The organism is Sphingobacterium humi (assembly GCF_009768885.1).
Lineage (GTDB): Bacteria > Bacteroidota > Bacteroidia > Sphingobacteriales > Sphingobacteriaceae > Sphingobacterium > Sphingobacterium humi.
In genome coordinates this window covers 1-57,671 of record NZ_WSQA01000001.1, presented here as the reverse complement: position 1 = coordinate 57,671, position 57,671 = coordinate 1, and the positions used below count along the sequence as shown (strand labels likewise).

The 57,671-nt window shown below is 43.5% G+C and carries 50 protein-coding genes (1 of these 50 running past the window's edge); 22 read left to right on the top strand and 28 right to left on the bottom strand.

Features of this window, described 5'->3' with window-relative positions; all coding sequences use genetic code 11:
• The 4 genes from GQF63_RS00250 to GQF63_RS00235 form a co-directional block, all read right to left on the bottom strand.
• Window positions 1-2,455 carry the 5' portion of an AAA family ATPase gene (locus tag GQF63_RS00250; protein ID WP_160367098.1) on the bottom strand. The gene continues 581 nt to the left of window position 1, outside the view, so the window shows 2,455 of its 3,036 coding nt (coding positions 1-2,455); the start codon lies at window positions 2,453-2,455; its stop codon lies beyond the left edge, outside the window.
• 2 nt (window positions 2,456-2,457) lie between these two features.
• Entirely contained in the window at window positions 2,458-3,684 is a 1,227-nt protein-coding gene (locus tag GQF63_RS00245) for a metallophosphoesterase family protein (protein ID WP_160367097.1), read from the bottom strand.
• Between the two features lie 102 nt (window positions 3,685-3,786).
• Window positions 3,787-4,065 (bottom strand): Rdx family protein, encoded by a 279-nt coding sequence (locus GQF63_RS00240; RefSeq protein ID WP_160367096.1) that lies wholly within the window; start codon window positions 4,063-4,065, stop codon window positions 3,787-3,789.
• A 14-nt stretch (window positions 4,066-4,079) separates the two neighbouring features.
• Window positions 4,080-4,475 carry a c-type cytochrome gene (locus tag GQF63_RS00235; protein WP_160367095.1) on the bottom strand — a complete coding sequence of 132 codons (396 nt, stop codon included), beginning with the start codon at window positions 4,473-4,475 and terminating at the stop codon, window positions 4,080-4,082.
• A 186-nt stretch (window positions 4,476-4,661) separates the two neighbouring features.
• On the opposite strand from GQF63_RS00235, the gene GQF63_RS00230 reads away from it, so the two are divergent.
• On the top strand, window positions 4,662-5,366 hold the full coding sequence (locus tag GQF63_RS00230; RefSeq protein WP_160367094.1) for a carboxylesterase family protein: 705 nt from the start codon (window positions 4,662-4,664) through the stop codon (window positions 5,364-5,366).
• Between the two features lie 9 nt (window positions 5,367-5,375).
• On the opposite strand, the gene GQF63_RS00225 is transcribed toward GQF63_RS00230, so the two are convergent.
• A complete protein-coding gene (locus GQF63_RS00225; RefSeq protein WP_160367093.1) occupies window positions 5,376-5,879 on the bottom strand; it encodes a hypothetical protein in 504 nt (167 codons plus the stop codon).
• Between the two features lie 193 nt (window positions 5,880-6,072).
• Between GQF63_RS00225 and GQF63_RS00220 the strand changes: the two genes are divergently transcribed.
• From GQF63_RS00220 to GQF63_RS00200, 5 genes are all read left to right on the top strand, one after another.
• Window positions 6,073-6,573, top strand: coding sequence for a hypothetical protein (locus tag GQF63_RS00220; protein ID WP_160367092.1), 501 nt, complete (start codon window positions 6,073-6,075; stop codon window positions 6,571-6,573).
• Window positions 6,574-6,586: 13 nt separating this feature from the next.
• Entirely contained in the window at window positions 6,587-7,282 is a 696-nt protein-coding gene (locus GQF63_RS00215) for a head GIN domain-containing protein (protein WP_160367091.1), read from the top strand.
• Window positions 7,283-7,404: 122 nt separating this feature from the next.
• Complete coding sequence (guaA, locus tag GQF63_RS00210) at window positions 7,405-8,955, top strand: glutamine-hydrolyzing GMP synthase (protein ID WP_160367090.1); 1,551 nt, start codon at window positions 7,405-7,407, stop codon at window positions 8,953-8,955.
• Window positions 8,912-10,198 (top strand): ABC transporter substrate-binding protein, encoded by a 1,287-nt coding sequence (locus tag GQF63_RS00205; protein ID WP_160367089.1) that lies wholly within the window; start codon window positions 8,912-8,914, stop codon window positions 10,196-10,198. Before guaA ends, GQF63_RS00205 begins: the two co-directional genes overlap by 44 nt.
• Window positions 10,199-10,205: 7 nt before the next feature.
• Window positions 10,206-11,381, top strand: coding sequence for an RsmB/NOP family class I SAM-dependent RNA methyltransferase (locus GQF63_RS00200; RefSeq protein WP_160367088.1), 1,176 nt, complete (start codon window positions 10,206-10,208; stop codon window positions 11,379-11,381).
• Here GQF63_RS00200 and GQF63_RS00195 read toward each other — a convergent pair.
• Both GQF63_RS00195 and ychF read right to left on the bottom strand, forming a co-directional pair.
• Window positions 11,378-11,845 (bottom strand): universal stress protein, encoded by a 468-nt coding sequence (locus GQF63_RS00195; RefSeq protein WP_160367087.1) that lies wholly within the window; start codon window positions 11,843-11,845, stop codon window positions 11,378-11,380. The two genes, GQF63_RS00200 and GQF63_RS00195, sit on opposite strands and share 4 nt — an antisense overlap.
• Before the next feature lie 128 nt (window positions 11,846-11,973).
• Window positions 11,974-13,074: a redox-regulated ATPase YchF gene (gene ychF, locus GQF63_RS00190; protein ID WP_160367086.1), complete on the bottom strand. Its 1,101-nt coding sequence runs from the start codon at window positions 13,072-13,074 to the stop codon at window positions 11,974-11,976.
• A gap of 279 nt (window positions 13,075-13,353) precedes the next feature.
• On the opposite strand from ychF, the gene GQF63_RS00185 reads away from it, so the two are divergent.
• From GQF63_RS00185 to GQF63_RS00170, 4 genes are all read left to right on the top strand, one after another.
• Complete coding sequence (locus GQF63_RS00185; RefSeq protein WP_160367085.1) at window positions 13,354-13,845, top strand: hypothetical protein; 492 nt, start codon at window positions 13,354-13,356, stop codon at window positions 13,843-13,845.
• A 111-nt stretch (window positions 13,846-13,956) separates the two neighbouring features.
• Complete coding sequence (locus GQF63_RS00180; protein WP_246163170.1) at window positions 13,957-14,919, top strand: polysaccharide deacetylase family protein; 963 nt, start codon at window positions 13,957-13,959, stop codon at window positions 14,917-14,919.
• A gap of 85 nt (window positions 14,920-15,004) precedes the next feature.
• Complete coding sequence (locus tag GQF63_RS00175) at window positions 15,005-16,792, top strand: ABC transporter ATP-binding protein (RefSeq protein ID WP_160367084.1); 1,788 nt, start codon at window positions 15,005-15,007, stop codon at window positions 16,790-16,792.
• 62 nt (window positions 16,793-16,854) lie between these two features.
• Complete coding sequence (locus GQF63_RS00170) at window positions 16,855-17,826, top strand: 1-acyl-sn-glycerol-3-phosphate acyltransferase (protein WP_160367083.1); 972 nt, start codon at window positions 16,855-16,857, stop codon at window positions 17,824-17,826.
• Here the strand turns inward: GQF63_RS00170 and GQF63_RS00165 are convergent.
• Window positions 17,823-18,416, bottom strand: coding sequence for a DUF4126 domain-containing protein (locus GQF63_RS00165; protein WP_160367082.1), 594 nt, complete (start codon window positions 18,414-18,416; stop codon window positions 17,823-17,825). The genes GQF63_RS00170 and GQF63_RS00165 overlap by 4 nt on opposite strands.
• 68 nt (window positions 18,417-18,484) lie before the next feature.
• On the bottom strand, window positions 18,485-20,404 hold the full coding sequence (locus GQF63_RS00160) for an ABC-F family ATP-binding cassette domain-containing protein (RefSeq protein ID WP_160367081.1): 1,920 nt from the start codon (window positions 20,402-20,404) through the stop codon (window positions 18,485-18,487).
• 52 nt (window positions 20,405-20,456) lie between these two features.
• Between GQF63_RS00160 and GQF63_RS00155 the strand changes: the two genes are divergently transcribed.
• Entirely contained in the window at window positions 20,457-21,491 is a 1,035-nt protein-coding gene (locus GQF63_RS00155) for a quinone-dependent dihydroorotate dehydrogenase (protein WP_160367080.1), read from the top strand.
• 57 nt (window positions 21,492-21,548) lie between these two features.
• On the opposite strand, the gene GQF63_RS00150 is transcribed toward GQF63_RS00155, so the two are convergent.
• The 3 genes from GQF63_RS00150 to thiD form a co-directional block, all read right to left on the bottom strand.
• Window positions 21,549-22,022 carry a copper resistance protein NlpE gene (locus tag GQF63_RS00150; protein WP_160367079.1) on the bottom strand — a complete coding sequence of 158 codons (474 nt, stop codon included), beginning with the start codon at window positions 22,020-22,022 and terminating at the stop codon, window positions 21,549-21,551.
• A gap of 180 nt (window positions 22,023-22,202) precedes the next feature.
• Window positions 22,203-22,586, bottom strand: coding sequence for a CBS domain-containing protein (locus GQF63_RS00145; RefSeq protein ID WP_212592410.1), 384 nt, complete (start codon window positions 22,584-22,586; stop codon window positions 22,203-22,205).
• A gap of 178 nt (window positions 22,587-22,764) precedes the next feature.
• The gene (thiD, locus tag GQF63_RS00140; protein ID WP_160367077.1) at window positions 22,765-23,835 is read right to left on the bottom strand and encodes a bifunctional hydroxymethylpyrimidine kinase/phosphomethylpyrimidine kinase; all 1,071 of its coding nucleotides are present in this window, start codon (window positions 23,833-23,835) and stop codon (window positions 22,765-22,767) included.
• Window positions 23,836-24,401: 566 nt separating this feature from the next.
• On the opposite strand from thiD, the gene GQF63_RS00135 reads away from it, so the two are divergent.
• Window positions 24,402-24,728 (top strand): GIY-YIG nuclease family protein, encoded by a 327-nt coding sequence (locus tag GQF63_RS00135; protein WP_160367076.1) that lies wholly within the window; start codon window positions 24,402-24,404, stop codon window positions 24,726-24,728.
• Window positions 24,729-24,956: 228 nt separating this feature from the next.
• Here GQF63_RS00135 and GQF63_RS00130 read toward each other — a convergent pair whose 3' ends face one another.
• The gene (locus GQF63_RS00130) at window positions 24,957-26,639 is read right to left on the bottom strand and encodes an NAD-binding protein (protein WP_160367075.1); all 1,683 of its coding nucleotides are present in this window, start codon (window positions 26,637-26,639) and stop codon (window positions 24,957-24,959) included.
• 5 nt (window positions 26,640-26,644) lie between these two features.
• The gene (locus GQF63_RS00125; protein WP_160367074.1) at window positions 26,645-29,977 is read right to left on the bottom strand and encodes a toll/interleukin-1 receptor domain-containing protein; all 3,333 of its coding nucleotides are present in this window, start codon (window positions 29,975-29,977) and stop codon (window positions 26,645-26,647) included.
• 181 nt (window positions 29,978-30,158) lie between these two features.
• On the opposite strand from GQF63_RS00125, the gene GQF63_RS00120 reads away from it, so the two are divergent.
• Window positions 30,159-34,016, top strand: coding sequence for a TIM-barrel domain-containing protein (locus GQF63_RS00120; RefSeq protein WP_160367073.1), 3,858 nt, complete (start codon window positions 30,159-30,161; stop codon window positions 34,014-34,016).
• Window positions 34,017-34,084: 68 nt separating this feature from the next.
• The gene (msrA, locus tag GQF63_RS00115; RefSeq protein ID WP_160367072.1) at window positions 34,085-34,711 is read left to right on the top strand and encodes a peptide-methionine (S)-S-oxide reductase MsrA; all 627 of its coding nucleotides are present in this window, start codon (window positions 34,085-34,087) and stop codon (window positions 34,709-34,711) included.
• Between the two features lie 115 nt (window positions 34,712-34,826).
• Here msrA and GQF63_RS00110 read toward each other — a convergent pair whose 3' ends face one another.
• From GQF63_RS00110 to GQF63_RS00075, 8 genes are all read right to left on the bottom strand, one after another.
• Window positions 34,827-35,402 carry a hypothetical protein gene (locus GQF63_RS00110; protein WP_160367071.1) on the bottom strand — a complete coding sequence of 192 codons (576 nt, stop codon included), beginning with the start codon at window positions 35,400-35,402 and terminating at the stop codon, window positions 34,827-34,829.
• A 218-nt stretch (window positions 35,403-35,620) separates the two neighbouring features.
• Complete coding sequence (locus GQF63_RS00105; protein ID WP_160367070.1) at window positions 35,621-38,707, bottom strand: efflux RND transporter permease subunit; 3,087 nt, start codon at window positions 38,705-38,707, stop codon at window positions 35,621-35,623.
• Between the two features lie 3 nt (window positions 38,708-38,710).
• The gene (locus tag GQF63_RS00100) at window positions 38,711-39,820 is read right to left on the bottom strand and encodes an efflux RND transporter periplasmic adaptor subunit (protein ID WP_160367069.1); all 1,110 of its coding nucleotides are present in this window, start codon (window positions 39,818-39,820) and stop codon (window positions 38,711-38,713) included.
• Entirely contained in the window at window positions 39,813-41,060 is a 1,248-nt protein-coding gene (locus GQF63_RS00095) for a TolC family protein (protein ID WP_160367068.1), read from the bottom strand. The genes GQF63_RS00100 and GQF63_RS00095 overlap by 8 nt, the downstream gene beginning before the upstream one ends.
• A 66-nt stretch (window positions 41,061-41,126) precedes the next feature.
• Window positions 41,127-42,473, bottom strand: a complete 1,347-nt coding sequence (locus tag GQF63_RS19840; RefSeq protein WP_212592409.1) for a sensor histidine kinase — start codon at window positions 42,471-42,473, stop codon at window positions 41,127-41,129.
• Window positions 42,474-42,476: 3 nt separating this feature from the next.
• On the bottom strand, window positions 42,477-43,154 hold the full coding sequence (locus GQF63_RS00085) for a response regulator transcription factor (protein ID WP_160367067.1): 678 nt from the start codon (window positions 43,152-43,154) through the stop codon (window positions 42,477-42,479).
• A gap of 108 nt (window positions 43,155-43,262) precedes the next feature.
• Window positions 43,263-44,468, bottom strand: coding sequence for an NAD(P)/FAD-dependent oxidoreductase (locus GQF63_RS00080; RefSeq protein WP_160367066.1), 1,206 nt, complete (start codon window positions 44,466-44,468; stop codon window positions 43,263-43,265).
• Between the two features lie 153 nt (window positions 44,469-44,621).
• Complete coding sequence (locus GQF63_RS00075; protein ID WP_160367065.1) at window positions 44,622-45,146, bottom strand: YceI family protein; 525 nt, start codon at window positions 45,144-45,146, stop codon at window positions 44,622-44,624.
• A gap of 194 nt (window positions 45,147-45,340) precedes the next feature.
• On the opposite strand from GQF63_RS00075, the gene GQF63_RS00070 reads away from it, so the two are divergent.
• Window positions 45,341-46,360: a LacI family DNA-binding transcriptional regulator gene (locus tag GQF63_RS00070; protein WP_160367064.1), complete on the top strand. Its 1,020-nt coding sequence runs from the start codon at window positions 45,341-45,343 to the stop codon at window positions 46,358-46,360.
• Window positions 46,361-46,384: 24 nt separating this feature from the next.
• Here GQF63_RS00070 and GQF63_RS00065 read toward each other — a convergent pair whose 3' ends face one another.
• The 4 genes from GQF63_RS00065 to GQF63_RS00050 form a co-directional block, all read right to left on the bottom strand.
• On the bottom strand, window positions 46,385-46,732 hold the full coding sequence (locus GQF63_RS00065; protein WP_160367063.1) for a hypothetical protein: 348 nt from the start codon (window positions 46,730-46,732) through the stop codon (window positions 46,385-46,387).
• Window positions 46,722-47,273 (bottom strand): RNA polymerase sigma factor, encoded by a 552-nt coding sequence (locus GQF63_RS00060; RefSeq protein ID WP_160367062.1) that lies wholly within the window; start codon window positions 47,271-47,273, stop codon window positions 46,722-46,724. Before GQF63_RS00060 ends, GQF63_RS00065 begins: the two co-directional genes overlap by 11 nt.
• Window positions 47,266-47,604 (bottom strand): hypothetical protein, encoded by a 339-nt coding sequence (locus tag GQF63_RS00055; protein WP_160367061.1) that lies wholly within the window; start codon window positions 47,602-47,604, stop codon window positions 47,266-47,268. Before GQF63_RS00055 ends, GQF63_RS00060 begins: the two co-directional genes overlap by 8 nt.
• 61 nt (window positions 47,605-47,665) lie before the next feature.
• The gene (locus tag GQF63_RS00050) at window positions 47,666-48,043 is read right to left on the bottom strand and encodes a DUF2200 domain-containing protein (protein ID WP_160367060.1); all 378 of its coding nucleotides are present in this window, start codon (window positions 48,041-48,043) and stop codon (window positions 47,666-47,668) included.
• A 265-nt stretch (window positions 48,044-48,308) separates the two neighbouring features.
• On the opposite strand from GQF63_RS00050, the gene GQF63_RS00045 reads away from it, so the two are divergent.
• The 5 genes from GQF63_RS00045 (at window position 48,309) to GQF63_RS00025 (ending at window position 55,270) form a co-directional block, all read left to right on the top strand.
• A complete protein-coding gene (locus GQF63_RS00045) occupies window positions 48,309-49,253 on the top strand; it encodes a hypothetical protein (protein WP_160367059.1) in 945 nt (314 codons plus the stop codon).
• A 396-nt stretch (window positions 49,254-49,649) separates the two neighbouring features.
• Window positions 49,650-50,840: an MFS transporter gene (locus GQF63_RS00040; RefSeq protein ID WP_160367058.1), complete on the top strand. Its 1,191-nt coding sequence runs from the start codon at window positions 49,650-49,652 to the stop codon at window positions 50,838-50,840.
• A 33-nt stretch (window positions 50,841-50,873) separates the two neighbouring features.
• Entirely contained in the window at window positions 50,874-52,163 is a 1,290-nt protein-coding gene (kynU, locus tag GQF63_RS00035; RefSeq protein ID WP_160367057.1) for a kynureninase, read from the top strand.
• Window positions 52,164-52,315: 152 nt separating this feature from the next.
• Window positions 52,316-53,581 (top strand): hypothetical protein, encoded by a 1,266-nt coding sequence (locus GQF63_RS00030; protein ID WP_160367056.1) that lies wholly within the window; start codon window positions 52,316-52,318, stop codon window positions 53,579-53,581.
• A 609-nt stretch (window positions 53,582-54,190) separates the two neighbouring features.
• On the top strand, window positions 54,191-55,270 hold the full coding sequence (locus tag GQF63_RS00025) for a hypothetical protein (protein WP_212592408.1): 1,080 nt from the start codon (window positions 54,191-54,193) through the stop codon (window positions 55,268-55,270).
• A 26-nt stretch (window positions 55,271-55,296) separates the two neighbouring features.
• On the opposite strand, the gene GQF63_RS00020 is transcribed toward GQF63_RS00025, so the two are convergent.
• Window positions 55,297-55,548: a hypothetical protein gene (locus tag GQF63_RS00020; protein WP_160367054.1), complete on the bottom strand. Its 252-nt coding sequence runs from the start codon at window positions 55,546-55,548 to the stop codon at window positions 55,297-55,299.
• 315 nt (window positions 55,549-55,863) lie between these two features.
• Complete coding sequence (locus tag GQF63_RS00015; RefSeq protein ID WP_212592407.1) at window positions 55,864-56,598, bottom strand: DUF3800 domain-containing protein; 735 nt, start codon at window positions 56,596-56,598, stop codon at window positions 55,864-55,866.
• Window positions 56,599-56,724: 126 nt separating this feature from the next.
• On the opposite strand from GQF63_RS00015, the gene GQF63_RS00010 reads away from it, so the two are divergent.
• Window positions 56,725-57,090, top strand: coding sequence for an ISAon1 family transposase N-terminal region protein (locus GQF63_RS00010; RefSeq protein WP_212592406.1), 366 nt, complete (start codon window positions 56,725-56,727; stop codon window positions 57,088-57,090).
• Between the two features lies 1 nt (window position 57,091).
• On the top strand, window positions 57,092-57,671 hold a 580-nt coding region (locus GQF63_RS00005; RefSeq protein ID WP_160367479.1), incomplete at its 3' end, for an ISAon1 family transposase.

Here is a 57,671-nt window from a genome sequence, read left to right as displayed (position 1 = left end):
AGGCACCGGTAAGTGCCAATTGCAATTCCAATTCTTCCTTTTTCAAAGCAAATAAATCGCTACTGGTCTGTAGGTCCTCCTCGGAGAAGGATTTATTGGCTAAATATTCACTTAGGGATTGGATCTGAGTTTCCAAGACTTCCATGCGCACATAGAATTGCTGGATCTCCTGCCGTATGCGCTCCACCGGCATGGGGCGCTGAATAATCTGTTGCACTTCAATAATATCATTGAAGTTGAATTCCTTTAATAGCTTGGCCAATTGCTCCTGCCGACTCTTAATCTGTTGATTATAGATGCTTAGCTGGTCTTTGGCATGGGTATATTGCCCCACCACTTCGGCAAGGCGTGTCTTGTAGCTGTTTATTTTTTGGGTAAGCTGTAAATAGGTGCTTTCTAAATAAACGATGCGGTTTTCAAGATTTAGCTTTTCTTTGCGCACTTCCTCCAGGCTATTGTCTTTAAACTCTTCCAGATTCACTTGCTGCAAATTGTTTTTGCTTTGTAGGCTTAAGCCTTGAACAACGGCTATTTCATTCCGAATGCTATCCAACTCCTTTTCAAAGCGTGCAATATTTTCCTGCGCGCGCTGTAATTCAGCCCGCTGCTGCTTCAGTTGTGTTTCCAGATCCAGCGTTTGCTGTTCGTTTAGCTTGAGCTTTTGCTTCTGTGCTTCAAAGGCATCGCTGTCGTCCATGGAAAAGTCAGTCCACTGGAAGGATCCCTGATGTTGCTTCAAGCTGGCTTGACAAGCTTCTAAATCTTGTTGTGCTTGTTGCTGAACAGCTTTTTTAGTCTGTATACTGTAGCTAGCTTTGCTGAGTTTTTCTTTTTGTTCCAGAAACTTACGTTTGTTTGCCTCCAGTTCTAGTTTAAGCTTTTCATTGGCTTGAATTTCTTCTTGGATATGGGCAATAACCATCGGTTCGGGATGGTCTAAAGCACCACATAGGGGGCAAGCTTCGCCAGCTTGTAGGGCATTGGCAAAGGCACCAAGCTTAACCTGCACCTGTAGGTGCGTCTCTTGCTCGCGCTGTTTTAAGGCTTGCTGCTCGATTAAGGAGAGCTCGTGGCCTATCATCTGCTCCCAATTGGTTTCAAGGTATCCTAGGCTGCTAAACAACCCTTGTTCAGCAAGGAGTTGTTCTTCGAGGAGCTTGCCTTGCTTTTGGAGCTGTTGTTCTTGCTGCTGTATATGTTCTTTACGCTGATACCATTTCTCCATCTCGATAAGTTGGCTGGTATCTATTTTCTCGGCTTTCAGCTGTTCGAGTTCCTTCTCCAGGTCTTGAACCTTCCCTTGGATGGCTGTTTCCGTCGACTTGGTTTTAAGGACAATAGGGGCGCCTTTGGTTAGGCGATGTTGTAATTCTATTTCCTTCTGCTCGTTTTCCTTGATCTGTAATAGCAGTTTAAAGTCTTCCGCTTTTGCACGGAGGCTATTTATGGCGAGGTAATCCTTCTGAATGGCTAGGATCTCCTTTTCTAAGAGGTCTATTTCCTGTGATTGCTTTTCTTTGACTGCTTGGTAGTTTTCAATTTTATGGATCAGGGTTTCCCGATCTGCATTTAGGGATTGTATTTGATTCAAAGGCTCCCGAAACGCTTGCGATGTGCGTTCATAGCGATTTAGCTCGGTTTCCTGTTGTTGGATCTTTTGTTTGCTTTGCGACAGCTCTCCATGTTGCAATTTCTTCTGTTGCAGCTCTAGCTGTTTATCCTTTAACTCTTGCAAGGATTGCACCTTCTCCAATAAGGTCTGATAGGTTTCCTTTGTTTGGGAAAGGTTTAGTTTGGCTTCTTCAACTTCCTCTTTTTTAAGCTGTAATGCTTCTGTGGATATGCTTTCAAATCCTGATAAGGCTCCTTTTAGATGTTCTAGTTTCCGATTGTTCTGGAATTGCAAGGTGCTTACTTTGGGGCCTAGATCGAACTTGTTTAAATAGAAGATTTCCTTCATCATTTCCGAACGTTCCTTGCCTCGGAGTTCCAAGAACTCTTTAAACTGTCCTTGGGGGATGATGATGGTGCGCCTAAAGTTGGCGTAGGAAAGGTTCGTGCATAGGGAGCCATCGGCTGATTCCAGCGGCACCCAGTTATCGTCTTTCCACTCATAGGCGCTGCGTTCAATACCGGTGGTGTCTTCGAAGTTCTTGCGACGGCGCCATTGGGCTACAAATCGGAACTTGCGCTGCTCAAAGGATAGAAACTCAAAAACAATCAGGGTTTGATTGGATTTGAGGTTCATCATGTTGTAGGCACGCTTGTCGGTCTTGTTGAGGCGTTCTGTATCGCCGTACAAGGCTAGGCTTATGGCCTCCAAAATGGAGGACTTCCCGGAGCCTACCGCGCCAAAGATGCCAAATAAACCAGACTCGGTAAGTCGGCTAAAATCTATTTCTTGTTTTTCTTGATAGGAGTAAAGCCCCTCGATACTTAAATATAATGGCAGCATGCTTAATCTTCTTTTTCTAAGGAACTTGTGTTTATTTCGTTAAAGAGTTGCATCAGCTCTTCATTGGGCTCTTGACCATATTTAGACTTGAAGAAGTCTTTAAACAAATCGTCCATGTCCTGCTCTAGATTGATGGACTTTGCAGATCCTCCCTCTTGCAGTTGCTTGCTGACAACAGGGATGATATGGATGATGCCTTCATGGCTCTCGTGTATGCGCTTAAGGTCGATAGCCGACAGGTAAGCTTCGCTTTCTAGGGTAAGCTCCACTAGGGTATCTGGGTTTTCGCGTAGCCATAAGATAGCTTGATCGATGTCGTTGAAACGCTTACGATGAAGTTCTTTGCCCTTTTTTAGGGGGACATTCCGATACTGGGCGACTTTATTGGGTTCTAAATCTACAATGACCACCTGTTTTTGCTGGCCGGCTTCCGAAAAGGAATAACATAGAGGACTGCTTGGGTAGATGACAGGCGCATGGCTATGGCCGATTTCATAATGCTTATGCAAATGGCCTAAGGCCGTGTATTGAATCTGGGAAGGTATGCTGTCAGAATACACCAGGTCGGCATAGCCTAATCGCAAGGGTTTCTCACCCTCAGGCTCCTCTAATACTTCTGCACCTCGCTTAAGCATGTATAAATGGCTGGTCAATACATTCACCCCGTAGCCATCACAGTATTGCATGGCCAATTCTGACCAGCTCTGCTTTAAACTATCGTGCAATTGGGCGCCCTTATCTTCGAAGCCTAAGAACTGCTTTAAGCGTATCTCGTTGGCGAATGGAGTCGCAAGGATACGTATTGGGTAATAATATTTTGGGAGCTTTATTTCAATAAAGCCTTTAGCTGATTTTAGGATCTCAAAGCCTTGTTCTACCTTCAGTAAAGCGGTTTCCTGATTGGGGTAGCCAAAGAAGAGGATGCCACATTCCCGAGCCAAAGGGTCTGGGGAGTCAATACGATCCGGGGAGTCGTGATTTCCTGCAATAGCAATAACCGGACGGGTACCGTTTTTGGATAAGCGCTTCAAGGTTTTGTACAGTAGTTCTGTAGCCTCAACCGGCGGATTAAACGTGTCGAAAAGATCGCCGGCAACAATAACCACATCCACTTCTTCCTGGTCGGCAATACTGCAAATCTCTGCTAAGACGTCTTTTTGTTCTTCTAATCTGGGGTAGAAATCCAGTCTTTTCCCTAAATGCCAATCTGCTGTGTGTAATATGCGCATCTAAAAAGTAATTTGTAAAGGTGATGGCTAAAAATAATGAATTTTTAGGAGGCTACTCGTTAATAAATGTGAAAGAATTGCCGGGAGAGGCAAGGAGAGGTGTTATTTGCTATCGGAATGCCCTAAGGGCTTTTCAGGGTTTACCTGATTGCGAACCAGTTGTTTGAGTTCTTTAATCTCGGGGAATCTGCCATCCCGCTTGCGGTCAAATAGGGGCAGGTCGTCAATGTAGATTGTGTAACGGCCTGAGACTTCGCTAGGCTGCAGCGTAACGGCATATAAGTCCTCAGAAAAGGTGGTCAGTAGCTCCTGCGCCATATAGGCAGCTCGAAGCAACCAACCACATTTTGGACAATATTCTATACGAACCGTTGGTTTCATTGGTTCTTTCTAACTTATTGTTTTACAATTGTAAACGGTTCTTCTTTGCCATTGTGACAGGTGTTGCAGGAGATGTTCTTTACAACGCCTTCGTATTCATGTTTAAAATGTTTTTTATTGATCTTATTGGTCATTTTAATCATTTCACGCGCTATGTTTTTGTTAGGATTAGCATCTGAAGCAAAGTCTAATCCTTTCTCGCCATTTGGCTTAGGCGCATGACAATGGTTGCACTTAACACCTAGGGCCATGTTAAAGGATTTCATGGTTTTGTCCAGGTCTTCGTGTGAAATATTCTTAGGTAGAACTTTTAGGTTTGTGGGGCTATCTTCCTGATATGCTTTGTTAAAAGCACTCATTCCAATGACTAAGGTTATAAGGGTACACAGGGTGATCAGCTTGTTGTTCATAGTTTTATATTTTGGTCTATCTAAGATACAAAAAAATGCTGTATTGTAATATTAGTGTCATGGAAAATTATAAGATATTGATTTACAGTGCTGTGATTTTAGCTTATTTGTCAACTTTCTCTAAAAGTCTTATTTTCGAAACTGGTTTTTAAAGGCTGCTAACTGGCTTTATTTAAAAATATACCTATGAAAAGAAAGATTTCCTTATCCCTATATTCGTTAGTTACCTTGATGTTCCTATTGTTTAGTTTCTCGGCGTCTGCACAGTTGAAGGCCTACCATGAAAAGGCCGGATATTCTTATTGGGTTCGCATGCCGGATGGTGTAAAGAAAAAGGAAAAAGTTCCGGTTATTATTTTTCTTCATGGTAGAAGCTTATCGGGTCACGATTTGAACCGGGTAAAACGCTATGGGGTGTTGCGTGCCATAGAACGTGGGAAAGACCTCGATGCTATCATTATTGCGCCACAAACTTCCAATGGTTGGGATCCGGATAAGGTAATGGAAGTATTGGATAAGGTAGAGCAGGATTATCCTGTTGATACAGAGCGTGTGTATGTGTGTGGGATGAGTATGGGTGGCTATGGTACCATGGATGTCGCAGGCAAGTATCCTAGCCGTATAGCAGCTGCAGTCGCCATCTGTGGAGGCGGAACCTTGGACTATGCTTGCAACCTAACCCAAGTGCCGCTTTGGATACAACATGGCAGTGCCGATAGAGCCGTTCCGGCCTCCGAGTCTAAAAAGATCTTTAACGCGATAAAACGTTGCGATAAGGATGCGGATGCAACCTTAACCATTATTCCAGGGGGTACCCATGGAAGTGTGGAACGCTTATTTCATGAAGAAAAGATATATGACTTCATGTTTAAGCATGTAAAAGAATCGTAGGCTTTCTGTTTACAGGTTAGCCATTGTCCCGCTGAAGAATGCAATGAGAAAGCCCACTACCATTAAGATATAGATGCCTATAAGCACAAATATCAGGATACCGATAAAGCGGTAGTGCTTTTTTAAGTAATTAAAGGCATTCTCTAAATATAGGGAGTCCTTAATATCGATGGCAACTTTTAAATTATTCCCAAATTTATATAGGCACCAGATCGGATAGATGTAAATTAAGGTGATCAAAAATGAGGGGATGGTCATGAAGATGGCAGTAAACTGCGGCATGCCTTTTCCATATTTAGCATCGGATAGGGATCCCATCGAAATACCTGCAAGAACCAGGAATATTAATCCTAGACCAATACACACCAATCCAAGGATACCCAAGAGTCTGGCCCATTTTGCTATTTCTCGTAAGTATTCTATCGTTAAAGGTTGAAGTATTAAAAAGTTGTTTTCTGATTGTGGAGATTGACCAGGGGATTGGTTTTCGGAGTCTTGATAAGGGTTGTCCATAATGTAGTTTTTAGTGATTAATACGTATTGAACTTAAAGATAAGTTATTTATCTTTTGTTGCAAAACCTCCTTTTTTCTGCATTAGTTTCTTGAATGAAACCTAATAAACCGCTATAAAATGTTAAAATTTTAAGGCTTCCCATGGGCTTGGCTTATTTTTTGTAATTTAATCCTAAATAAACCGGGAGAATTATGATTAAAGGATGGATGATTGCCTTAATCTTGATTGGGACTTCAAAGCTATATGCGCAGAAGCTTAATCTGGATGTGGTACGAAGTGATTTTAATAAAGGTGTGAAAGATGAGGTGCTCTGTAAAAAGCATTTAGATGCTTTGGAAGCTGAGGCGAATACCCCCGTTGAAAGAGGATATGAAGCCGCCTTTCATATGTTTATGGCCAAACATACCAGTAATCCTTTTAAGAAGATGAGCTATTTCAAAACGGGGAGAAATATGCTGGAAAAGGAGATCAAGGGGAGTCCGAATAATGTGGAACTAAGGTTTATTCGGCTTTGTATTCAGTATTATATTCCGAAGTATCTAGGCTATCACCATGAAGTGGAGCAAGACAAGGAATATGTGATGAATAACCTTTATAAAATGCAGGATAAAACAACAAAGGATAAAATTTATAAATATTTAAAGGGAGCTAATATGTATAATGCTTCCGAACTTGCGTTATTAGCTAGATAGATTAATTGTATATATGAAGAGGACAGGCGTTTTATTTTTATTGTGGATTGGATTAGCGGTGCAGGCCGTGCAAGGGCAGATTAAGCAGCAGCTTAACCCTATCAAAGTGTTGGAAGTGACCGATCGGTTATGGGTAACTGTGGTGCCAAGCGATCAGAATGAGTTACAGATTGAGGGCGAGTTAGCCGATAAGGTAGAGGCGGTATTCAGTGATGAAACCTTACGCCTTAAAATGAAAGGCGGTTATATTATGCAGGGAAATCAAGCTTCCGTTATTGTATATACGCCTACGCTTGCTAAAATTATTGCTCGTAAAGGAGCGGAAGTTAATGTTGAGCAAGAAACATTAGTCAATGGCCATATGTACTTCTCGGCAAATGAAGGCGCCAAGATTAGAGCAAAGGTCGAAGCAGATCAAGTGGAAGTAGCTTCGACAACAGGCGGCGTCATCGACTTATTAGGCAGCTGTAAAGAACTCACGGTGAATAATACTGCCGGAGGTTCTTTCTTTGGAAAAGATTTGCAAGCTGGCCGTGCCGTTGTGAGAACCAATGCCGGTGGGAAATGCGAGATCTATGCAACCGACTTGGCTGATGTGCAAACAAGGGCAGGAGGTACCATCGATGTTTATGGTGATCCGAAGCATCGTCGGGATAAACGCATTGCCGGGGGAAGGATTACTTTTCATCAGGGCAATCAAACCTTATAATAGTGAAGACCTTACAAGCATTTGGGCGATCGATTTTTGGTCGCCCTTTCTTTTTACCTTAAGATCATGAAATTGTTAAATTTCCTCCTGCAAAATCAATATTGAAATTGTAACTTTGCGGCATGTCAGAAAAAATAATCATTCTCGATTTTGGATCTCAATATACCCAATTGATCGCACGTCGCGTTAGGGAGTTAAATGTTTATTGTGAAATCCACCCATACAACAATTTGCCTGCCTTTGATGAGAGCGTAAAAGGCGTCATCTTTTCCGGAAGCCCGTATTCAGTACGTCAGGAAGATGCTCCGCAAATCGACTTCAAGGCTATTCAAGCGAAATTCCCATTGTTGGGCGTTTGTTATGGTGCGCAGTATATTGCCCAGCAATCCGGTGGTGAGGTTCTTCCTTCAACCATCCGCGAGTATGGCCGTGCCAACCTGCAATTTGTAGATCACGAGAATGACTTATTAAAAGGTATCCCGGTACAATCCCAAGTATGGATGTCGCACGGCGATACTATTAAAGAAATTCCATCGAACTTTAAACTGATCTCCAGCACCGATAAAGTAAAGGTAGCAGCTTATCAAATCGAAGGAACAAAAACTTACGGTATTCAATTCCACCCGGAAGTAACGCACAGTACCGATGGCCAAGTATTATTGAAAAACTTTGTAATCGATATCTGTGGTTGTCATCAAGACTGGACACCGGATGCTTTCGTAGAAACGACAGTAAACGAATTGAAAGCGCAATTAGGATCCGACCATGTGATTATGGCTTTATCAGGAGGGGTAGATTCTACAGTAGCTGCGGTGTTATTACACCATGCCATTGGTAAGAATTTGCACTGCTTCTTTGTAGACCACGGGTTACTTCGTAAAGATGAATACGACCAAGTATTGGAGTCTTACAAAAACATGGGCTTAAATATTAAAGGTGTCAATGCGAAAGAATTATTCTACTCGCGTTTAGCCGGTGTATCGGAGCCAGAACAAAAACGTAAAATCATTGGTGCTTCCTTTATCGATGTTTTCGATGAGGCAGCAAAACAAATACAGAGCGAACTTCCTGAGGGTGCGGAAGCGAAGTGGTTAGGACAAGGAACCATCTACCCAGATATTATCGAATCCATTTCGGTAAAAGGTCCTTCGGCGACCATCAAGTCTCACCACAACGTAGGGGGATTGCCAGATTACATGAAACTCAAAGTAATCGAGCCTTTAAAAACTTTATTTAAAGACGAAGTACGTCGTGTAGGAAAAACCTTAGAAGTGGATCCTGCGATCCTTGGAAGACATCCTTTCCCGGGTCCTGGATTAGCAATTCGTATTTTAGGCGACATTACGGAAGAAAAGGTACGGATTTTGCAAGAAGCTGATGACATATACATCCGCAACTTGAAAGAGGCAGGATGGTATGATAAGGTTTGGCAAGCAGGAACCATCTTTTTGCCGGTTCAATCTGTAGGCGTAATGGGCGATGAGCGTACTTATGAACACGTAGTTGCTTTACGTGCGGTAGGTTCTTTAGACGGAATGACGGCAGATTGGATTCATTTACCTTATGACTTGCTAGCTAAAATTTCAAATGAAATTATCAATCATGTTAAAGGAATCAATAGAGTCGTGTATGATATCAGTTCAAAACCACCAGCAACCATTGAGTGGGAATAAACAAAAGCAAAATTATTCAAGAAATACTATCCTTGCGGCAGCAGTAACCATTCTGCTGTCCGTAAGTTCCTGTACCCCGAAAGTAGGTGTGCTACGCTCGCCAGACGTTTATGGCGGTGCTGTAGGTAGCGACAAGGGGAAAGAGGAAAAGAAGGACGATAAGAAAGCCGAGGATGCCAAGAAAGCCGATAAGGCTGGGAACAGCATTGCCTTGTTGCTTCCTTTTCAGCTGAATCAAGTGGCTGTCAATTCCTTGAACGAGGAAGACGTAAAGCGCTCTGCCTTGGCCCTTGATTTTTACCAGGGTTTTCAATTAGGGATGAATGAAGCCAGCAAGAAAGCTGGTGAGTTTTCATTAAAGGTGATGGACTCTCAGGATAACGAGATGCGCAATGTGACCTTGGCCGCTTCCAAAGATGTAGAAGAAGCCAGCCTGATTGTCGGACCTATCTATCCGAAAGAAATACGTTCCTTCGGGAAAAGCCATACCAACAAGAATGTGCTTCAGGTCAATCCGCTTGCTGCGGCTATGCCTACGGAGTTTAACCAAAGCAATTTAGTGTCTATTACGCCACCTATCCGCATTCATATGCGCGCTATCGCAACAGATATTGCCGCAAAGTATAAGGCAGGAGATGTGGTTGTCGTATTTGATGCCCGCGATAATGACCACCGTCAATTTATTAGCGGTATTGATGAGGAGTTAAAGAAAATAAACCCGGCCATCCGTATTGCCCATGTTGCCTCTATTAGCCAATTGGGGGAATCCCTACCAGATTTGGAAACTTCTTTTGTGGTATGTGGTACTACCGAGAAAAATCAATTACGTAGTTTAGTAACCGCATTAGATGCAAAAGTTCGCGATGGTTTTGCGATTAAGCTGTATGGCCATCCACTTTGGGACCGCTTCGATTTCTCGCCTTATTCCAACTTTTACCGCATGGATCCAACCATTTCCGCGGAAAGCCATTTAAAGGTATGGAGCTCAGAGGTTCAGAATTTCCAACGTAACTATAAAACACAATTTAAGGTAGACCCTTCTGATTATGCCTATAAAGGCTATGATGCAGGTCGCTACTTTACCACGATCCTCAATAAGTATGGTACTGCTTATGCTGATAAATTACAGAATGAGACCTATAACGGAATCTTCAGTAATTATCAATTCCGCTACAACCCACAATGGGGCTATGTAAATGAAGGGGTAAGCATCAAAACCTACAGAAACGGATCTTTTCAATAATATCATCTTGGAATATAATCCTAAACGCGTTCATCAACAGATTCGCAATTTCGAACGCTGCTTGGAAGACTATCGCTTTCACGAGCCCTTTGCTCGCTTTTTAACGCAGTTTTACAAAAACAACAAGCAAATGGGGTCTTCCGACCGACGGATGAACTCCCGGTATTGTTATCATGTTTTTCGTTTAGGACGAGCCTTCCAGGATTTACCGCTACAAGAGCGCCTCGTTATTGCCGAGTTCCTCTGCGAAACCGAGAGTGCCGTAGTGCATGAGTTGCGACCGGAATGGGTCGAACAGCAAAAGCCAGCCTTAAGCCAGCGTATCGCCTTTATTGAAAGCCTATACCCCGGCTTTCTCAATCAGGTATTTCCATGGCATGCGCATCTATCAGACGCTATTGATAAGGAAGCTTTTATCCAATCGCATTTTGTGCAACCCCATCTGTTTATCCGGATACAAGCGGGCAAAGAGGAGCAAGTTAAGAAAGAATTGAGCAAGCAAGACATCAGCTTCGAAGCCTTAAGTCCGCAGACTTTGGTCTTAGCAAATGGTGTTAACTTGCAAGCCTTGAAGAAGATTCAAGGGCTATATGAAGTACAAGACTGGGCCTCGCAACAAAGCTTGCAAGCCGTTGAAGCCAAGCCAAATGAGACCTGGTGGGATTGTTGTGCAGCATCCGGTGGCAAAACCTTGATGTTGCTCGATCGCTTCCCGACGATTAATGTCTTGGTATCCGATATCCGATTGAGTATCCTTCGCAATTTGGAAGAGCGTTTTGAAATGGCCGGCATCAAAAGACCCTTTCGCAAGAAAGTCTTAGACCTTAGCCAGCCTGTTGCTCATATCATGCAAAACGAACGCTTTGACGGCCTTATTATCGATGCACCCTGTTCTGGTTCCGGAACCTGGGGAAGAACGCCGGAGATGCTGTCTAAATTCCAGGAAACAGAAATCCAGAAATATACCCAGCTGCAAAAGCAGATCGTTAAAAATGCGGTGCCATATTTAAAGCCAGGGAAGGAACTGATCTATATTACCTGTTCGGTATTTCAGGAAGAGAATGAAGAGGTCGTTGCGTATATCAGTAATGAACTTAACCTTCAACTGGAAAGCATGACACCTATTTTAGGCTATCATCATCAAGCCGACTCCATGTTCACGGCTAAGTTCATTAAAATTTAATCGCAGTTTAGGGGAATCACCAAGACAGGCACTGTTGCCTTGCGGATAATTGCTTCCGATACACTTCCGGATAGGAAATGGTCGAAGCCCGTGCGGCCATTGGTGCCCACAATAATCAAGTCGGCGGTCCATTCCTTGGCTACCTGTAAAATTTCATCCCTTACATCTCCAATCCGATTGAAGGTAAAGGTTTCACTGGCGGCTTGAAATTCCACGGCCAATTCATTTAAGAATTTATCGGCAGCTTGTTGTTGAATTTCCGAAACCTCCGGAACGATGATCGGCTGTTGTCCTAATAAAGGGTCAACACCGTAGCTGGTCGGGGAGGTGGGTGGCACCACGGTCACCAAGGCTAATGCCGGTTTAAGGTCGGCCACAATCCCTTTGGCGTAGTTGATCGCTCTTTCTGAACATGGCGATTCATCAACGGCCAGTAATATTCTGTTAAATTTTGTTGCGCTCATAATAATCCGATTTACCTTATCTAATATATTAAAAACTACCCACTCCCTGATATTGTTTTCCGAAATAATTAGACAACAAAAAAGGCAGCCTGTTTTCAAGCTGCCTTTTATCGTTCCTTCTTAGTTTCTTATACGTTGAAACGGAAGTGCATAATGTCGCCGTCTTCCACCAAGTAGGTTTTACCTTCCACACTTAGTTTTCCAGCGTCTTTTACGGCCGCTTCCGAACCGTATTGCACGAAGTCGTTATATTTTATCACCTCAGCACGGATAAATCCTTTCTCGAAGTCGGTATGGATTACACCTGCTGCTTGTGGTGCTGTATAGCCTTTTTCAATCGTCCATGCGCGCACTTCTTGCACACCTGCGGTAAAGTAGGTCGCCAAATCCAATAAAGAATAGGCTGCACGAATTAGTTTATAAACGCCAGACTCTTCCAAGCCTAAATCATCCAAGAACATTTTGCGCTCTTCGTAATCTTCTAATTGTGCAATCTCTGACTCAATCTGCGCCGAGATCACCAACACTTCCGCATTTTCATCCTTCACTGCCTCCTTTACGCGGTCTACATACGCATTGCCTGTATTTACAGATGCTTCATCCACATTACAAACATAAAGCACGGGCTTCACGGTAAGTAAGGTTAAATCTTCAATAAACTCCGCATCTTCCTCAGAAATAGGTGCGGTACGTGCAGATTTGCCCGACTCTAAGTGTTCTTTTACCACAGATAGGACTTCAAAGGTACGTTTGGCATCTTTATCACCACCCGTTTTTGCCATCTTCTCCACTTTTTGAATACGCTTAACCACCGTATCCAAGTCTTTTAATTGCAATTCTGTATCGATAATTTCTTTATCGCGGATTGGATCTACAGAACCATCCACATGCACCACATTGCCATCGTCAAAGCAACGTAGCACGTGAATAATAGCATTGGTGGTACGGATATTTCCTAAAAACTGGTTGCCTAAGCCTTCTCCTTTGGAAGCACCTTTTACCAAACCTGCGATATCCACAATCTCGATCGTATTGGGAACAATACGTTGCGGATTCACTAATTCCGCTAATTTGTTCAATCGCTCATCTGGAACCGTAATTACTCCAACGTTCGGTTCAATAGTACAGAAAGGAAAGTTTGCAGCTTGCGCCTTTGCATTCGATAAACAGTTAAATAGGGTTGACTTGCCTACGTTCGGTAGACCAACGATACCACATTGTAATGCCATATTGCTTTTTCTTAAAAATTGACGCAAAGATAATAAAAAGGAAAGGATTTTTAAGGACATGCCTTGAGGAATTCGCGCTTCCTGTTTTTCGTCAAATATTAATTTTAGATGACATAAAAATGAATTTTAAATGATTAAGAATGAAGGCTGTAGCGATGGATTTACAAATTTTAACATTTACACATTAATCTTTCGGCAAAGCTTTTGTGTCATACCATCAAAATTAAGTGAAATTATTGTACCCTTATATTGGAGGTTAATATGAAAAAGTTATTCTACATGGTTGTCTTTCTAAGTGCTTTCGCATTCGTAAAGCCAGCCACTGCACAAGTAAATGTAAGTATTAATATTGGTTCACAACCTCTTTGGGGACCTGGTGGCTACGACTATGCCCGCTATTATTACATGCCTGAAATGGATGTGTATTATGATGTATCCAACAGATATTACACCTATTACCATGGCGGTTCATGGGTAACTCATCGCTCGTTACCAAGTCGTTACAGACATTACGACTTGCACCGTACCTACAAGGTCGTGATTAACGAGGGTAGACCATGGAGACATCACCGCTCACACCGCGACCGTTATCATGGCTATTCACGCAACTATAACCAAGTCTCTATCCGCGACTATGGCAGAGGTCATAAACACCATGGTAAAAGCTATAAAAAAGCACATAAGAAATACTATAAAGCAGAAAAGCGACACGCAAAATATCATAAAGAAAGAAGCCGGAATTATAGAAACGTAAGAGGAATGTGGGACTAAGAAAATGAAGGCCAAAAAGGGGAGCTTATTGCAAGCTCCCCTTTTTATTAACTTTATAAATCACTAATTATTCGTTACTTTTGTAAAATTTTAATCGTGCGTCTAAAGACTATGCTGAAGAAGAATCTGCCGCTGTTATACACTACCTTATTCATATTAGGAACCCTTCATGCTTGTAATCCTATCGTAGGATCAACCACTGTTGCTAGTGAGAGCAATCAGGATGGGGACATTGTCTTAACCGAGCCGGCCGAAAAGCCGCAACAGGATACCACCTATTTAATGGATAAGTTAGATTCTTTAAATAGAAACCTGCTTGTCTTTCCGCCGCTTGATTCCTTGAATAAAATAGATCCGAAGGTAGCCAAACGTAAATTGCGCGATTCCATCTATCAGGAATTAAATAAAAAGGATAAACATATTTACCTCACTTTTGACGATGGGCCTTTAATAGGTTCTTCAGCCATCGACTCCATTGCCACGGCCAAGAATATCCGTATCAATGCCTTCCTGGTTGGTAAGCACGCGCAAATGAGTAAGCGTTTAAAACGCGATTTCGAGAAATATGCCAACAACCCTTTGGTAGAATGCTATAACCACAGCTATACCCATGCCGGTAACCGTTTCCATGTGTTCTACAGCAATCCGGATTTAGCGCTAGACGATTTTGATAAATGTGAAGAGTCTTTAGCGTTGAAGCATAAAATTGTCCGCATGCCGGGCCGTAACATCTGGATTTTTGATGATGTACGTCGCGTCGATTTGACTAGTGGCAGCCAAACCGCAGATTTGCTTGCCGCCAATGGCTATAGCATCTATGGTTGGGATGTCGAATGGAAAATTCACGGATTAAGTGGTAAACCCGTACAATCTGTAAATGAGGTGTACACCCGTATTAAAAACATGTTGGGCAATAAATCGACCCTAAAAGCGAATAATGTGGTGCTTTTAATGCACGATGATATGTTCCAGAATAAAAAAGGTCAGCAATTATTAGGCAATCTCATCGACAGCTTGAAACAGCATAAAGACTACAAATTCGAATTTATTTCCAGTTATCCGCATAAATACTAGGGAATTAGTAAGTTCTTAATTCGCTAGTTTATCGAATTTTAGTAAATTGATTAAACTTTTTTGCCCTTAACGAAGTTTAATCGATATGACGATTTCTCAGCTTTTTAAGAAAATAACTCCTTTTACCAAGCCCTATAAAAACCTCATCTTTTATACGCTGGTACTCACGGTAATCGGATCTTTTGCTGCTCAGGTAAATGCCTTCATCCTCAAGTATACCGTAGATTCCATCTCCACGTTGCTCGTCGATAAAACCCCGCTCAAGCAGGGCCTACATCTCTTAGGTGTTATATCTGCCGTCTTATTGGCCAAAGAAATCATTTATTCCATTGTGCAGTTCGGGCAGAAGTTCTATGGTGAAAAATTGCGCATCATGATTGCCCGCGATTTTTCCCAAGCCATCGTCAATAAAATCCTGACCTACAAGATGGCCTTTTACACCTCCAGTGTCAATGAATCGGGAAAGCTCCAAACACGGATCGATGCCGGTATCAGTTCGCTTACCCGCTTAGTGCAAAACTTCTTTATCGATATCATGCCGCTCTTTGCCAATGCTATTATTGCTTTGGTATGTATGTTCCTGGCCAACTTCTACGTGGGTTTGGTGGGCTTGTTTATCGTGCCTATTTATTTCTATGTCTCGCAGTTGCAGGCGCAAAAGCTATCCGGCTTCCGCCGCAATATGCGCAAGTATCGCGAGAATAAAAGTAACCAGATCATTAACCTTATCGATTCCATCACTGTAATCAAGTCCTTTGTTCGGGAAGACCTGGAAGCCAAACGCCATCAAGATATTCAGTATGAAATGACGGAAAACCAAATGGCCACGCGCAAAACCAGCTTTTTATTCGATAGCATCAAAAGCTTTATCGAACAGATCGGTGTCGTTATTGTCATTATCCTCACGGCCTATTTTGTGCTGAACGAGCAGATGTCTTTAGGGGCCATCATGTTTCATATCATGTTGTTCAATAACGTGTCGGCGCCCATTCGCCAGTTGCATCGGATTTATGATGAGGTCAACGATGCCTTGATTTATTCCGAAAGCTTTTTCGAAATTCTGGAAGATGAAGGCCAGCAGGAGCCCAGCGGCACCTACAAGCCTACGCATATAAAAGGATTGATTGAGCTTAAAAACGTCAATTTTACTTATCCTAACGGGCATCAGGCTCTTACGGATGTCAGCATGACCATCTGCCCCAACCAAAATACAGCCTTAGTAGGGCTTTCCGGTGCTGGGAAAAGTACGGTCATCAACCTCTTGGATAAATTCTACGAACCAGATTCCGGGCAAATTTTATTAGATGGTGTCGACCTCCGGAAATACGACACAAATTTCCTGCGCGAAAATGTAGGGCTGGTTTTACAGCGCAATCATATTTTTAAGGGAAGTATCGCTGATAATATTCGTTATGGGCAAACGGAGGCCAGTATAGAAGAGGTAATCGAGGCTGCAAAGAAAGCCTATATCCACGAACAGATTATGGAGCTCGCCCAAGGCTATGAGGCCGAAGCCCATCTCTTATCCGGCGGGCAGCAACAGCGAATTGCCATCGCGCGGATGTTCCTGAAAAATCCACCGATTATATTCCTCGATGAACCAACGGCCAACCTCGATGCCATAGCTACCGAGCAGATTAAAAATAGCCTGGACGCCATAAAAATTGGGCGTACGGTTATTATCGTCTCGCATAGCATCTCTCAGATTATCGATGCCGAGCACATATTGGTGATGGAGAAAGGTAGGGTAGTGGAGGATGGAACCCACGAGCAGCTATTTGATCAGCATGGCACCTACCATAAGATCTTCAGCGCCATGGCCAATAGCCTAAATATCCACAAAATCACCGAATCTTTAAAGGATGAGGGCTAAAACTGCAAATTCAGGCCTGTTTTTTGCGTAACTTTACCGAAGCTTAACGAGATTTAGAAAACATGTTTTACCCGGCATTACGCACCTTTGTAAAATTTGGTATGAAATGGTATGTCAAAGATTGGCAAGTTCGCCAATTGGAACATACGCAGCTAGATTTACCCACCATCGTTGTGGCCAATCATCCCAATTCTTTTTTTGATGCCTTGGTCTTGGCGGTTCATTCGCCAAAGGATACCCGCTTTCTCGTCCGGGGTGATATTTTCGAAAAACCTTGGGCAAATTGGTTGTTGCGTAATCTCTTTATGATTCCCATCTACAAGAAATCCGACGATCCTGATTTTGAAGTCCGGAATGCATTTACCTACGATGAATGTGCGAAATGCCTGAAATCTTCCGAGAATATTGTCCTCTTTCCGGAAGGCGTATCGCGAAATTCCCATCAATTACGGCCATTGATGCCCCATGGCTTTGTGGCACTCACCGAAAGGGCTATCCGCATGGATGTTCCTGTGCAGATCCAAGCCTTTGCCTTGGGCTATAATTCCTTTGATAGCATCCCAAAGGCGGTCGCCTTAACCGCCTTAACCCGAATAGATAGCACCGATTATCTGCAGGATGGGCAAGTAGATGGCAAACAACTCTTGCAGCAGGTGCGCCAGGAATTAGAAGCCGCCTTACCTTTAGGGCCGGTACAGCCTAAGCAAGAGCAGGAAGCAGCAAATGCCTGGATGAAAGTTCCTGCCCAATTGGGCTATTATACCCATCATTGGCTTTATAAAATCGTACGGCAGCAGGTTGAAAAGAAAACAAAAGGAACCATCTTTTTTGATTCCCTCTTGTTTGGTACCTTGTTATTCGGCTATCCTATCCTTATTTTTCTATTAAGCCTGATCTTAGGAAACCTGATAGGCTTCTGGACGGGGATAATCTTCTTTTTCCTCATGCCTTTTCTTTCTTATTGTTGGGTGCAATATCAGCCGATAAAGGTAGCGGAAGAAAGCGACGAGCTTAAAGTAAATCAGTTAAATTAAGGCTGCGTCTTCGGTTTTACCCGTAGTTTAGTCCACAGCTTTTTACCGAATTTATAGATCAGGTAGAATACAAACAAGACGATGATGATGGCCAATACCGGAAGGAAGATCGCCAATATACTCATCAGGGTTGACCCTATGGTTTCAACCGTCGCAATCAGCGGGTTGCCAAATCCGGCGGTAGTTCCACTGGAGGCGGCTCGTGTTCCGGCCAAGGCCGAACTAATGGTCGCTGCTGTGCCACCACCCGCAATGAGCGCTAATGACCATTGCGTCCAATCATTTACTTCCGTAAACTGGGCCGCAAATAGCAAGGAGCCGGCAATAGTAGCCAGGGGAACCGAGATGCTATCCAAGGCATTATCTACAAAGGGAATATAATACGCTAATATTTCGATGAGGGTGGCAATAGCCGCCGCAATCAGGGCCGGCAAAGTGCCCAGCCAGGCGAAGCTCTCATTGGCAGGAATCCATCCGAGGTAGGTGCCAAGGCTTAAAAAGAAAATGGGTAAAAATATCCGAAAGCCGGTGGCTGCGGCCAATCCTATACCTACAAAGAGGGATAAAATATAAGGAAGATACTCGGTCATTTGCTGGTTTTATGAAAATCCCGCAAAAACCTCACCAAATATCTTCCTTAGGTATAGCTTGTTAGGGCTTAGGCCTGTCCGGCTTCCAGCTCCATAATTTCTTCGGCCAGCAATTCCCAGTCAGCTTGTAGCTGCTCGTATCTCGCTTTCTCCGAATTATAATTCCGCGTGCAGTCTTGCAATTTCTGCGCGTCAGAATAGATTTCCTCTTTCGCTAAATCCACTTCAAGTCGTTTCACCAAGCCTTCCTGATCGCTTATTTTTTGTTCTAGGCTGCTTAACTCTTTGTTTTTCTTTTGCAGCAAGCGTTGGCTATCCACAGAAGGAGCTACTTGCTTCGGCTTGGGTTCCTCTTTCGGTTTCTTCGCTACTTTTTCCTCCGGTTTTACCACACGTTTGGAGTTCCATTCCTCGTATTCCTGGTAAGTGCCTGGGTATTCCTTTATCTTCCGGTCCTCAATATACCATATCTTGTTGGCCACATGGTCTAAGAAATAACGGTCGTGAGAAACCACAATAAAGGTTCCTTCGTATTGCTGCAGGGCTTGAATTAGGATATTTACAGAAGCCATGTCCAAGTGGTTGGTCGGCTCATCCAGCACTAAGAAGTTCGCATCGGCGGTTAAGGCTTTCGCTAAGGCTACGCGTGATTTCTCTCCTCCAGATAGTACTTTAATTTTCTTGAAGGCATCATCGCCCGTAAACAGGAAACAGCCTAAAATAGAACGTAATTCCGTTTCGGTATGCTTCGGTGCAAAATTAACCAGTTCCTGTAAAATGGAGTTCTCCAGATGCAAGGCCTCCAATTGATGCTGCGCAAAAAAGGTCTGCGATACATTATGTCCTTTCACACTGCTGCCGGAAAACTCCTTATCTGCATCTGCCACAATGCGCAACAGCGTAGATTTTCCCTTTCCGTTGGCTCCAATTAAAGCAATCTTATCGCCTTTTTCGATTAAGCCGTTGGTATTTTCTAAAATCTGCAGATTCGGATAGGCCTTGGATATATTTTCCATGGTGACCACATGCCTGCCGGAAGGTTTCGAAAACTTAAAACTGAAGTTTACTTCCGGGTTGTCGTCGTCTATGGCATCCACCCGTTCCATCCGGTCTAAGGCTTTAATGCGAGATTGAACCATCTTGGCCTTACTCGCTTTCGCCCGGAAACGCTCAATAAGCTTTTCCTCCTGTTTTATTTTGGCTTGCTGATTTTTAAACTGATTGCCTTGAATTTCCTCCCGTAAAGATTTCTCTTCCAAATAGTAGCTGTAATTTCCAGCATATAAGGTTAGTTTTCCTTTGCGCGATTCTACCGTTTTATTGATAATGCGATCTAGGAAATACCTATCGTGCGATACAATCACAATGGCACCTTCAAAGGCTTGCAGGTAATTTTCCAACCATTTAATCGAGGGTAAGTCCAAGTGGTTGGTTGGCTCATCCAGCAACAGAATATCCGGTGTTTGCAATAAAATCCGCGCCAGCATCACCCGCATTCGCCAACCCCCAGAGAAGGTAGCCAATGGTCGCTGCTGCTCATCTTCCGAAAAACCCAGACCCGCCAAAATTTCATGCGCTCTAAATTCTATATTGTAACCATCTAGGGCTTCAAACTCCAATTGCTTATCGCTCAGTTTGTTTAGGATATCATCCGAATAATCGGTTTCCAATTTCTTGAGCAGATTTTCAATCTCGGTATGCAATTGATTCTGCCGCGCGAAGGCTTCCATTGCCACATGAAGGATGCTTTTTTCGGAATGATAGGACAGGAGGTCCTGATTCAAATAGCCGATTTTAATATCCTTAGCCATGGAAATCGTACCGCTGGTTGGCGCATATTCCCCTACGATTATTTTTAATAAGGTTGATTTCCCGGTGCCATTGGCACCTATTAATCCCACCTTATCACCTGGCTTGATATGCCAGTTGGCATCATCGTATAGTGCTCGTGCACCAATCTCAAAAGTTAAATTGTTTATCGATATCATTTCGATGACAAAAGTAATGAATATTTCTGCTTCTTTGGCTACCTTTGCACATATGTATAAGTTAGTTAAACCACTTTTCTTTCAAATGAACCCCGAAAATGCCCACCATAATGTGACGGCAGGGTTAAAATTCTTTACGAAACTTTGGGGCGCCAAGTCAATTCTAAAATCCTTGTACACGCTGGAAGATCCACGCTTGGAGACGAAGGTTTTTGGTTTAACATTTAAAAACCCCGTGGGACTAGCCGCAGGATTTGATAAAAATGCCGACTATATCGAGGAGATGGCAAAACTAGGATTCGGATTTATCGAAATCGGAACCGTAACGCCTAAACCTCAACCCGGTAATGATAAACCCCGGATGTTCCGCCTGATTCAGGATGAAGCCCTCATTAATCGCATGGGCTTTAACAACCAAGGGGCAGATGTGGCGGCAGGCCGCTTAAAACACCTGAAGGATAAAAACGGTGTCATCATCGGTGGTAATATCGGTAAAAATAAGGTAACCCCGAATGAAGATGCAGTGCTCGATTATATCTATTGCTTTAAGGCTTTATTCGATTATGTCGATTACTTCGTAGTGAATGTAAGCTCGCCAAATACACCGGGACTGCGCGATTTACAAGAGAAAGAACCCCTAAAACATATCTTAAATACCTTACAGCAGCTAAACCTCGAAAAGGAAGCGCCAAAGCCTATCTTATTGAAAATAGCTCCCGATCTAACCGACTCGCAGTTAGATGATATTGTAGAAATTGTCATGGATACGAAGATTGCCGGCGTCATTGCTACCAATACAACGATATCGCGTGAAGGCTTATACAGCGACCCGAACCTGGTGAAAGAAACCGGCGGGGTGAGTGGTAAACCTTTGACTAAGCGGTCTACTGAAGTGATTAAGTATTTAGCCGATAAATCAAACCGTGCCTTCCCAATTATTGGGGTAGGTGGGATACATTCGGCGGAGGATGCTTTAGAAAAATTAAGAGCAGGAGCTAGCTTAGTGCAAGTCTATACAGGTTTTATTTACGAAGGACCTGCTTTAGTGGCGAATATTCTAAAAGGTATATTGAAGGATAAGGGATAAGTATTAAATACCCCATATAAACAAAGGTCGATGAAAACTCATCGACCTTTGTTGTTATTATTTAGCCATCTCTTTTTTCAAGATATAATGTTCTTTCAAAGGACCATCGATTGGTTTACCATCCTGATCTAAGGAGAACAACTGGTTTTCACCCACTTTTAATTTCATATTCACTTCCTTACCCATCAAGTGCACCACGCTTCCGTTTTCATGCCACATGAACTTGCCGCTATCTTCCACTTTGGTATCTCTTTCCTGGTATTCTCCGGTATAGGTAAAGGTCAAATCGTTGTTTAACACAATGGTTGTTTTAATTCCCGGACAGTCGGCACAAGGCATAACGCCGGTATAGGTACCTTGCCAGTCTACGGAGTTTTGCGAATTATGCGCCGTATCCATTATTTCTGTTTCGGTTGTGTCGGTAGTTCCGCTAGTAGAATCAGCACCCGCGCCCGGTTTATTGGCGTTAGAGGTACAGGCACTCATGGTAAATAAGGCAGCTAGGGCTGCTATTGAAAATATTTTCATCATTATACGCTTGTTTAATGGTAATAAAACAAAAAATAGGCCAATCCTTCCCAAGGATTGCTTAGGTAAATTTAAACTAAAAATCCAAGAATAGATAACGAATAGTTAATTTTAGTAATTAGTCGAAAATAAATAAGCCTACTTGCTGGAAAGTAGGCTTACAAAAAAAGATAATGAAGAACTTTAGTATTGATCGATGAAATATTGGAGTAGGTCAGTTGTCGTGACTAAACCTACCAGTTCTTCGTTTTCAACGACCGGAATTGAATGAAAGGAATGCAAGGCTAAAATTTCGGCAGCTTCTTTAATGGTGCTGTCCGGTGAAATGCTGACAGGGCTCTTGGCCATTAACTGAGGCACCGTATACATATCATAAACCACCGATTCGATATCGTCAGACTCGTTTACATCGGCATACGATATTTTAAGTAAATCGGAATAGCTGACAACGCCCACCAATTTCTTAGTTTCTACCACCGGTAAATGGCGGATATTATGTTTCTTGAAGAGACGCTCGGCCTCATAAAGGCTATCTTTCGGAGTCAAGGTTACTAAGTCCTTGCTCATGATTTGGGATATTGGCACTCGTTGTTTCATTACATCAACATTTAAAAAGGTTAGTAATTAACCATGCTCAAATATCCATGCAAAAGTTCGGCAATCCTAGGTGAAGGATTATTAAAAAAAATGATTGTCGTCTTAGTTTTTATATTAAATTATTATTAATTTACAAGCTTATGTTTTGCTAGAAACGTAGGAGGGTAGAAGCTGTAAAGAAATGATCTAAGGGTCCTCGGCTTTTCCCCAAGGCTAAATCTTGACCGCAAACAATCGCTTGATGAACATATTGACTGGCCAGCTGACAAGCTTCCAACATTGGATGGCCTAAGGCTAAATAGGATGCCAAAGCCGAAGATAGGGCACAGCCCGTGCCGCGCGTATTTTCACTCGCTATGCGCTGGGAATGAATATAGCTTGTTTCGGCGTCTTTTTGAATTAGCATGGCGGTTAATTGGTCGCCTTCTACATGACCTCCCTTTACCAGCACTGCCGGAATACCTAATTGCCTAACTTCGCTTTCCACCGCCTGCATATCGGCAAGGTTCGTTAATTTTTTCCCTAACATTAAACTCAACTCGTCCAGGTTTGGACAAAGCACGCTGGCAATAGAGAAAATATGTTTTCGGTAAAAAGCATAATCCGCAGCTTTCATTAAGGCATGGCCAGAGGAGGAAACCATAACCGGATCGACAACAATGAACCCCTTATAATCCGCTAGGAAGTCGGCTACTTCCTGCATTTGCTGCTGCTGGGGAAGCAAACCAATTTTTATGCTATCGGGGTAAATATCAGCAAAAACCGCTTCCAATTGCTGCTGAATAGCACCATTCGGAAAATAATGGATATCCTTCACACCCTCTCCATTTTGAATAGACAAGCAGGAAAGCACATGCGTAGCATAACAACCTGTGGCTGCAATGCTCTTCGCATCGGCATAGCTGCCAGCACCCGCCGTCCCATCAAAACCGGCAATACTTAATACCGATTTTACTTTCTTACTCCTGCTGTTCTCTGGGTTGTTTAGCTGTTGAATATCCGTCATCTTTTTCAAAGATAACACATTTTGAGAAAGAGGCGAGCAAGCTTGAGACAGGAAGTAATCCGCAGCGTTGAAAGGCAATTGCAGGAACGTAGTAACGCCCTTTCTCAGCCCTTTGCAAAGGGGATTGATACGGGTGAGAAAGGGGTGAGAAAGGGGAGTGAAAGGGGAGAGGAAAGGGGAAGTGCGGAAGGAAGGGGTAAGGAGAGGTGACATTGTTTTGTCATCGTGCTGTCATCGTACTGTCATCGTGAGGGGGTAAAATGTTTGCAAAATTTATTGGAAGGTGATGACATTAAGTAGCATTGCTTGTTAAGCATTGCTTACAAACTACGGCACGCTTTATATTACGTGCCGGCAAGTATTGTCATCGTGAGCGGAGTCGAACGACTGGTACGTCAGTGCAATCAACTATGCTTACCACTTTTCTTTACAGTGTTTTGCACTTGAGGTGCCAAAGTTTTGACATCGTGAGAGGGTAAAATGGTTGCAAAATTTATTGGAGGGTGATGACATGAAGTTGCATTGCCTGTTAAGCTTTGCTAGCAAACTACGGCACGCTGTGCTAGTAAACTGCGGCCTACTTTGTGCCGCGTTGTGGCTAGGATTCATCGTGAGCTGTCCTCCTGAGCGAAGGCGAACCACGAACGACTGGTACGTCAGTGCAATCAACAATGCTTTGTACCTGTGCTATCATCACTAAAAAAAATAAAACAAAATTAACCTCAACTTCAATTTTATCAAACACATGATGCTTAGCTTGTCTTATCAATAATTTAAGTATGGCAAAGGTGTATTATGTATATATCGTCAAATGTTCTGATAACTCCTATTATATTGGCCTTACCAATAACATACAAGATCGTATATGGCAACATAATTTTGGACATTCCTCAAAATCTTACACTTTTTATAGGCGACCAGTAATTTTAGTTTTTTGTGAAGCATTTTTAGACATAAATCAAGCAATTTCTTTTGAAAAGCAAATCAAAGGATGGACAGTAAAGAAAAAGGAAGTGTTAATAAAAAGGGAATGGGAAAAGTTAAAAGAACTGGCAAAGTGTACTAATATTAGTCATTATTTAAACAAGCCTACAGATAAAAAATAGTGTCAGAGGAAGGTGTAATAGGTGGTAATTAATAATGTTTAATTTGTTAGCGTGCTAATTGCCTGATGAAAGCGTGATGCTGTAGTGTCAAAGTGTTGATAATAAGTGTGGTAAAGCAAAGTTGATTGCACTGACGTACCAGTCGTTCGACTCCGCTCACGATGACAGTACGATGACAAAACGATAACAGCAGGATAACAAGACGATATCACCTCCCTTAAATCCCCCTTATACCTCACCTAGCAATTTCGGTATCCGTAGCACCGTATCCCTATCTTTTTGTTTTTCGGCTTCCGATATTTCTTCCCAGGGCACAAGCGAGGGATGCAGCTTCAGCTGATCATTTCGGGTGGGGCCGTAGTCCCAGCCGTAGAGGTAGCGGTGTGCCATCCAGCGTTTATGTTCAATGATTGCGAGTTCTTCGATTTGCTCCGGGCTAAATTGGATGTTGTTGGGGGTTGTTCCTGCCAAGGGGATGCCGGCCAATAAGAGCTTCACCGGGATATGATCGGCTTGAGTGCGGTTGGCGTCTTTGGCATCTTCGCTGAGGCTGGACCAGTTGCTGGTATAGCGGCTACTTTCGGATGCTTCGCCGGAGATTAGCTTTTGGTAATCGTCGTGGATGGCTTGCGCCAGTTTATCCTGACGTTCGCCGGTGATGAATTCCAGGGTACAGGTCTCTTCCATACCACCGAAGAAGCGGATGCGTTCTTTATCCTGACTTTGCTCCAGCAGGGTTCGTAATCCTTTACCTTCGGCATTCAGGGTATACATCGGGAAACTGCAGGCACTTGTTTTTTGCATGAGCTCCAAGGCATGGTTTAAGTTGGTTTCATCGTCATCAAAGGCATGGATCACTAAAGTAGAATCGTCGGCTTCCAGCAGCTGTTGTTCCTCAATAAGCGGTTGGAAGGCGCCCTGAAAGGGATGGAAACGGATATCACCAATTTTATGTGCCATGGGATAGCGTTCTTCGAAAAGGCAGGCATCCATAGCTGCTTGCGGACTATAGATAGCGATTTGTGGCGCCTGCTGTGGGTGCATATGAAAGATGCGCAGGGCTTGCAACAGCAAGGCCTTGGCGAAGTTGCCAAAACCTATAAAAATGATTTTGTTGAGGTGCCGCTTCTGGTCTTTCTCCAAGTCTAAAAAGAGCTTATGGAAGAAATGACGCGCGACCATTTTATGGATATTGAAAAAATGCAGGGCTATGCTCTTATTGCTAAAGCGCATATCGGCGTTTTTAACCAGCTCGATGAGTCGTGGATTACGTAAATGGATAAAGCAGTGGAGTGGGTTGTCGCAGTTTGATTTTTGGTAGATCTGTTGCACCGATTCCATTACCTCAATCACGGTTTGCTCACTTTCTAAAAAGACAATCAGGTTGCTCGCTCGTTTGATGCCCGCTTCCAGCAAACTGTTTTCGTCTTCCGCATTGCCAATAATCACCTTATGGCCTTGCTTACGTACGGCAGCGATATTGGCATGGTCGGTTTCCTTTTCAATGACAATACCGGTTTGCTGTTTATCGTCTTTTAAGCTTTGCAGCAATTGGCGGCCTTTTTTTGAGAGGCCCACGCTGATGTAATGATTCTTTTTAAAGGAAGCCATCAGCAGGGTATATTGCTCAAAGAATACTTTTTGTACAATTTTGAAAGCTCCAAATAAGAGGATACAGATGGTAAATACTTTGGCTAGTATCAGTTCCCAGGGCACATCGGCTGCTTCCAGGGAGCTTGCCGAAGGGTCGCCCCCGAAGGCTATTTTAATGATGCGGTAAATGCGGTCGGGAAGATAGCGTAAGGTATTGCTCTCGGGATACATTTTGGACAGGCCAACCCAAGAGAGGCCGATTAATATCAGGATAAAGAGAATACCAAGGATACCTTTTTGCCTTCTGTTTAGTTTCATGCTTTCTATTGGTTTAGTTTCTGTGCTGCCGTTTTTAATTGGGTTTCTACTGCTTGTTTTAGGGATCTGTCGGTAATTTTAGGAAGCTGCATCTGCGTGATCTCATAGAAGCGCTGCCCAATAAACCTCGTCTCCGGCTGTTCGCTAAAATGATTGGCCAGGATGGCTCGCGCTAAAGGGTGTTTTGCATAGGTTACCGCCAATAATTGCAGATCGGCAGCCGTTTTAATCGGATTATGCTTGTTGATTAAATCGACAATACGCACGGTTGAACTTGGGGAGACGGTACGGGTGGCCGGGTCTTGAAAATACCAGGTGCTGTAATCCTTCTGCCCACCGGTATAGTTTAATATTGCGCCGGTTTCGCTATCGTATTTTTTGCCGTAAAACTTCTCCAAGTCATCTGCTAATTGTTCTTTTGAGGTTTCCACATGGCCGGGTACTTCCCAGATGCTGATGGCTTTCCCTTCCATTAATCCTTCCAGGGTTAAGATTTTTTCATCGCCGGGTAAGACATAGATAAAATCGAATTTCTTATTGATGAAGGGCATGGTCAGCACATTGCCGGTTTTTGCATCCAGTAATTTGGCGGCGAAGGAAAAGGTGCCGGCATCATCTTGCACAAAGATCTGTTTATCGTCTTTCGAGAATTGGAAATACTGCGAATACTTGCTGATTCGAATGGTTTGCCCGAAGGATTTCTTCTCTTCCAGATCCCATAAACGCATGTGGTTGGCATCTTCTGAAATGGCCAATACATTGCCTTGATGGTTAAAGACCATAAATGGGAATTCGATAGTAGGAATTTCGAGCAGCTGTTTAAAGTTCTTACTGTCTAACACCCGTGCCTTGCCGGTACTTTCCACAATGGCCAGGTAAGTCCCTTGTTGGTTAAAGAGCCCACTGCTTAACTTTCCGGCCTCTTCTTTTATTACTTTTTTGCTTTTCACATCGATTATTCGCCAGGAAGTGTCGCCTACCTCCAGGATGGAGCTAAAGTCGGGGTTGGCGGTAAAACCACCGAGGGGGCTATCGCGTTTAAAATCTACCAATTGTTTTCCGGAGCGCAGCTCCCAGATTCCAAAACTATTGGCACCTGTGCGTGCTAAAACCTGCGTTTGTGCGGCATTGAATACATATTGTTTTACCTGGCTATCAAAAGGTTTGCCGATGGGTTTTCCGGTTTCCGCATCAAAAGCATGTGTTTTATTGGTTTTATCTTTTACGATTAAGATTTTGGACGTTGGTAACAGGTGAAAGAAGCTGATGGCGCCATTGATTTTGGCAAAGCCTTTTTGAATTTCGCCGGTTTCAATGGTCAATCGGTCTACTGTGGCGCTGTTTCGGTTCAATACAAAGATATATTCATCCGTTAAGCCCGGAATGGCACTTAAGAAGTTGGCATCCCCATAGAATTGATTCAGCTTCAAGGGGTCGGATTTTGAGTTTTTGATGAAGGTCAGCGGATTGGCGTTGACCAGCTCTTGGGTCCAATCGGCCGAATGATAATCCATATCCATGGGGTCCTCGACTAAGATCTTGGTCAGGTCGGACAGGAAAAACAAATTCTTCGGTAATGGGGTAGACTTCTGTTTTTGGCCATTCGCGTTATAGAGGTCGATGTTGCTGTCGTTGCCTGCCGCAATGGTTCCGTTCTTATTGATGCCGGCATAGCGGTAGCTATTGATACCGGGGGAGACTTGCCATTGTCTTCCACTGGCCATATCGAAGTAATGAAGCCCCTGCAAATTATTGATCAGCACCTGCTGGCCGGAACTGCTAAAGGCCGGATTGCGCATGCTGGAGCTTAGGGGAGAGCTGAAACTTGGCTTTAAAGGCCTTTGTTGCAAATCAAACCCATACACTTGGGTATGCTCTGGAAAGACCACTGCGAAGACCAAGCTGCGATCGTTAGGTGCAAAGTAGGCAATACTATGGCTGAGGTTATCCATGGCATGCAGTGGGATTTCCTGCTTGCTATCAATGTCAAAAAGAATGGCTTGCCGCGCTTGTTCGTAAACTAAGTATTTACCGGAAGGGGAGACCGCTTTTAGACTTAGAAAGACACTGTCTAGATTAGCGCGTATGGTTTCCGTTTTATCGTTTTCAATATCGTAGCGAATGATGTTATTCGGCCCAGCCGTAACATACACCCTGTTTTTTGCATCAAATTGGGCAGGTCTGGTTTGGGTGGAGGACACATCGGATAGCTGCTTGTGCATTTTCCGCTGCTTAGCATCCCATATCTGGAGAACATTTTTGTTCGATCCTACATCGGCAAAGTTCGCCAACCAAAGCCCGTCAGGGGAAAAGCGCGCATTTCCCGGCACCGCATTGGGCATCACGGTTAAGTCGTCTTGAACGGCCAGCATGGAATGGGCAAAGACCTTGGCACTTTCATCGCCGCGGCGCGTTGCCTCTGCAATGTATGCAGCACCATCACCATACTCACTTTCAGTCAGTTTATTGATGCCGGAAGCATAGAGCGAGCGGGCAAGGTTGCGCAGGGCGGAATTCTTCTGGTTCCAAGCCACAATACCGGCGATAATGGCCAATATGGCCATGGCGCCAATGGCTGTAGCGATGCGCTTGATGTTTTTGTTTTTCTGTTTTATTTTTTGAAGCTGATAGGCTTGGTCGCGCTTGGTCAATTCGCCGAGGGGTACCCCTAAAATACCGGCAATAATTTTGAGCTGTGCCAAATCAAGTCTCTTCTTATATTCTTCTACGGCCACTTTGATTTCATGGGTTGATTTCCCTTCCTGATGTAGTTGCCGGCGGTAGGCCTCGGCCGAGGTATACCCTTCCTCGGGGCTATGCGGAATACGCACGTCGGCGGCTAATACTTCTTCCGGTTGATCGTAGATTACCTTTCCATCGGCATCTATATTATAGCGTAATTCATCGGGGAAGCATTGCAGTTCGGTATGGGTATCGCCATATTCGGGTTCTCCACTCAGGATGAGGGCGATAATCTGTTTTGATTTTCCCGTTTGTTTAAAGTATCGGATCTCATCGCGTACATAGGTAGAATTTGCAGACTTTGGCGAACTTAAGTAGATCAGGAATTCCGACCGATCAAGGGCATCCGTTAAGGAGCTGTTGAGGTTGGAACTGGCGGATAATTCCTTTTCATCTTGAAATACTGGATAGATTTGGCGGGGTATTTCTTCGCCACGAGCATTTTTCTTGCCGATCAGTTCTTCCGGAATCTCATAGGTCTCCAAGGCATGGTGTAACCAATCGGCCCATTTCCGGCCTTCACCCTGATTATTGCTATGGCTATAACTGATAAATGCTTTGTATTTTTTTACAGGTTCATTGCTTAGGTTGTCCATGGCCGTATGTTCTTCGTTTAGTTGAGTATCTGTTTTGTAGCTACACAAAAACCAAACCTTTTTTGTGAAATGAAAAAAAATAAGCTGGAAGAATCAAAAGCTTGAATAATTTTCTACCTTTAGGCACCATTTTAAAACATACGATACAGGCTGTCGCATTCGCATTAACTTATCGTATCACATGATTAAAAAACGAACAAAAATTTATTGGGTATTGGCATGCACGTTGTGTTTGACGCCCGCAGTACACGCACAAACAAGCCTCGCGGCTACAACTACAGCACAGACCCTAACGCAACAGAGCGGTCAGGCCATTCTTGCTGCTGAGCAAATTAATGCCACAACTATTGATCTTATCCGCGCAGATAAGCAGCGGATAAGTATTGACTTCTATAACGATCATATCTTTCGGCTGTTTCAGGATCCGCATGGCGGCATTATTCGCGACCCGGCTTCTACTCCCGAAGCGCAAATCCTTGTTGATCAGCCTCGGCAGAAGCTCAAAGGGTTAACCATGTCGGATGCGCCTGATCAAATCAGCATACAGACCGATCGGATTGAAATACAGATTTCAAAGGCCGACGGCTTAATGCGTATTCAGGATTTAAAAACAAAGCAGATTGCTCTCCAAACCACTTCGCTGATTCAGTTTACCGAACAAAGCAGCAGCTTGGATTTGCAAGAACAGGAGGATGAATATTTCTTTGGTGGCGGAGTACAAAACGGACGTTTTTCGCATAAAGGAAAGGCGATTCTCATCGAGAATACCAACTCCTGGACCGATGGCGGTGTGGCTTCACCAACGCCTTTCTATTGGTCGACAAAAGGCTATGGCATCCTTTTCTATACCTTTAAAAAGGGACGCTATGATTTCGGGGCCAAGGAAAAAGGAAAAGTGCACCTGGAACATCAATCGAACTACTTCGATGCCTTTATCATGGTGAACCCGGATGCGGTTTCCTTATTAAACGACTTTTATCAGCTTACCGGCCATCCGGTATTATTACCCAAGTTTGGCTTTTACCAAGGACACCTCAATGCCTATAATCGGGATTATTGGAAGGAGGATGCCAAGGGGATTTTATTTGAAGACGGCAAGCGCTATAAAGAAAGCCAGAAAGATAAAAGCGGCATTCGAGAATCGTTGAACGGAGAATTGGGGAACTACCAGTTTTCGGCAAGAGCGGTAATCGATCGCTATAAGCAACACGATATGCCTTTGGGCTGGCTATTGCCGAATGACGGTTATGGTGCCGGCTATGGGCAAACAAACAGCTTGGATGGTAATATTGCCAATTTAAAAAGCTTGGGCGATTATGCGCGGGAGCGTGGCGTGGAAATTGGCTTATGGACGCAGTCTGACTTGCACCCCAAAGATAGCATCGATGCTTTGCTACAGCGTGATATTGTGAAAGAGGTGCGCGATGCCGGGGTTCGGGTGTTGAAAACCGACGTTGCCTGGGTGGGTGCCGGGTATTCCTTCGGCTTAAATGGCGTGGCCGATGTAGCGCATATTATGCCTTACTATGGGCATGAGGCGCGGCCTTTTATCATCAGTTTGGATGGATGGGCCGGTACGCAACGCTATGCCGGGATTTGGTCGGGCGACCAAACCGGTGGCATGTGGGAGTATATCCGCTTTCATATTCCAACGTATATTGGTTCCGGACTTTCAGGCCAACCGAATATCAGTTCCGATATGGACGGTATTTTCGGAGGGCAACATAACATCGTAAATACCCGCGATTACCAATGGAAAACTTTTACCCCCATGCAATTGAATATGGATGGCTGGGGTAGTAATGAGAAATATCCGCATGCCTTGGGCGAGCCTATTACCTCCATCAACAGGCATTACTTAAAATGGAAAGCCGAGTTGATGCCTTATACTTATAGTATTGCCAAGCAGGCTATTGATGGCAAACCTATGGTTCGTGCCATGTTCTTAGAGGAAAAGAATCCCTATACCCTTGGTATAAAAACGCAATATCAATTTTTATTTGGCCCCTCGTTCTTAGTGGCGCCCATCTATCAAAATACAAAGGCTGATGAGGATGGCAATGACCTACGGAACGGCATCTACTTGCCGAAAGGGCTATGGGTAGATTATTTTACGGGTGAGCAGTATGAAGGAAATTGCATCCTGAATAATTTTAAAGCGCCAGTGTGGAAATTGCCTGTTTTTGTAAAAAGAGGGGCTATTATTCCGCTGGCCAATCCACATAATCAGGTAACTGAAATCGATAAGAGCTTGCGTATTGTGGAGTTTTTCCCCTATGAAACTTCCAGCTTTACGCTGTATGATGATGATGGAAAAACGGAAGCTTACCGCTTGGGTAAAGGCGTGACCACTGCAATTACTTCAAACCTGGATCAGCAAGGAAAGTTGCGGATTGCGATTGATAAGGCTGTCGGCGATTTTGATGGCTTTGTGCCCGAACAACGCAGCGAATTGCGGATTAATATGACGGCCAAGCCGAAGAAAGTGGCTGCCAAAGTGGGAAATAAGCGGGTTGCACTGCAAGAGGTAAACAGCAAGGAGGCTTTGGAAGCGGGAAGCAATGTATATTACTATGATGCAGCACCTAATTTGAATCGCTTTGCGACAAAGGGTTCACCTTTTGAGAAAGAACAGCTGATTAAAAATCCGCAGCTAATCGTGAAATTGGCAGCTGTGGATGTTAGGGAAAAACAGGTTGAGGTTGAACTAACAGGATATGTGTATGTGCCTAGCGATCATTACCGTAAGCATACTGGGGCACTAAAGCGGGTGGAGCAAGCAGCGGTGTTGGACGAAAATGCTAAGGCCTATACCTTAACACCGACCTGGAAGAAGCAAGCTAATGCTGAATTCTATGAGATTGAGTTTGAGGATAACAAGTATACCTATATTCAGGACAGCAGCTTGCTGTTTGAGTATTTGAAAGCAGAGACCGATTATACCTTTAAAATCAGGGCGGCAAACCAGGATGGCTATTCGGATTGGACAAGCTTCTCGGCAAGAACGAAAGCTAATCCTTTGCTCTATGCGATAGCAGGTATTGAAGGGACGAGCACAGTGGAAGATCAGGAAGGAAATGAGATTGCCCAATTGCTGGATTTTGATGAAGGCAATATGTGGCACAGCAGCTGGAGCAAAAAAGCCGTACCGTTTGATGTGGTATTGGACTTGAATGGCTTTAGTGAATTGGATAAATTCCATTACTTGCCGCGTGCAGGCAACGGCAATGGCAACCTGCGGGAAGGAACCGTGTATTACAGTGCTGACCAAACAAATTGGGAAAAAGCCGATGACTTCGTCTGGGAAAATACCGATGAGCAAAAGGTCTTTACCTTTGCCAAGAAACCTACAGCGCGTTATATTAAGATTCACATCAGCAAGGCAAATGGCGACTTTGGCTCCGGGCGGGAACTCTATGTCTTTAAAGTGCCGGGCACTGAAACCTATATTCCTGGAGACATCAATAACGACCGTTTGGTGAACCGGAATGACTATACTTCCTATATCAATTACACAGGATTGCGCTTAGGTGATGCTGATTTTGAAGGTTATGTAAGTCGGGGTGACGGCAATAAAAACGGACTTATCGATGCCTATGATATTTCGTTAGTGGCCACCCGTATTGATGGCAAGGCGAAGCCTAAAGCCGAGGAAAACCTGCAAGGGAAGCTGCTGCTGCAAACGGCTAAGACGAGCTATCAGGCGGGTGAAACGGTGGAAATACGCGTATTAGGGAAGGATTTAAACGGCGTAAATGCCCTTAGTTTTGCCCTGCCTTATAATCCGCAAGACTTCGAGTATATTGGTATAGATAACCTGGCCTTACAGCATATGGATAACCTGACGAATGATAGGTTGCATAGCAACGGCAAGAAGGCTTTGTATCCAACCTTTGTGAATGTGGGCGACAAGGAAACCCTGACAGGCTCGAAAGCGCTGTTTGTGATTAAGTTGAAGGCTAAGCGTAAGCTGAGCTTTAGCTTAAAAGCCATAGACGGCCTTTTGGTAGATAAGAATTTGAAGTCGAAAGGGATATAAGCTGTTTTTAGGTAAAAAACCTGTATTTTTATATATTCATTTAAAGAAAGCTTAGGGAGGTAACAGCGATGAAAAAAATAAGCTTACTTGCATTAGTACTATTGGCGGTTGTATTCCTGGCCAATAGATTTGCAAAATCAACAGGAGATAAGGAAGAACGTATTATGGAAGAAGAACAATTAGTAACCGGACAGGAAGAGATATATTTTGCCGGTGGATGTTTCTGGGGAACAGAACATTTTTTGAAACAGGTTAGGGGAGTGAAGTCTACTTCCGTAGGCTATGCGAATGGAAATACGCAAAACCCAACTTATGAGGAGGTTTGTACCGGAAGAACGGGATTTGCAGAAACCGTGAAAGTGGTTTATGATCCGCAAGTGGTTGAACTGGGCCTATTAATCGATTTGTTTTTTAAAACTATAGATCCGACCAGTTTAAATAAACAGGGAAATGATGTGGGCACGCAGTATCGGGCTGGCATCTATTATACAAATACCGATAATGTGGCCCTTATTCAGGAGAAGTTGGCTCAATTGGCGCCATCTTATGAAGCCCCATTGGTGGTTGAGGTAGAACCCTTGAAAAACTATTACGCCGCAGAAGGCTATCATCAAGATTATTTGGATAAAAATCCGGGAGGCTATTGCCACATTTCTCCGGCTTTATTTGATGTAGCGAAAAAGGCAAATCAATAGGAAATAATTGACTAGCATGCATGTCAGAAAGAAATAAATAGACTGCATGCTAGCCCATAAAAAAAGCAACCCTCGGGTTGCTTTTTTTATGTTTTAATGAGCTATTCTTTGTGCTTTAGAAGGAAAATCCAAAGCTGACATAAGGCCAGTATGGAAGAAAGTCGCCCGATTTAAAGAGCGGTGCGAATCCAGCACGGAACAAGAAGCCCCCATCAACAGGTTGCTTTCTATAGCCAAATACCATATTACCTACTACCGTACTACCTGATTCTACAATAAATACATCACCCCCCTCTTCAACACCTTCTTCATTGGCATTTACATAGGTTGCACCAGCACCCATCTCGAAGTAATGCCCATTCTTTCCTAATAAATAGTTTAAGGAAACAGGTAAGGTAAAGAGGCTAACGCCATCCATGGAATAGTAACTGATACCAACACGACCGCCTATTCCGTCGCGACGGTTTTGAAAGCGTGTGTCGTAGTTAAATGAATAGGCTAGACCCGTACCTAATACTTCAAAGAAAACACCTTGCGCACGCTTGTCTTCATATTGCTGACTGCGGTAGCTGTTGTAATGATTTTGTGTAAAGTTTTGTGCTTGGCTAGGGCTGTCTTGTTGAAGGCTCTGTGCCTGTGTTAAGCCGCTAAATGCCAGAGCGGACAGAATGGCTAGTGTTTTTTTATTCATAATTACAATTGTGTTAATTTAAAGGTAATACGCTGTTAAGAATTAAAACGCAACAAGACAAGTAAATATTTTATCGTGTTTAATTTTTTAAATTATCCTATTTGTTTTAATCGATTAGCAAAAATATAAATTAAGGCGTTAAATGAAAGTCTTTTGTTCTTTTATTTATGCTGTTAAAAGGTCTTATTTTAAATATTGTGCTAAGATTTTATCCATATCTAGTCCTTTCGGTGGGCATAATAGAATACAACCGGCAGGATGGAAAAGGATAGAATTAAACAAATTAATAGCCCTCCAACAATCATAATGGCCAAGGGTTTCTGGATTTCTGATCCCATACCGGAGGATAGGGCCGCAGGTAATAATCCGAAAGAGCCCATTAAGGCGATCATGACTACTGGTCGGATTCTACTTTTCACTCCTTGAATAATGGCTTCTTTTAGCGGAATCTTATGCGCCAGGTTATCGCGGATAACACCGATTAGGACAATACCATCGATTGTAGCTACCCCGAATAAGATGATGAACCCGATGCCTGCAGAGATGCCAAAGATGGTGCCTGTAGCCCATAAGGATAGAAAACCACCTATAAATGCGAAGGGAAGGGTCAAGGAACAGATGGCGGTATCTTTGATGGTTCCAAAGTTGAAATATAACAGCAGTAAGATAAGGTTTAAGGATATCGGCACCACTAAGGCCAATTGCTTACTGGCTCTTTCCTTGCTTTCAAACTCACCTGCCCATTCCATCTTGTTTTCTTTGGGCAGTTTTATCTCCTTGGCGACTACTTCTTTCGCCTCTGCAATGGTACTTCCTAGGTCTCGGCCTTCAATGCTAAAGCCTACACCAATATAGCGGCTATTGCCTTCGCGGTAAATAAACGCTGGTCCTGTGAGGTAATCAATACTGGCGATCTCTTGCAAGGGAATATGCTGACCATTGCTACTTGGAATCATGATATTGCCAATCTTCTCGGGACTATCGCGATAAGCTTCCTGAAAGCGCAGTACAACATCAAATTGCCGATCGCCTTCGTAAAATCGAGTAGCCGCCTGACCTCCGATGGTCATTTCAATGACCGCCTGTACATTTGCGGTTTGTATACCATACTTTGCCATCTTATGGTCGTGCAATTGGATGCGAAGCTCCGGCAATCCGATGTTCTTATACACATTGATATCCGTAATACCCGGCACCTTGCTGATGGAGGTGGCTAGTTTATTGGCGTAGCTTTCCAACTCATAAAGGTCGTCGCCAAATATTTTCACCACCAAGGCACTTTTAACACCAGCTACATATTCTTCCACGTTATCTTGGATGGGTTGGCTAAATCCGAAGTTAATGCCCGGATAATGATTTAGCTTCTCCCGGATTTCTTGGATGATAGTCTCTTTCTTGACCTTGCGTTTCCACTCGGCGGGATCCTTTAACTGCACTAGAAACTCGATATTAAAGAAGCCCGTAGGGTCTGTTCCATCGTTGGGACGCCCGGTTTGGGTGAGGATAAAGTCGATTTCTTCAGATTCTGCCTGGATTCGTCCTTTCATCTCTTTGGTTAATCGGGTCGATTCTTCCAGATTGACGCTATTGGGTAAAGTCGCCCGGATATAGATGGCGCCTTCGTTTAGCTTGGGTAAAAACTCAGACCCATAGTTTGCAAAACGTATGATACACAGGGCTAAAATTCCTAAGAACAGACCTATGGTCAGTTTTTTATGCTTAAAACTGATGGCGTAAAGGCCAAAGATAGTCTTTTGGAAGAAGCGGGTAATCCAGTTTTCCTTTTCCTCCATATTTTTGGTAAACAGTAGTTTACACATGGCTGGAACATAGGTTAAACTGAGTAAGAGCGAGCCAAGAAGCGCATAACCCAAAGTGAAGGCTAGGGGAGTAAACATCTTTCCTTCCACCTTCTGGAAGGAAAAGATAGGCAAGAGGGCAACAATAAGAATTAAGAGCGCAAAGAAGATATAGGAGGCTACACTGCCTGCACTTTTCTTAATAATACCCAGCTTACTCATTTTGGCGAATCGTTTTGCCCCAACCTGATGGGATAGTGTGGCCATCGCCACAAATACGGTCTCCACAATAACCAGCGTACCTTCCAGTAAGAGGCCGAAGTCTAAGGATCCCATGGATATCAGATTCGCTGGCAAGCCTTGGATCTTCAACATGATGATGGCGAATAAAAAGGCTAAGGGAATCACCGAAGCAACAATAAGCGTTGATTTCCAATTGTACAGGAAAATAAAAACAATCAGGGATACCAATAAAATACCCTCAATGAGGTTCTTGGATACAGTATACACGGTATTATCGACCAGCTTGGTACGGTCGATTACAGGTTGTATTTTAACACCCTCGGGGAGGATACGGCTATTCAGTTCTTCGATCTTCACTTTGAGGTTTTCCACCACTTCCGATGGATTTTCCCCACGAAGCATAACGACAATTCCCTCGACGAGGTCATCCTGCTCGTTGAATCCGACCTGTCCGAGTTTAGGACGGTTGGAGATCTGCACCTCCGCAACATGCTTCACCAGGATAGGCGTGGTGCCGTTCAGCTTAATGGTGATATTGCCGATGTCTTCTAACTTATCCAATAAGCCTACACCGCGAACCACATAAGCTTGGTCGCCCTGCTGGATCATATCCCCACCCACATTGATATTCGAGTTGGAAACCGCTTCATAAACATCAAGGGGAGATAGCTGGTAGTTACGCAATTCCGTAGGATTGATCTTAATCTCGTAGATTTTCTCTGCACCGCCGAAGCTCACCACATCCGCAACGCCCGGAACAGCTAATAGCTCCCGTTCGATGACCCAATCCTGAATAGCAGATATTTCGCGGGTGGGGAGCTTACTCTGAATAATATAACGGAATATTTCTCCCGTGGCACCAGATGGCGGCTCTAGGGAGCTTTCCGCACCTTCCGGATGGTTGAATCCGCTCAATTTATTGGAGACATATTGCTGGGCGAAGAAGTCGTCGACTTGATCCTCAAATTGGACAGTCACCACGGATAATCCGAAGAGGGATATCGATCGGATATTGGCCTTCTTCGGGATATTGTTCATCAGTTTAGAAATCGGAAGGGTAATCATTTTTTCCACTTCCTCGGCGCTGCGTCCGGGCCATTGGGTGATGATCCTGGCGCGGGTATTGGTGACATCAGGAAAAGCCTCAATGGCCGTGTGGCGCAAGGCATATATTCCTGCAAAAAGCAGCAGGAGGGTTGCAAAAAGGACAAACGTACTGTTTCGTAATGAAAAAGTAACGAGGGATTTAACGAACTTTTTCATGTATTAAGGAATTAACTGTTCAAATAGGAGGAGGGCATTTTTGCTTACAATCTGTTGATGATCCTTTAGCGGCTCTTGGATGTAGGTATATTGCTCATTCTCTGCAATCGCTGTAATCTGTTGCACCTGAAGGTCGCATTTACTGTTGTAAAGCACAATGAACTCCTTGTTATTATGGAATATCTTGGCCTTGTTCGGAATGGCAGTCGCCTTCCCCAGCTTCGTAGGCTTGTCAATCAGGATATCGGCACTTAGGCCCGGTAGCAAATGCAGGTCTTGGTTCGCCAGAACCACCCTAGCCTTGAGCACATGCTCGTCATCATCGAATACATTGTATATTTTATCGATATGGCCTTGGTACACGCGATCAGGATAGGCTACAGTTTTCACTTGCACAGGGGCGTTTAGTTTGATGTCTGGCAGGTTGCTGGCATGGATATTAACCATCACCCATACCTCCTTCAAATTGGATATAGAGAACAGGGGATCTTCGGCAGCATCCGATTGGATGGCCTGACCAGCACTGATGTTCTTCTGGACGATGTAGCCATCTTTCGGGGCCAGTAATTGGAAGTTACCATTAGCCGTGGCTTTATAGAGCAGCAGGCTTGCCTTAATTTTTTCTAATTCTATCTGGGCTGCTTCAAGCTCATAACTTGTTGCTAATACTTCAGGCTCCGAGAGGAGGCCATCTTTTAACAAGGCTGTTTTATTAGCCAATTGCTTTTGAAGCAAGGCCACTTGATTCTCCTGATAGCGCTTAGTCTGAAACAAGGACTGCACTTCCACCGATTTGACCAAAGCGAGTACCTGTCCTTTCTTTACCTTATCACCCAGCTCCACATACACCTGATCTACCTGACCTGCGATCAGGCTTCGGAAGGCCACCAGGTCATTCTCATTATAAGCCACCTTGCCACTAAAGCTAAGTTGCTCTTTGATCACTTCCTGCTGAACTGTATGGAATACCGTCGTTTGCAATAAGTCCTCCGAAATGCAATAGGACGCGGTGCTATCGCGATGTTCAGTTTCGGAATGTTCCTGTGTTTGCTGGCAAGCCTGCGTGGCTACAAGCAGCAAAGCAGCTAATATCGTTGCCTGTGTTTTATTCATCGTCTGTTAAATCTTGAGCTAAAAGGAAATGGAGTTCTTCGGTATGCTGGTAATAGCGGTTCTGCAACATAAGATAGGCACTGTAGTTATCCTGGAACGACTCCATGTAATCCATGAATTGAAGTAAGGTAATTTGGCGAGCCAGCAAGTTTTTCTTGTATACAGAAAGCAAAGCAGACTGATCTTCCATTAACAAGCTTTCCCATTCTTTAAGGGTTGCTCGATCGAGGTCCAGGTGCTTTTCGAGCATGCTGATTTGCTGTTCATGCTGAAAGCCTAAGGCTGGAAGCAGAGCCTCCTGCTGCTGAATCTGGATCTGCGCTGCTTTGATAGCTCCTTTATTTTTATCGAAAACAGGGATATCCATGGCTAATCCTATACCGACGAAGTTGCGCATAATATTACCTCCTCTGTCGTTGCCTAGGATGGCATGCATATCCGGGATTCGTTTTGCGCGTTCTATGGTCCAGTTTGCTTTGGCTTGCTCCAGTTTATTCGCTTGCATTTTGCCGGCCAAGGTTTCGGCGTAGGCTGCCTTTTGCATGCTTTTGGAGGCGCTTGCTTCTTGCAGCGCAGGAAGATCGTTAAAGGCCAACTGATGCACTTGCAACTCAGGCTGCATGCTATACACCCGCAGCTGGTAAAGGTTAGCTTCCAAGTCTTGAACAATGGCCAGGCGCTCCTGCTTCTGTTTTATATGGGCAGCCTGCAGGCGGATGTAATCCGCTTTTGCCACTTGTTGTTTTTGCGTAAAAGCCTTGTAGGCCGGTATCACCGTGTCATAAACGGCTAAGAGGGAATCGGCTTGGGCCAATTGGGCTTGCCCTTGGTAGGCTGCATAATAATACTGCCGCAGGTCCTTCTTCAACTCGCGTAAGGTAAGCTCATACTGTAGGATGGCTTCTTGCTTTTCCAGCCCTTTCAAGGCTAGCCTTTTATGCCGTTTGCCAGCCGTTTCTATGCGCTGTTGCAGCTCGATGGCATACTGTTGTTTAATGCCCGGTTCTACAGTTTTATTCGTCCAGAGGTTCACCTCGGAGATTTCCAATTGCGGGTTTGGCCAAACTTTTTCCTGAATGCGCAGGGCTTCGGCCCGGCTAATTTCCTGCTTCTGCAGCAGCAACTGGCTGTTGTTTTTCAGAAAGGAAGCTTCCAAGTCTTTTAATCCTATTTTTTGCGCATATACAGGCGTCAGGAAGAGGAGGGAAATAAAGCTTAAAGAATGTATTAAATGCCGCATACCAATATTTTTCACAAAGGTAACTGTGGCACATTAGGGGGAGTTTGGCGCTACATTAGAATTCGATTAGAAGCGCGGGAAAGTCAATTGGATGCGGGTTCCTTTCGGAAGATTCGCGATGATTTCCATCTGGATGGCATGGATGTTAAAGATGATATTAGCCATCGACAAGCCGATTCCCTTGCCTTGGAAGGCCTGGGTATTCTGTCCACGATAGAAGTTATCGGTAATATGTTGCAGGTCTTCATCAAGAATGCCAATCCCTTGGTCGGCCACTTCCAGGTATAATTGGCCATCCTGTTGGCCCAAAACAATGGCCAATGGCTTATTATTGGAGTATTTGATGGCATTGCTCAGGAGGTTATGGATGGCAAGCGACAGGAGCTTCTGATTGCCTTGAATTTCCAGCAGGGCGGTGTCTTCCACCTGAATATCCACATTAATGCTAGCCTGATGGTAAAGGATGGCATCTTCCACCAGCTGCCAAATGATTTCATCGAGGCGGATGGATTGGAACTCAAAGCGATCTTGTGCACCGGAGAGGATCATCATTTGATCGAGGGTTTCATGCAAATCCTGACTATACTGCTTTAAATTCCGGAGCGTTGCCTGGTATTCTGCAGGCGAGCGTTCCTGCTGCGCTGTCACCTCCATGCTGCCCAGCATGGCTGTAATGGGCGTGCGCAGTTCATGCGAAACATAATCGATAAAGTTCTTCTGTATTTGAGAGTGCTGCCCGATACGGTCGATAAAATGATTGTAAGTAGCAATCAGATCATGGATTTCTTCGTAAGATTTCTCCGGTTTAAGGGGTTGATAGAAGCTTTCTTCATCTCGCGCCTTAATCTGTTGGATGATGCGGTTTACCGGATCGTAGGCAATCTTCCCGAGGTATTGCGAGAAGAGGTAGATTAAGCCGATGCCCAATAGCGAAACCACGAGTAAGATCTTCAGCAAAGAAAGGAGCTGCTCGTTAAATGCATCCTTGGGCTCGCGGGTAATTACGATAAAATTACCTTGGTTATCCTCGTAATACAAGCCATGGTAGAAGTAGCTGTCGTCGGAGAAATCGGCAGACTGTTTATGCCGAATCTCCTCCATAAAGCGATAGCTGATGTTGGCATCTACCGGCATATCGCCGGTGAATCTTTTGTTTTTATCGTCGAAGATGGCAATATTCTTTCGGGAGATGGTTTTAAGCAGTTGGTTTTTTGTTTTCTCATGCTCGGCAGCAGGCACCTCATCTTGTTCCAAATAATAAATAGCCGCCAATACCGATTTGCTACTGAGGTTCTGTGCTTCCTTCTTCGCCATTTGCGAGTAAAAGGACACATAGATTATCCCCGAGGCAATCAGAATGATGACACTAAATATAACAATGGAATAGAGCGAAAGCCTGTGTTTTAATTGCACAATTTATCCTTTAAACATATAACCCACACCCTTTACGGTGTATATAAACTTATGGCTGCTATCTTCTATTTTACTCCGTAAGTAAGAGATATACACATCCACGATATTCGTTTGATTATCAAAGTTGATTCCCCAGACCGCATTGAGAATCTGAATGCGAGAGACGGCCTTTTCCTTATTTTCCAATAAATAGAGCAAGAGCTTATACTCACGCGGCGAGAGGTTAATTTCCCTACCGGAAAGGCTGACCTTCACCTGGTCGAAATCCACCTGTAAGTCGCCAAATTGTTGCAGCTGTTTTACCGACTGTCCGAATTTGAACTGATTGCGTCGCGCCAAGGCGTTGATTCGCGAGAGCAGCTCGTCAAAGTGGAAGGGTTTCATCAGGTAATCATCGGCACCGGAGTCTAAGGCGGCCACCTTATCCTGAATGCTGTTTAAGGCGCTCAGCATAATAATAGGGCATAGCACCTGCTTGTAGCGGAGGGTTTGCACCAATTGGATGCCATCCATTTTGGGCAGCATAATATCGCTGATAATCAAATCCCAGGGGATACTCAGGTAATGCTCCAGCACCTCTTCTGCCGATTTACACAAGGTCAATAGGTGTCCGTTTTCCTCTAATCCTTTGATTAAGAAATCACTAATACGCTTATCGTCTTCTACTACAAGTATCTGCATGCTCCGGTTAATATGCCACAAAATTATCCAAATGAATGGAATAAGCAGGCAATTCGGAGAATTTAAGGAAAACTTAACAAGAAAGGAAGCGATTTCCAACCCTATCGGCTATCTTCCGAAGGTAAAATAAGGGCTTAATGGATTCTTCTTGCCCTTTAACCAATCGGATACCATGTCCATCCCTGTCACAGAGAAGGTGATGCCATTTCCACCAAAACCCAATACAAAATAAGAGTTTTTAAAGTCCGGATGTTCACCGATATAAGGCAGTCCGTCTTTGGTTTCTCCGAAGGTGCCGGCCCAGCTAAAGTCCAATCGGAAGGTATAATCCGGAAATAGCTTTTCAAAACTGCGTTGCAACTTTTCTTCCTTTCGTTTTAGGAGTTCATCCCTTTTTATCGGGTTATGAAACTCCTCGTCCTCTCCGCCGATCAAGAATCGGAAATCATCGGAGGTACGCATATATAGGTAAGGTTCGGAGGTATTCCAGATTAAGATATCGTTGAATTTTTTCCAAAGGGTTTCGTCGACCTCTGAAATGATGGCATAGGTGCTGAGCAGGTTGACAAACTTCTCCTTAATCAGCAGGCTGCTTTCGTAGCCCACACAATAAATTATCTTTTTCGCTTTAATGCTAGCTTTATCGGTTGTGAGGGCAATATTAAAACCACGTTTATACTCAACCCGATCTAGGGTTGTTTTATCAAAAATGCGCAAGCCTTTTTTGGCGTTGTAGGCAAGAAGCTCATGTGCCAGCTGAAAGGCATCAACACTGCCGCCCTGCTTGGATAGGATGCCCCCATAATTCAAATGGATATCGAATTGCTTACGGATTTCATCTTCATCCAACCAGTGCACATCGAATCCGGCGGCCTTCCGCGATTCATATTCTTTTCCTAACCAGGCACTGTCTTTTTTGCGAGAAGCATAGTAAAGAGAGTCTTTACTACGGAATCCGGCCTTAGACTGTATGGTTTTACAGAGTTTTCCTAGTTTGTCAATCGCTGCTGCACAGGCCTGATAACTGGCGACGGCTCCTTTTTCGCCAATCATTTCGCTGAGCCGATAGAGGGGGATATCGATTTCATATTGCAGCATGGACGTGGTGGCCGAGGTGCTGCCATTGCACACCTCGCGGCGGTCGATAATCACCGTATCTAAACCTTCCTCCGTACATTGATGGGCAATTAAGCTGCCGGTAATGCCGGCGCCAATAATAAGCACATCACAGGATATAGGTTCATGTAACGAAGGATAGCTTGCCAGGATGCCATTTTTTACCAACCAAAAGGGTTCATTCGATTTCAAGTCCATGCCCATAGAAAATAGTTTTGTTGTTTTGTAGCGATTGTTCTGCTCCAACAACATTAAATAGGCCCTTTTGTTTGGCTGAAGGCCCTTTTATCGCATAAAAAAATCCCTGCTCAAAGAGCAAGGATTTCTATTATATACAAGCACGCTTAATCCTTAAGCAATTACAAATTGTAGATCCGCTTGGAATTTAACATCATCACTCACCATCACCCCACCAGTTTCTAAGGCTGCATTCCAGGTTAATCCAAACTCGGTACGGTTGATTTTTCCTGTTACGGTGTATCCTGCTTTTTGGTTACCCCAAGGGTCTTTGCTCAATCCGCCGAATTCCACTTGAAAAGTTGCCGGTTTCGTCACATCTTTAATGGTTAAATCACCTGTGATTTTGTACTCATCATCACCGTCTTTTGCAATGCTGGTTGATACAAATTTGATTTCTGGGTAAGCTGCAGCATCGAAGAAATCGCCACTTTTTAAGTGTTGGTCTCTTTGTTCGCTTTTGGTATTGATGGAAGCAGCTTGAATGTTCACTTGAACCTGTGCGGTTTCAAATTGCTCGCCTGCATTTTCTACAGTTACGTTAAATTCGTTAAATGTTCCTTTAACGGTAGAGATCATCATGTGTTTTACTTTAAACTCGATGTCACTGTGTGCGCTGTCTAATGTCCAATTTGCCATAATTATTTTCTATTTTGTTTTTCCTTTGTTTTTGTATTACAAAGGTGCGCATGTTGTGTTAACTGCGCATTGATGTATGTTAAGAAATGAAAAATTTTCAGAAATAGGCCAGTATCAATAATATTGTTTATTTTGGAAGAAGGAAGGATGTACCTGTGACTACCTATTTTATGCCTTAGCACTAATATTGTACGATGAGAATTACTTTAAAGGATATAGCAAAAGCCCTAAACCTATCGGCATCGTCGGTTTCGAAGGCCTTAAACGATAGCCATGAGATTTCCCAGGAAACAAAGAAACTGGTAAAGGACTATGCCGAGAAGCATCATTTCCGCATTAATAAAATAGCACAAACCTTAAAGACCGGTAAAACCTACAGCATTGGGGTCATCTTATTTAATATCAGCAATAATTTCGTGGCCCAAATGCTAGATGGCATCCAGGTTGTATCCGAGCAGGCGAAGTATGATATCATTATTATGCAGAGCCGCAATAATGAACTCTTGGAGAAAAAAGCCATTGAGGTATTGCGAAACAGGGGAGTAGATGGCTTATTGATTTCTCCGATTAATCACCAATCTAGCGAAACGGAATTGCGTGCCTTGCAGGAGAATGGCATTCCTGTGGTACTTATCGACCGCATATTTCATAACCTGCATACGCATAAGGTTGGCGTCAATAATTTTGAAGGAGCCTACCGGGCGACCAAGCATTTGGTAGATCAAGGGAAGAAAAGGCTTATGCATATTACCGGGAAAGACTTAGGTATTACAGAAGAACGGCTGAATGGGTTTAAAGCAGCCTTAGCTACGGCAAACATTCCCTTTCACCCGGACTTGCTATTGGCCTGCGACTATACGGAAGGCAGCCAGGTAGAAATAGAAATTAAGCGGAAGATTGTGCAATTGCTAGATGCAGGGCAGAAGCCGGATGCTATATTCTGTGCGACAGATGACATTACTTCCCGCACTTTGGGGGTATTGGCCGAATTGAACATTGCCGTACCTACCGAAATAGCGTTAATAGGTTTTTCAAATACGCCTTATGCCCATGCGTTAAACCCAGCCCTGTCGGCTGTGGTGCAACCGGCTTTTGAAATGGGAAAACTCGGCTTTCAAAAGTTGATTGAATTGGTGAACAAAAAGCATCAAGAGGTAGCCTTCGAAACTATTGCCCTGGATACGGAGCTGCATATCCGGAAATCATCCCTCTAATTTAACCATAGCAATAGGTCCTGCCTATTGGTTTTCCGCTTTTTGCAGGCCTTTAAGTTTCCATAACTTGTCGCTTAGTAAAATAATGAATACGACATACAGCAGCCAGCTGCCTATTTCAACATAGTTTTTGAGGGAAGCGGACAGGTCAGATCCGGCCACATAATTGGCTATTAAATAGTTGGACCCAATGCCGAATACCGTGCCTAGGGCAAAGAAGGCCAAGGCATACAGGCGACTGCGGTCTAGTTTCTTCTTCTCAGCTTCCACCTGTTCAATTTTCAACATCACTTGATCCTCGAAATCATCGAATGGCATTTTTACCTCCGCCAATTTCATGATGGCTTTAAGTTGTTCCTCCTTATGTTCCATAGGTCGATTTCTTCATTAATAAGGTTAAGGTAGCATGCAGGCTTTTGCGGGCCCGATGCAGAATCACTTTCAGGTTGCTTTCGCTCCAACCTGTAATCTCTATTATTTCTTTTAAACTGAGTTCCTCTAGGTAAAATAACCGTAGGGCCACACTTTCCTTCGAGGGGATGGCCATGAGGGCCTCGTTGATCAGTGCTTTCTGTTCCTCACGAAGCATATCGTTTAAGGCATGTTCATCATAGGCCTGATCGTGCCGTTCCAAGATGAACTCCTGATCTTTTAGCTGATGTTTCTGCCGGTATTTGCTGGCTGTGCGCAGCACAATTTTATAGAGCCAGGTGCTGAACTTGGCGCGCTGTTGGAAGCTAGACAGGCCCAGGTAGGCTTGTACGAAGGATTCCTGCACCACTTCCTCGGCCATCAGTTCATTTTTAACCATAGATAAGGCAACGGAAAAGGCCATGTCTTTATAGGTACGTATAAAGTACCTGAAAGCATGGCGATCTCCGGATAAAACATTCGCTATATGCGTGTTATCCATCAATTTCCTGATCCTGGGTCTTAATTCTATCGGCAGCGTAAAGGGCAGCACCAACACAGAAGGTCACAATGCCAACAATAAAGAAGCCTTGGTTGTCATTCTCGGCAATGATGCCTGTTTCTTTAAAAATACCCGTTAGAATAAGTCCTAAAGCAAAGCCCAATACCACAATGCCGATTTTCATCCAGGAAATCTTAGTTCCTTTGGTTTTCGGAATAGGGCCGCCAAGGGTTTTAATGGCATCATATTTATACTTGTTAATAAAGTAGATGCTTAATGTTACGCATATAAAAAATGCGATGGGAATAAATACTGCTAATATACGATCCATATGTTCTTGTGTTTATTCCATTAGAGGAAGCCTTGCAGCAAAAGGTTACAGTTTTTTGTAATTATTTTTTTTGGTCAGCCGTACGCAGGATTTTTTCCATTTTCTTTCCCTTGGCCAATTCATCAACAAGCTTATCCATATAACGGGCTTGTTGCACTAAGGGGTCTTCAATTTCTTCTACCCGGTATCCACAGATAACTCCCGTAATCAGTTGCGCATTCGGATTCAATGTTGCGCGCTCAAAAAAGGTTTCGAAGGTTACTTTATCGTCTATCAACTTTTGGAGTTCCGCTTTATCAAAACCGGTAAGCCAGTGAATAACTTCATCCAGTTCGGCTTGCGTACGTCCTTTTGCCGTCACCTTATTGACATACATGGGGTAAACGGAGCCAAAAATCAATTTGGCAATGCGGTGATTCTGGTTATTGCTGCTTTTCATAGGGATGCTCATTTATTAGCAGTAAAAATAAGGGATTTTTAGCAATCCCTCTTTTTTACCCAACAAAAACAGGTAAGTTAAGTGGTTTTCTGAAAAAAATGGGTAACCTGTAGGTTATTTAGTCTTGGGCTGGCAATGCCTTTATTTCCATGGTATTTAGTTGCTGAGTAAGGGAGATTTTGGTCCGATTACCCTTTAGCAACCATCGCATTCGCTAACACTGGAGGTTTCACTAAGGGATATTTTATTAACTTTCAGGTAACAAATGGACTATCAAAAGACTTTTATCGATATGATTGCCAACTCGCTTCCCGCAGAAGAGAAGCTGGTTGATTTTATTTCCAAGCTTATCAATTTAGGCAAGGAGGCTAGTTACCGTCGTATTCGTGGGGAGGTAGAATTCACCCTGACCGAGCTAGTAATTATTGCAAAAAAACTGAACATCAACCTCACCTCCTTAATTCTTCGGGAGGGGGGAGAAAAGACCATCTTTAATCTGCGCTTGCAGCAAGAAAGCGACCCTTACAGCAGCTATACAAAAACGATAGATGCAGCGCTGAATGTATTCGAAGGGTTGGATAAAAGAATAGGTACCACCCATTATTTTGCTTGCCGTTCTATACCCGATGTATTTATAGCCCAATATCCAAACCTCTGTAAGCTTCAGTTACTGAAGATTCAATTTAATGCCGATGGCATTCCACCATCGCGGCTGGCCGACATCATCATGCCCCAAAAACTATTGAAGAAACAGGCCCAATACTGGGAAGAGTTGAAGGACATTGACCTGGTTTATATATTGGCGCCAAACCTATTTGCATCTACCATTAGTGATATTTTATTTTTCTATGAGCTAAGTCTGATTAGCGAAGAGGAGCGGAAAGCCTTAAAAGACGAATTATTTTCACTGATTCATGATTTGGACGAGACGGCCAGATCAGGATTGTTTCGCAACAAAGAGCTGCAGTTGTATGTGTCGCATGTTATATTAGACCTATCCCATTCCCTAATCGAGTCCAAGATAATGGATGCCTCGGTTATCAATCTTCATTTCCCAAATTCCCTTTTGTCTTTTGATCGGGAGGTATGTTTGGCGCATAAAAAACGAATGCAACTGATCAAAAAATGCTCTTCCCTCATCTCCCAATCCGGGGAACCCGCAAAGAAGAAGTTTTTGGCTACCCAACGCGCTTTTGTTGAACAACTGTAGTTTTTCAGGGGTACATTTTTCCTCAGTGCAGCATTCGACGGGCCCTAGGATGCACGCTTGAACCTTCCTTTGGGGGAAAGGCTTATACCCACTGAAATCCGCATAAAGACCAGGTTTATTTCCGAAAAGAAGAAAAATAAGGATCAGTAGCTGGAAGCCTTTCGGATAAAGAAAAAAAGGACAGCGCTTGTTGTGATTTGAGAAACGAAAAACGCCTTTTTTTTAAAGATATATGCTGACCTTCCATTTATAATCAATTAGTGTACTATTAACCCTTAGGTAATAATTAACGAGTAAGTGTAGCTGTTGAAAGGGCTGTTTCCATTTTTAGGAGGCAGGGGGATTGCTGAACCCGGCTTATTACCCAAAAGAAAAATAATTAAACAATTATTATATATGAAAGTTTCAAAATGGTTTAAACTCGCACTGCTTTACTTAGGTGCTATCATTCTTTCGGTTAGTCAAATGAAAATTTCACCGACTGATTTGAGGGAATCTTTTATTGCTGAACTTCAACTGTCGCCCATAGAGGTATCAATTTACGTATCCATTTTTGCTTTTGCACCTGTATTTCTGGCTATTCCGGGCGGGAATCTGGTGAAACGTTTCGGCGCCAAATGGATTAGTATCGTCATTATGGCGGCGCTCTTTTTAGGAAATATCATCGGCTATTTTACCAATACCTACTGGCTGATGCTGCTTGCCCGCATTATTGAAGGCGTTTCGTTTTCCTTTATTATGGTGACCGGTATGGTGCTTATTACCAACTGGTTTAAAGATTCCGGCTATGGTTTAGCGGTGGGGATATTTGGCACCTTTTCAGCCTTCGGCTATGCAGCCGTAATTTACCTCTTGCCGATGCTTTTTGAACAGTTTGGATTGAAAAGTATTTGGTTGACCCTGGGCATCGCTGCGGCCATTATCGGTTTGTTTTTCCTGTTCTTTTTTGAAAATACAGCAAAAAAGGAAGAGGGAGACAGCAAGCCTGTTGTAGGTTCCTTCCGGGAGGCCCTGAGCAATCCGGGTATTATGATGCTGGCCATCGCGATGTTGACCGTAAGCTTTATTCTATTTACGTTCTTAGATGGCTATCCCACCATGTTTAAAAGCGTGTATAATTTAGGCGATGATGCCAGCAAACTAAACGCCATGCTATTCGGGCTGGTGGGTATACCGGTTGGTTTATTGATTGGCTATTTAATTGAACGTACCGGCAAGCCTTTAACCATCGGTTTTTTCTCTTTTATCATAATGGCCTTGGCCTGCTTCCTGACCGATAAGACCCCTGTTTCAATCCTGGTATTGCAAGTCATCGTCTTATCGACCTGTATTGGATTTACCTCGACCTGCATTGCAGCTTCCATTCCTAAAGTAGCCGTAAAATCGCAATTGATTGAAGATAGTTTCGCTATTGTATACCTGTTCTATTATATCGGTGCGCTCATTGGCATTCCATTGGTGTCGGGGCTGGTATCCAGCTATGGCTGGCAGGTTGGCGTTTTGCCTTTAACCGGCATCGCCTTATTAGGGGCTATGATAGCCTATCCATTTATGCGCAAAGAGTTTCGTGTAAAAGCACAGGCTTGATGCAATAACCATTAACATTTATAAAACTTTACTATGGCAAATACAAATTTTAGTCCTGGGCTAAACCAGGCGTTAGCACTGGATCAACAGGATCCACTACGGAAGTTTCGCGATCGATTCTACCAATTGGAAGGTGGAAAAATTTATATGGACGGGAACTCCTTAGGGCTGGCCTCCAAAGATGCAGAAGACGCTTTATTGCGTGTGTTGGAGGTGTGGAAGAAGGAAGGCATTTTGATGTGGAACATTGATGATGGCTATTTTTTTCAATACGCTAGAATTTTGGGCAACCGTTTAGCGAAATTGATCAATGCCGGCGAAAATGAAGTTATTGTTGCCGGTAATACCACCGTGAATATTCACCAATTAATAGCCACTTTCTGGCAGCCTACGAAAGAACGGTATAAAATATTAGTAGATGATTTGAACTTCCCGACCGACCGCTATGCCATTGATAGCCAGATTAGGCTGAAGGGCATGCAAGTGGAGGACGTGTTGAAGATTGTGAAAAGTAAAGACGGTATTTTTATTGATGAGGACGAGGTGATTGATGCGATGACGGATGATGTGGCGGTGGTGCTGCTGCCATCGGTGCTGTATCGGAGCGCTCAATTGCTCGATATGGAACGCTTAACCGCAGAAGCCCATAAAAGAGGGATTTTAATTGGCTTTGACCTCTGCCATTCCATCGGATGTGTTGTCCACGATTTTCAAAAAATAGACGCTGATTTTGCCACCTGGTGCAACTATAAATACATTTCGGCAGGGCCGGGAGCCTCCGCGGGTTTGTATGTGAACAAGCGGCATTTTGGCAAACCTGTGGGGCTGGCCGGCTGGTTCGGAAACCGCGATGAAACCCAGTTTCAATTGAAGCATACCTTCGATCAGGCACCCGATGCCATTGCCTGGCAAACCGGAACGCCGAACCATTTTTCCATGGCGCCAATTGAAGGGGTGCTGAACATTTTTGAAGAGGCCGGATTGCAGCATATTCATGAAAAGTCCTTAAACCTGACGGCTTACCTGATGTATTTAATCGATCAAAACTTAAAGCCATTCGGTTTTAGCTATAATAACCCGACAGATGATACCAAGCGAGGTGGCCATGTGTCTTTGGTGCATGAGGAAGCCTACCGCATTTGCTTAGCCCTGAAACAGCATCAGGTTGTCCCTGATTTTAGGGAACCTAATGTGATTCGCCTGGCGCCCATAGCCCTCTATAATTCGTATGAAGATGCCTTTAAGATTGTAGAGGTGTTAAAACAAATTGGGGAGCAGAAAGAATGGGAGCAATACAGCGCGGTACGGGCCATGGTGACCTAGGGCTAACCTTAAATCCTCTTATTGGGAAAGGTTGCTGCATGGCTGCTGTAGCCTTTCCTTCCTACGCTTGAATGCGTATGGTTTTAGCAGATTCCTCTTTTATTTATATTATTTTATTTTCCATGAAAACTGGCTGGACAATCCTCTGTTTTATGCTGGTATTAGTACCATCCTTGCGAGCGCAAGAAAAAAGTAAAACTAACCCTGAATATGGTTTAACCGTTACACTTCCTTCTGATACGACGAAGAAGGACCCCGAAAAGGGCGATCCTCCGAAAAAGACCCTTCAATTTTCCGCTTATTTTAACGGGCAGTTTCAATATGCCCAAAAAGATGTGAGAAGGGTAAGTGTGGGTGCGCCGAATGAAAATTATGGCGAAAAGGAATTTAGCAGGATAGGCGTTAGACGGGCTTTCTTTACCACGGTTTTTCAAACCGGAATTGCCAAGGCCTACCTGACCATTGAAGCACGTGATAACCAGCGGATTTGGTTTAGCGATGCTTTTATTGAGTTGACAGACCCTTGGACGAAGCGCTTTAGCCTATCGGTGGGAGGCCTTAACCCCAACTTTGGCTACGAATTAAGTGTTTCCCCTTCTATGTATGAATTGGCCGAGGGAACAGGTTTTATCTATACCTTAATTCCGGATATTTATGATATTGGTGCCCAACTAAGTTATAACGGCCCGGAAAGCTTGGGCAATTTAAGGGTTAACCTGAGTATGGTTGGCGGTAATGGTCTGCAGGCTGATAACGATAGTCGCCGTGATTTTGTAGGCGCGGTTAGGGCTTCTACCAATAAGAAATTGCCCTTAAGGCTATCTGGGGGCGTAAGTTATTACCGCGGCTCTATGTATCAAGGGACGGATAGGGTACTTAAAATGCAGGGCAATAAATTCGTTGCCGATGTGAATGAGAGTCATGTCGGTGATTATGCCAAGCGCGAATATTTTAATGCCCACGCGCAATTGGCCTTCAATTCGCCCATTGGCTTAACGCAATTGCGCAGCGAGTACTTCTTCGGTACGCAGCCTTCTGCGCCTGATGCTTTTGGAATACCCATCATCAATTACTTACCGAACTATGATACCTATATCCGCGAATTTAGAAGCGGATACCTCTATTTCTTACAGCAAATTGGCCCCAAACTTCCTGTAACGCTGTGGGCTGGCTACAGCCGGCACGACCCGAATAAGGAGGTATCTAAACATGAAGTTGGACAAAACTTAACCACCGAGGCGGATTTAGCATACGAGAATGCCACATTCGGACTGATATGGCATCCGTATCCCGGCGTCAGGGTGCAATCCTTCTACGAAATGCCATTCAATGAAAAATCGAATAGCTTAACACAACTCGGCTATCATCAAGATAAAAAGGATAATGTGTTTACCCTAAGACTGCAATATAAATTTTAAAAGTAATAGCTAACAGCTAGATGGGTTGGTGTAAAAAGTGGCAGCTTCACTTTCTATATCAGCCCATTTTTAAGTTTATGTGGCTTTTTTAATTACTCTTTCACTTACCAATCATAGCCCTTTACAAAGGGGATTGATACGGGTGAGAAAGGGGTGAGAAAGGGGTGAGAATAGTATTTAGTATGGAGTAGTTAGTATTTAGATGTGGCCCGTGCTGTCATCGTGAGGGGGTAAAATGTTTGCAAAATTTATTGGAAGGTGATGACATGAAGTGGCATTGCTTGTTAAGCTTTGCTCGCAAACTATGGTACGCCTTGTTAATAAACTGCGGCCCGCCTTGTACTGCGTTGCGGCAAGTATTGTCATCGTGAGCGGAGTCGAACGACTGGTACGTCATTGCAATCAACGAAGTGTAATTCACTTATTTACAGTGTTTAATATAAAAATTTCATTACTAGCTATCTTCCTGATCGGAGAATGGGATATGTCTTCAAACCGCGTTTACCTTCCTTCCCTCCCCATTTTTCCTTGTCAAATTATATATAACGGCTAAAGTATAGCTTTAATTAACCCTTTTCCTTATGCATATTTGTCGTTCAATCATCAACTATGAAAACCATGACGCATCGTTTCCCTTTTTTACTTTTTTGTTTACTTGCTGTTTTTGTATGTACTGTTTCCTGTAAAAAGGATAAACCTGATCCGGAGGATGAAGTGCCTTTTGAGGAAGAATATGCCGGCTTAAAGGTGCATTTTATAGGTGCTGTGTTGAAAGATAAGGATCCGGTTGGGGCCCGACCAGCCCATTGGTATAATGGTAAGCTTAGCTATTTGGCAGGTGCTGAAAAAGGAGGCGTTGCCTCGGATATTATGATGCAGGGGCAGGATGTATACATCGGCGGTTTTGAAGGAGCCGTTGGAGAAATGGATACTTACCGTAAACCGGTGCTGTGGACCAATGGCAAGCAAAGCTACGTAGGAAATCAAGACAACGCGGTGGTCAGCCAGCTTTATGTGACTTCCGGGAAAGATGTGTATGCATATGGCACAAGATATTATAACCAAACGACGGGCATATGGAAGAATGGTCAAGATTATCCACTAGAGCTTAAACCTGGCCGCTTTGCCAGCATCTCGCAGTTGACCGGACATAACAATGATTTCTATGTGGTCGGTAACTTAGCAAGCTCAACGATTTGGAAGAATGGTAAGATTCTGATGGAAAGGGATTACGGACGGTTTTTTCTGAACGTTTATCCCGTTCAACAAGACCTGTATACCTTTGAAGCAAGCCATACAAATCGGGATCCGAAATTGCCTTATATCTGGATTTATAAAAATAATAAAGTCCATCAATCGATTATTCAAGATAAAATCCCTTGGTGGAAGGTTCGAAATGTAAGAACGTTTATGGAAGGCACAACAACTTATGTGGCTGTGTGTTTTAATGGGGAGGAAAATGGTCTGGCTAGCATTTTGGTTTGGAAAGATGGTAAACTAATCCAGGAGTTTCAGGATAAATTACTGGATCTGCAGGCCATTTTTGCTAAAAATGGAAAGCTGTTTGTAATCGCCGATTATAGAGATGACCAAGTGCAATATTCGAAATGCTGGATGGATGGGAAGGAATTGCCTTTTCAGCAGGATGGCGCCGAGAGATTTTATATTACGCAGCTGTGGGTAGAGTAGGAAAGGGGCAATTCAGCCTTTTCGCCTTACAGTTCTTTGGCCTTTGAACTCGCCCTGCTTTTTCCTTTCCGGTATTTGTTTTCGTAATCTAGCTCTTCAGGGCTTGATTGCTGCTGCTCATTTCGCTTCTTCTGATACGCAATGGTTTTGTTAATTTCCCAATACCACAATAGCACGACCCTAAATATTAAAAATATTATTATCGCAATCGCTAACGCTAAAATCAAGCTTAGGTAAGATTCATCGCTATCAGTTATTTGTAATAATAGGGTTTGCATTGTTTGTTGATTTGATGCGGTAAAGGTAGGGAGTTATTGGGATGGGAAATTACGGAAAGCCGTAAAATGGGGGGGTAAGACTTTTTATGTTCGCAGAATAGGGCGGGTAATATCCGCGTGTTTTGCGGTGAATAATAACTGTAGCGTCCGGGGGTATTGGAATTTGAAAATTTTTGTTGTGAATTATTACTAATAAGCTTTATCTTTGTTATACTAATAAGATTATTATAAAGTAAAGATAATAAGTCGGCTAGGCTTAGACCGTTAGTTTAGGTCGAGTCGCAAGAAAGTCCTCGGTTTTTGAACCGAGGCTTTTTATTTTCTAACAATACCTAATGCATCCCCTTTACTGGCTTCTTTTAATAGAATGGGTTCAATTTTTTGAAATTGATGTTCTATTCCAAATTTCTTTAAGCTGCCTTTAGGATATTCTCTTCTATAAAGTGAATGTACAATTACATCTACGCTTTGGACAAAGTAGGAATGTTGAGAACTTCTTGAAAATACATCCTCAATGATGTTGTCAATTGGGGAATTGTAAATTCCTTGATAGTGAGAGGGAATTGGATTATATACTCGCATTTTTCTATTTAATGCCATTAGTTTTTTACTATCTGTATCATCGGCTATTACAATTCCTTTGTCTATAACAATTTTCTTTAAATATGTATCATATCGTTGAAGAAGACGACTCCAAGCTAGTTCAAAAACATCTGCACCCGGATGATCGCTTTTTTTTATACATATATTAATAACTTTCGCGGTGTCAAATATGATTGGGATTTGCGTGCAATAATCCTTTAAAATATTAATTCTATTGGTTTTTCTAATTGTGGAATATTCAGCAATTTTACCGGGTCGAATTAATTCTGCGGCATGGATTTCTGTCCTTTGATTTAGATTGTATTTCTCTTTGATTGATTTTCTGAAAGTTTTTAGTTTAGTCAAATGCTTATCCCAATCTTCTTGAGAAATAATCAATCCAGACAAAATAAAATGATCAGTTGAATGGCCGGTATTACCGGGATCACCGCTTTCATCAACATACATTAAATACATATAGATATAGTGGGTATTGCTGATACCAATATAGTAAAAAGGATTTTAAGGGATCATGTACAAAAGTTGTGGAGAGGACAAAAAATAATCGGATATTCGTGTTTGAAATTTTACCAGATGCACGATTCATTTAAAGCCCTCATGCCTCTTATTATTCCACAGGGAGTTTCTGATTATTTTGAGATGACCCATTATACGCAAGAAGCGGGTCGGTTGGATATTTTCTTGGAAGAGATGAATGTCATTCCTGAAGAATTTCAAAAGAATAAACTGACATCGAAAGGCTTCTTTGAACCTGTTACCCTACAGGATTTCCCTATTCGTGGACAACAAGTTTACTTACATGTCAAGCGTCGCAGATGGCTCAATCAAGACAGCAATAAAGTAGTTAGTAGGAATTGGGAGTTAGTAGCCAAAGGGACGCGTATCACACAGGATTTCGCGGCTTTTTTAAAAGGTATCAGCGGACAATCAGGCTCATAGCATCCAAACGATCAGTTCCTTTTATGGTATATCAGCCAGTAAACTAAGGCGTTACTACCGAAATAAGCTGAGTGGCTTTCAGGATTGGAAGCACCGGGAGAACGCTCGTGAAGGCCTTGTTTTTCCAGAGAACATTGGCAGCCATATTTCCTTTGATGAGACTTGTCTGTCGCAGGGAGAGCTCTATACCGTGGTCACCAACAAGGGTGCTCGCGGTAAAAGGGGGACCATTATCGCCATACTGAACGGCACCAAATCGGAGAATATCATTCCCATCCTTCAAAGCATCCCAGAAAGATTACGTAAAAAGGGATCGGAGATAACGCTGGATCTTGCAGGAAACATGGGGCTTATCGCCAAGAAATGCTTTCCACTGGCAGTTCAGGTAACAGATCGATTCCATGTTCAGCAATTGGCTACAGAGGCGCTTCAGGAAATCAGAATAAAGCATCGGTGGAAGGCTATAGATGATGAAAACCAGGCCATTGAGAAGGGCCGTAAGCTCCAGAAGCCCTATTCCGCAAAGATATTATCCAATGGAGATACCATTAAGCAGCTGCTGGCAAGATCTAGGTACCTGC

Coding starts and splice junctions, on each gene's coding strand:
- GQF63_RS00245 (WP_160367097.1), bottom strand. CDS start 3,684: ATGCGCATATTACACACAGCAGATTGGCATTTAGGGAAAAGACTGGAT.
- GQF63_RS00240 (WP_160367096.1), bottom strand. CDS start 4,065: ATGAAACCAACGGTTCGTATAGAATATTGTCCAAAATGTGGTTGGTTG.
- GQF63_RS00235 (WP_160367095.1), bottom strand. CDS start 4,475: ATGAACAACAAGCTGATCACCCTGTGTACCCTTATAACCTTAGTCATT.
- GQF63_RS00230 (WP_160367094.1), top strand. CDS start 4,662: ATGAAAAGAAAGATTTCCTTATCCCTATATTCGTTAGTTACCTTGATG.
- GQF63_RS00225 (WP_160367093.1), bottom strand. CDS start 5,879: ATGGACAACCCTTATCAAGACTCCGAAAACCAATCCCCTGGTCAATCT.
- GQF63_RS00220 (WP_160367092.1), top strand. CDS start 6,073: ATGATTAAAGGATGGATGATTGCCTTAATCTTGATTGGGACTTCAAAG.
- GQF63_RS00215 (WP_160367091.1), top strand. CDS start 6,587: ATGAAGAGGACAGGCGTTTTATTTTTATTGTGGATTGGATTAGCGGTG.
- guaA (WP_160367090.1), top strand. CDS start 7,405: ATGTCAGAAAAAATAATCATTCTCGATTTTGGATCTCAATATACCCAA.
- GQF63_RS00205 (WP_160367089.1), top strand. CDS start 8,912: ATGATATCAGTTCAAAACCACCAGCAACCATTGAGTGGGAATAAACAA.
- GQF63_RS00195 (WP_160367087.1), bottom strand. CDS start 11,845: ATGAGCGCAACAAAATTTAACAGAATATTACTGGCCGTTGATGAATCG.
- ychF (WP_160367086.1), bottom strand. CDS start 13,074: ATGGCATTACAATGTGGTATCGTTGGTCTACCGAACGTAGGCAAGTCA.
- GQF63_RS00185 (WP_160367085.1), top strand. CDS start 13,354: ATGGTTGTCTTTCTAAGTGCTTTCGCATTCGTAAAGCCAGCCACTGCA.
- GQF63_RS00180 (WP_246163170.1), top strand. CDS start 13,957: ATGCTGAAGAAGAATCTGCCGCTGTTATACACTACCTTATTCATATTA.
- GQF63_RS00175 (WP_160367084.1), top strand. CDS start 15,005: ATGACGATTTCTCAGCTTTTTAAGAAAATAACTCCTTTTACCAAGCCC.
- GQF63_RS00170 (WP_160367083.1), top strand. CDS start 16,855: ATGTTTTACCCGGCATTACGCACCTTTGTAAAATTTGGTATGAAATGG.
- GQF63_RS00165 (WP_160367082.1), bottom strand. CDS start 18,416: ATGACCGAGTATCTTCCTTATATTTTATCCCTCTTTGTAGGTATAGGA.
- GQF63_RS00160 (WP_160367081.1), bottom strand. CDS start 20,404: ATGATATCGATAAACAATTTAACTTTTGAGATTGGTGCACGAGCACTA.
- GQF63_RS00155 (WP_160367080.1), top strand. CDS start 20,457: ATGTATAAGTTAGTTAAACCACTTTTCTTTCAAATGAACCCCGAAAAT.
- GQF63_RS00150 (WP_160367079.1), bottom strand. CDS start 22,022: ATGATGAAAATATTTTCAATAGCAGCCCTAGCTGCCTTATTTACCATG.
- GQF63_RS00145 (WP_212592410.1), bottom strand. CDS start 22,586: ATGAGCAAGGACTTAGTAACCTTGACTCCGAAAGATAGCCTTTATGAG.
- thiD (WP_160367077.1), bottom strand. CDS start 23,835: ATGTCACCTCTCCTTACCCCTTCCTTCCGCACTTCCCCTTTCCTCTCC.
- GQF63_RS00135 (WP_160367076.1), top strand. CDS start 24,402: ATGGCAAAGGTGTATTATGTATATATCGTCAAATGTTCTGATAACTCC.
- GQF63_RS00130 (WP_160367075.1), bottom strand. CDS start 26,639: ATGAAACTAAACAGAAGGCAAAAAGGTATCCTTGGTATTCTCTTTATC.
- GQF63_RS00125 (WP_160367074.1), bottom strand. CDS start 29,977: ATGGACAACCTAAGCAATGAACCTGTAAAAAAATACAAAGCATTTATC.
- GQF63_RS00120 (WP_160367073.1), top strand. CDS start 30,159: ATGATTAAAAAACGAACAAAAATTTATTGGGTATTGGCATGCACGTTG.
- msrA (WP_160367072.1), top strand. CDS start 34,085: ATGAAAAAAATAAGCTTACTTGCATTAGTACTATTGGCGGTTGTATTC.
- GQF63_RS00110 (WP_160367071.1), bottom strand. CDS start 35,402: ATGAATAAAAAAACACTAGCCATTCTGTCCGCTCTGGCATTTAGCGGC.
- GQF63_RS00105 (WP_160367070.1), bottom strand. CDS start 38,707: ATGAAAAAGTTCGTTAAATCCCTCGTTACTTTTTCATTACGAAACAGT.
- GQF63_RS00100 (WP_160367069.1), bottom strand. CDS start 39,820: ATGAATAAAACACAGGCAACGATATTAGCTGCTTTGCTGCTTGTAGCC.
- GQF63_RS00095 (WP_160367068.1), bottom strand. CDS start 41,060: ATGCGGCATTTAATACATTCTTTAAGCTTTATTTCCCTCCTCTTCCTG.
- GQF63_RS00085 (WP_160367067.1), bottom strand. CDS start 43,154: ATGCAGATACTTGTAGTAGAAGACGATAAGCGTATTAGTGATTTCTTA.
- GQF63_RS00080 (WP_160367066.1), bottom strand. CDS start 44,468: ATGGACTTGAAATCGAATGAACCCTTTTGGTTGGTAAAAAATGGCATC.
- GQF63_RS00075 (WP_160367065.1), bottom strand. CDS start 45,146: ATGGCAAATTGGACATTAGACAGCGCACACAGTGACATCGAGTTTAAA.
- GQF63_RS00070 (WP_160367064.1), top strand. CDS start 45,341: ATGAGAATTACTTTAAAGGATATAGCAAAAGCCCTAAACCTATCGGCA.
- GQF63_RS00065 (WP_160367063.1), bottom strand. CDS start 46,732: ATGGAACATAAGGAGGAACAACTTAAAGCCATCATGAAATTGGCGGAG.
- GQF63_RS00060 (WP_160367062.1), bottom strand. CDS start 47,273: ATGGATAACACGCATATAGCGAATGTTTTATCCGGAGATCGCCATGCT.
- GQF63_RS00055 (WP_160367061.1), bottom strand. CDS start 47,604: ATGGATCGTATATTAGCAGTATTTATTCCCATCGCATTTTTTATATGC.
- GQF63_RS00050 (WP_160367060.1), bottom strand. CDS start 48,043: ATGAAAAGCAGCAATAACCAGAATCACCGCATTGCCAAATTGATTTTT.
- GQF63_RS00045 (WP_160367059.1), top strand. CDS start 48,309: ATGGACTATCAAAAGACTTTTATCGATATGATTGCCAACTCGCTTCCC.
- GQF63_RS00040 (WP_160367058.1), top strand. CDS start 49,650: ATGAAAGTTTCAAAATGGTTTAAACTCGCACTGCTTTACTTAGGTGCT.
- kynU (WP_160367057.1), top strand. CDS start 50,874: ATGGCAAATACAAATTTTAGTCCTGGGCTAAACCAGGCGTTAGCACTG.
- GQF63_RS00030 (WP_160367056.1), top strand. CDS start 52,316: ATGCTGGTATTAGTACCATCCTTGCGAGCGCAAGAAAAAAGTAAAACT.
- GQF63_RS00025 (WP_212592408.1), top strand. CDS start 54,191: ATGAAAACCATGACGCATCGTTTCCCTTTTTTACTTTTTTGTTTACTT.
- GQF63_RS00020 (WP_160367054.1), bottom strand. CDS start 55,548: ATGCAAACCCTATTATTACAAATAACTGATAGCGATGAATCTTACCTA.
- GQF63_RS00015 (WP_212592407.1), bottom strand. CDS start 56,598: ATGTATGTTGATGAAAGCGGTGATCCCGGTAATACCGGCCATTCAACT.
- GQF63_RS00010 (WP_212592406.1), top strand. CDS start 56,725: ATGCACGATTCATTTAAAGCCCTCATGCCTCTTATTATTCCACAGGGA.